Origin of the sequence: Massilia sp. LC238 (genome assembly GCF_000735635.1) — a bacterium.
Taxonomy (GTDB): Bacteria; Pseudomonadota; Gammaproteobacteria; order Burkholderiales; family Burkholderiaceae_D; genus Telluria; species Telluria varians.
This window is the reverse complement of the sequence record NZ_JNNN01000081.1, coordinates 1-57,069: the sequence shown is the minus strand read 5'-3', so window position 1 is coordinate 57,069 and position 57,069 is coordinate 1. Positions and strand designations below refer to the sequence as shown.

General features: G+C 66.5%; 55 protein-coding genes (1 of these 55 only partly in view). 32 read left to right on the top strand and 23 right to left on the bottom strand.

Features of this window, described 5'->3' with window-relative positions:
* A protein-coding gene (locus tag FG94_RS24420) for a hypothetical protein (protein ID WP_036217138.1) crosses the window boundary here: on the top strand, nt 1–702 show its 3' portion. The gene continues 156 nt to the left of window position 1, outside the view; only the last 702 of its 858 coding nucleotides appear in the window; the start codon falls outside the window, past its left edge; the stop codon is at nt 700–702.
* Between the two features lie 59 nt (nt 703–761).
* Here FG94_RS24420 and FG94_RS24415 read toward each other — a convergent pair whose 3' ends face one another.
* The 7 genes from FG94_RS24415 to FG94_RS24385 are packed head-to-tail and all read right to left on the bottom strand — an operon-like array spanning nt 762 to nt 7,130.
* Nucleotides 762–2,855: a flagellar biosynthesis protein FlhA gene (locus FG94_RS24415; RefSeq protein WP_036217136.1), complete on the bottom strand. Its 2,094-nt coding sequence runs from the start codon at nt 2,853–2,855 to the stop codon at nt 762–764.
* Nucleotides 2,852–3,991, bottom strand: a complete 1,140-nt coding sequence (flhB, locus tag FG94_RS24410) for a flagellar type III secretion system protein FlhB (protein WP_036217133.1) — start codon at nt 3,989–3,991, stop codon at nt 2,852–2,854. The genes FG94_RS24415 and flhB overlap by 4 nt, the downstream gene beginning before the upstream one ends.
* The gene (gene fliR, locus FG94_RS24405; protein WP_036217131.1) at nt 3,981–4,766 is read right to left on the bottom strand and encodes a flagellar biosynthetic protein FliR; all 786 of its coding nucleotides are present in this window, start codon (nt 4,764–4,766) and stop codon (nt 3,981–3,983) included. The genes flhB and fliR overlap by 11 nt, the downstream gene beginning before the upstream one ends.
* 18 nt (nt 4,767–4,784) lie before the next feature.
* Nucleotides 4,785–5,054, bottom strand: a complete 270-nt coding sequence (fliQ, locus tag FG94_RS24400; RefSeq protein ID WP_027866955.1) for a flagellar biosynthesis protein FliQ — start codon at nt 5,052–5,054, stop codon at nt 4,785–4,787.
* A gap of 31 nt (nt 5,055–5,085) precedes the next feature.
* Nucleotides 5,086–5,871 carry a flagellar type III secretion system pore protein FliP gene (fliP, locus tag FG94_RS24395; protein WP_036217129.1) on the bottom strand — a complete coding sequence of 262 codons (786 nt, stop codon included), beginning with the start codon at nt 5,869–5,871 and terminating at the stop codon, nt 5,086–5,088.
* Entirely contained in the window at nt 5,868–6,224 is a 357-nt protein-coding gene (locus FG94_RS24390; protein ID WP_027866953.1) for a FliM/FliN family flagellar motor switch protein, read from the bottom strand. The genes fliP and FG94_RS24390 overlap by 4 nt, the downstream gene beginning before the upstream one ends.
* Complete coding sequence (locus FG94_RS24385; RefSeq protein WP_229446058.1) at nt 6,225–7,130, bottom strand: FliM/FliN family flagellar motor C-terminal domain-containing protein; 906 nt, start codon at nt 7,128–7,130, stop codon at nt 6,225–6,227.
* A gap of 333 nt (nt 7,131–7,463) precedes the next feature.
* On the opposite strand from FG94_RS24385, the gene FG94_RS24380 reads away from it, so the two are divergent.
* The 17 genes from FG94_RS24380 to FG94_RS24300 are packed head-to-tail and all read left to right on the top strand — an operon-like array spanning nt 7,464 to nt 20,948.
* Nucleotides 7,464–7,811, top strand: coding sequence for a flagellar hook-basal body complex protein FliE (locus tag FG94_RS24380; RefSeq protein ID WP_036217127.1), 348 nt, complete (start codon nt 7,464–7,466; stop codon nt 7,809–7,811).
* A 25-nt stretch (nt 7,812–7,836) separates the two neighbouring features.
* Nucleotides 7,837–9,609, top strand: a complete 1,773-nt coding sequence (fliF, locus tag FG94_RS24375; RefSeq protein ID WP_036217124.1) for a flagellar basal-body MS-ring/collar protein FliF — start codon at nt 7,837–7,839, stop codon at nt 9,607–9,609.
* Nucleotides 9,593–10,615, top strand: a complete 1,023-nt coding sequence (locus tag FG94_RS24370) for a FliG C-terminal domain-containing protein (RefSeq protein WP_036217121.1) — start codon at nt 9,593–9,595, stop codon at nt 10,613–10,615. The genes fliF and FG94_RS24370 overlap by 17 nt, the downstream gene beginning before the upstream one ends.
* The gene (gene fliH / locus FG94_RS24365) at nt 10,612–11,295 is read left to right on the top strand and encodes a flagellar assembly protein FliH (protein ID WP_036217118.1); all 684 of its coding nucleotides are present in this window, start codon (nt 10,612–10,614) and stop codon (nt 11,293–11,295) included. The genes FG94_RS24370 and fliH overlap by 4 nt, the downstream gene beginning before the upstream one ends.
* On the top strand, nt 11,292–12,608 hold the full coding sequence (gene fliI / locus FG94_RS24360) for a flagellar protein export ATPase FliI (RefSeq protein WP_036217115.1): 1,317 nt from the start codon (nt 11,292–11,294) through the stop codon (nt 12,606–12,608). Before fliH ends, fliI begins: the two co-directional genes overlap by 4 nt.
* Nucleotides 12,605–13,051: a flagellar export protein FliJ gene (locus FG94_RS24355; RefSeq protein ID WP_036217112.1), complete on the top strand. Its 447-nt coding sequence runs from the start codon at nt 12,605–12,607 to the stop codon at nt 13,049–13,051. The genes fliI and FG94_RS24355 overlap by 4 nt, the downstream gene beginning before the upstream one ends.
* 16 nt (nt 13,052–13,067) lie before the next feature.
* On the top strand, nt 13,068–14,429 hold the full coding sequence (fliD, locus tag FG94_RS24350; protein ID WP_036217109.1) for a flagellar filament capping protein FliD: 1,362 nt from the start codon (nt 13,068–13,070) through the stop codon (nt 14,427–14,429).
* Between the two features lie 13 nt (nt 14,430–14,442).
* A complete protein-coding gene (fliS, locus tag FG94_RS24345) occupies nt 14,443–14,832 on the top strand; it encodes a flagellar export chaperone FliS (protein WP_036217106.1) in 390 nt (129 codons plus the stop codon).
* The gene (locus tag FG94_RS24340; protein WP_036217103.1) at nt 14,825–15,142 is read left to right on the top strand and encodes a hypothetical protein; all 318 of its coding nucleotides are present in this window, start codon (nt 14,825–14,827) and stop codon (nt 15,140–15,142) included. The genes fliS and FG94_RS24340 overlap by 8 nt, the downstream gene beginning before the upstream one ends.
* Nucleotides 15,143–15,150: 8 nt before the next feature.
* Nucleotides 15,151–16,293 (top strand): flagellar hook-length control protein FliK, encoded by a 1,143-nt coding sequence (locus FG94_RS26295; protein WP_152571104.1) that lies wholly within the window; start codon nt 15,151–15,153, stop codon nt 16,291–16,293.
* A gap of 22 nt (nt 16,294–16,315) precedes the next feature.
* Nucleotides 16,316–16,786: a flagellar basal body-associated FliL family protein gene (locus FG94_RS24330; RefSeq protein WP_036217100.1), complete on the top strand. Its 471-nt coding sequence runs from the start codon at nt 16,316–16,318 to the stop codon at nt 16,784–16,786.
* Between the two features lie 21 nt (nt 16,787–16,807).
* Nucleotides 16,808–17,548 (top strand): FliA/WhiG family RNA polymerase sigma factor, encoded by a 741-nt coding sequence (locus FG94_RS24325; protein WP_036217097.1) that lies wholly within the window; start codon nt 16,808–16,810, stop codon nt 17,546–17,548.
* A gap of 37 nt (nt 17,549–17,585) precedes the next feature.
* Nucleotides 17,586–18,497: a flagellar motor stator protein MotA gene (gene motA, locus FG94_RS24320; protein ID WP_027866941.1), complete on the top strand. Its 912-nt coding sequence runs from the start codon at nt 17,586–17,588 to the stop codon at nt 18,495–18,497.
* Between the two features lie 2 nt (nt 18,498–18,499).
* Nucleotides 18,500–19,447 (top strand): flagellar motor protein MotB, encoded by a 948-nt coding sequence (locus FG94_RS24315; RefSeq protein ID WP_036217298.1) that lies wholly within the window; start codon nt 18,500–18,502, stop codon nt 19,445–19,447.
* A gap of 43 nt (nt 19,448–19,490) precedes the next feature.
* Entirely contained in the window at nt 19,491–19,778 is a 288-nt protein-coding gene (gene flgM, locus FG94_RS24310) for a flagellar biosynthesis anti-sigma factor FlgM (RefSeq protein WP_036217094.1), read from the top strand.
* Nucleotides 19,775–20,203, top strand: coding sequence for a flagellar export chaperone FlgN (gene flgN, locus FG94_RS24305; protein WP_036217091.1), 429 nt, complete (start codon nt 19,775–19,777; stop codon nt 20,201–20,203). Before flgM ends, flgN begins: the two co-directional genes overlap by 4 nt.
* Complete coding sequence (locus FG94_RS24300) at nt 20,190–20,948, top strand: glycoside hydrolase family 73 protein (protein WP_036217088.1); 759 nt, start codon at nt 20,190–20,192, stop codon at nt 20,946–20,948. Before flgN ends, FG94_RS24300 begins: the two co-directional genes overlap by 14 nt.
* Here the strand turns inward: FG94_RS24300 and flgA are convergent.
* Nucleotides 20,945–21,526: a flagellar basal body P-ring formation chaperone FlgA gene (gene flgA, locus FG94_RS24295; protein ID WP_229446057.1), complete on the bottom strand. Its 582-nt coding sequence runs from the start codon at nt 21,524–21,526 to the stop codon at nt 20,945–20,947. The genes FG94_RS24300 and flgA overlap by 4 nt on opposite strands.
* 207 nt (nt 21,527–21,733) lie before the next feature.
* On the opposite strand from flgA, the gene flgB reads away from it, so the two are divergent.
* The 12 genes from flgB to FG94_RS24235 all read left to right on the top strand — a co-directional run bounded on the left by flgB (nt 21,734) and on the right by FG94_RS24235 (nt 31,562).
* A complete protein-coding gene (gene flgB, locus FG94_RS24290; protein ID WP_036217085.1) occupies nt 21,734–22,093 on the top strand; it encodes a flagellar basal body rod protein FlgB in 360 nt (119 codons plus the stop codon).
* 26 nt (nt 22,094–22,119) lie between these two features.
* Nucleotides 22,120–22,524 (top strand): flagellar basal body rod protein FlgC, encoded by a 405-nt coding sequence (gene flgC, locus FG94_RS24285; RefSeq protein WP_036217083.1) that lies wholly within the window; start codon nt 22,120–22,122, stop codon nt 22,522–22,524.
* Between the two features lie 5 nt (nt 22,525–22,529).
* Nucleotides 22,530–23,228: a flagellar hook capping FlgD N-terminal domain-containing protein gene (locus FG94_RS24280; protein WP_036217080.1), complete on the top strand. Its 699-nt coding sequence runs from the start codon at nt 22,530–22,532 to the stop codon at nt 23,226–23,228.
* An 11-nt stretch (nt 23,229–23,239) separates the two neighbouring features.
* On the top strand, nt 23,240–24,430 hold the full coding sequence (locus tag FG94_RS24275; protein WP_036217077.1) for a flagellar hook protein FlgE: 1,191 nt from the start codon (nt 23,240–23,242) through the stop codon (nt 24,428–24,430).
* Between the two features lie 3 nt (nt 24,431–24,433).
* On the top strand, nt 24,434–25,162 hold the full coding sequence (locus FG94_RS24270; protein ID WP_036217074.1) for a flagellar basal body rod protein FlgF: 729 nt from the start codon (nt 24,434–24,436) through the stop codon (nt 25,160–25,162).
* Between the two features lie 30 nt (nt 25,163–25,192).
* Nucleotides 25,193–25,978, top strand: a complete 786-nt coding sequence (flgG, locus tag FG94_RS24265) for a flagellar basal-body rod protein FlgG (RefSeq protein WP_200880030.1) — start codon at nt 25,193–25,195, stop codon at nt 25,976–25,978.
* A gap of 3 nt (nt 25,979–25,981) precedes the next feature.
* Nucleotides 25,982–26,647 carry a flagellar basal body L-ring protein FlgH gene (gene flgH / locus FG94_RS24260; protein ID WP_036217069.1) on the top strand — a complete coding sequence of 222 codons (666 nt, stop codon included), beginning with the start codon at nt 25,982–25,984 and terminating at the stop codon, nt 26,645–26,647.
* 46 nt (nt 26,648–26,693) lie between these two features.
* Nucleotides 26,694–27,785: a flagellar basal body P-ring protein FlgI gene (locus FG94_RS24255; RefSeq protein WP_036217067.1), complete on the top strand. Its 1,092-nt coding sequence runs from the start codon at nt 26,694–26,696 to the stop codon at nt 27,783–27,785.
* Nucleotides 27,785–28,126: a rod-binding protein gene (locus tag FG94_RS24250; protein ID WP_036217065.1), complete on the top strand. Its 342-nt coding sequence runs from the start codon at nt 27,785–27,787 to the stop codon at nt 28,124–28,126. The genes FG94_RS24255 and FG94_RS24250 overlap by 1 nt, the downstream gene beginning before the upstream one ends.
* 88 nt (nt 28,127–28,214) lie before the next feature.
* On the top strand, nt 28,215–29,612 hold the full coding sequence (flgK, locus tag FG94_RS24245) for a flagellar hook-associated protein FlgK (protein WP_036217063.1): 1,398 nt from the start codon (nt 28,215–28,217) through the stop codon (nt 29,610–29,612).
* Nucleotides 29,613–29,622: 10 nt separating this feature from the next.
* Entirely contained in the window at nt 29,623–30,534 is a 912-nt protein-coding gene (gene flgL, locus FG94_RS24240) for a flagellar hook-associated protein FlgL (protein WP_036217060.1), read from the top strand.
* A 14-nt stretch (nt 30,535–30,548) separates the two neighbouring features.
* Nucleotides 30,549–31,562 (top strand): hypothetical protein, encoded by a 1,014-nt coding sequence (locus tag FG94_RS24235; RefSeq protein WP_036217058.1) that lies wholly within the window; start codon nt 30,549–30,551, stop codon nt 31,560–31,562.
* Between the two features lie 78 nt (nt 31,563–31,640).
* On the opposite strand, the gene FG94_RS24230 is transcribed toward FG94_RS24235, so the two are convergent.
* The 15 genes from FG94_RS24230 to aroG form a co-directional block, all read right to left on the bottom strand.
* Nucleotides 31,641–32,168, bottom strand: coding sequence for a porin family protein (locus FG94_RS24230; protein ID WP_036217055.1), 528 nt, complete (start codon nt 32,166–32,168; stop codon nt 31,641–31,643).
* A gap of 367 nt (nt 32,169–32,535) precedes the next feature.
* Complete coding sequence (gene typA / locus FG94_RS24225; RefSeq protein WP_036217052.1) at nt 32,536–34,374, bottom strand: translational GTPase TypA; 1,839 nt, start codon at nt 34,372–34,374, stop codon at nt 32,536–32,538.
* 221 nt (nt 34,375–34,595) lie between these two features.
* Nucleotides 34,596–35,513 (bottom strand): tRNA pseudouridine(55) synthase TruB, encoded by a 918-nt coding sequence (gene truB / locus FG94_RS24220; RefSeq protein ID WP_036217050.1) that lies wholly within the window; start codon nt 35,511–35,513, stop codon nt 34,596–34,598.
* Entirely contained in the window at nt 35,510–35,917 is a 408-nt protein-coding gene (gene rbfA, locus FG94_RS24215; protein ID WP_036217047.1) for a 30S ribosome-binding factor RbfA, read from the bottom strand. The genes truB and rbfA overlap by 4 nt, the downstream gene beginning before the upstream one ends.
* 111 nt (nt 35,918–36,028) lie before the next feature.
* Entirely contained in the window at nt 36,029–38,884 is a 2,856-nt protein-coding gene (gene infB / locus FG94_RS24210; protein WP_036217044.1) for a translation initiation factor IF-2, read from the bottom strand.
* 46 nt (nt 38,885–38,930) lie between these two features.
* Complete coding sequence (nusA, locus tag FG94_RS24205; protein WP_036217042.1) at nt 38,931–40,496, bottom strand: transcription termination factor NusA; 1,566 nt, start codon at nt 40,494–40,496, stop codon at nt 38,931–38,933.
* Nucleotides 40,493–40,981, bottom strand: coding sequence for a ribosome maturation factor RimP (gene rimP, locus FG94_RS24200; protein ID WP_036217039.1), 489 nt, complete (start codon nt 40,979–40,981; stop codon nt 40,493–40,495). Before rimP ends, nusA begins: the two co-directional genes overlap by 4 nt.
* Nucleotides 40,982–41,334: 353 nt before the next feature.
* Nucleotides 41,335–43,296, bottom strand: a complete 1,962-nt coding sequence (rluB, locus tag FG94_RS24195) for a 23S rRNA pseudouridine(2605) synthase RluB (protein WP_036217036.1) — start codon at nt 43,294–43,296, stop codon at nt 41,335–41,337.
* The gene (gene scpB, locus FG94_RS24190) at nt 43,283–44,029 is read right to left on the bottom strand and encodes an SMC-Scp complex subunit ScpB (RefSeq protein WP_036217034.1); all 747 of its coding nucleotides are present in this window, start codon (nt 44,027–44,029) and stop codon (nt 43,283–43,285) included. Before scpB ends, rluB begins: the two co-directional genes overlap by 14 nt.
* A gap of 349 nt (nt 44,030–44,378) precedes the next feature.
* On the bottom strand, nt 44,379–45,392 hold the full coding sequence (locus tag FG94_RS24185; RefSeq protein WP_036217032.1) for a glucokinase: 1,014 nt from the start codon (nt 45,390–45,392) through the stop codon (nt 44,379–44,381).
* A gap of 142 nt (nt 45,393–45,534) precedes the next feature.
* Nucleotides 45,535–46,479, bottom strand: a complete 945-nt coding sequence (locus FG94_RS24180; protein WP_036217031.1) for a VTT domain-containing protein — start codon at nt 46,477–46,479, stop codon at nt 45,535–45,537.
* A gap of 54 nt (nt 46,480–46,533) precedes the next feature.
* Nucleotides 46,534–48,225 carry an ABC transporter ATP-binding protein gene (locus FG94_RS24175; RefSeq protein WP_036217028.1) on the bottom strand — a complete coding sequence of 564 codons (1,692 nt, stop codon included), beginning with the start codon at nt 48,223–48,225 and terminating at the stop codon, nt 46,534–46,536.
* On the bottom strand, nt 48,222–49,220 hold the full coding sequence (locus FG94_RS24170) for an ABC transporter permease (protein ID WP_229446056.1): 999 nt from the start codon (nt 49,218–49,220) through the stop codon (nt 48,222–48,224). Before FG94_RS24170 ends, FG94_RS24175 begins: the two co-directional genes overlap by 4 nt.
* Before the next feature lie 8 nt (nt 49,221–49,228).
* Nucleotides 49,229–50,167 carry an ABC transporter permease gene (locus FG94_RS24165; protein WP_036217023.1) on the bottom strand — a complete coding sequence of 313 codons (939 nt, stop codon included), beginning with the start codon at nt 50,165–50,167 and terminating at the stop codon, nt 49,229–49,231.
* A 104-nt stretch (nt 50,168–50,271) separates the two neighbouring features.
* Entirely contained in the window at nt 50,272–51,330 is a 1,059-nt protein-coding gene (gene aroG, locus FG94_RS24160) for a 3-deoxy-7-phosphoheptulonate synthase AroG (protein WP_027866910.1), read from the bottom strand.
* 551 nt (nt 51,331–51,881) lie between these two features.
* Here aroG and FG94_RS24155 point away from each other — a divergent pair.
* Both FG94_RS24155 and FG94_RS24150 read left to right on the top strand, forming a co-directional pair.
* Entirely contained in the window at nt 51,882–54,758 is a 2,877-nt protein-coding gene (locus tag FG94_RS24155; RefSeq protein ID WP_036217020.1) for a TonB-dependent receptor, read from the top strand.
* Between the two features lie 91 nt (nt 54,759–54,849).
* Entirely contained in the window at nt 54,850–56,958 is a 2,109-nt protein-coding gene (locus tag FG94_RS24150) for a TonB-dependent siderophore receptor (RefSeq protein ID WP_051997063.1), read from the top strand.
* Nucleotides 56,959–57,069: the final 111 nt, after the last annotated feature.

Here is a 57,069-nt window from a genome sequence, read left to right as displayed (position 1 = left end):
GCGCAGGGCGAGCCGGGGCCGGAAGGCCTGGCCATGCGCCCCGACCAGGTCTTCCTGGCGCGCCAGATGCATTTCCAGGCGGTCGACGGCCGCACACTGGCCACGTCCTGGCAGGCCATGGTGCGCCAGTACGGCAAGCAGATGACCGATCGCGAGCTGCGCAACCAGGCGGGCCAGCTGCCGCCGGCGGTGCTGGCGGCCAGCCAGGAGGGACGCGTGCTGCGCCAGGCGGACCATCCGCTGCTGCTGCAGGACGCCTGGCGCTTCACCGTGCACGCGGGCGGCGCCAAGGACCAGCACCTGGGGGTGCTGCAGGAGCAACCCGACGGCGCGTCCGGCCGGCGCAAGCGCAGCCGGGCCGCGCTGCGGCTCGAACTGGAACTGGCCGATGGCACCGCGGTCGTGCTGCAGGTGGAGGCGATCCCCGGCGGACTGGCGGTGGAACTGTGCGCCCCCGATGCGGCGGCCTTGACGCGGCTGCGCAAGCTGCAGCCGGAACTGGAAGACGCGATCGCGCGCGCCGGCCTGCAGGTGCAGCGCTGGCGCTACCGCGACAGCCTGCCGCTGGCACCGGTGCATGCACGGATGGCGTCGAGCGACGTGGTGCAGGTGCTCACGTTGCCCGTGTTCCGCGCGGTGGCCGAACTGGCCCTGGTGCTGCCGCGCCTCGACGCGGCGGAGACGCAGGCGCGCGAAGGCTGAAATATTATTTCAGCAGCACGCTATTGATGAAATAATATTTCACCAACTTCCTTGGCGGATCAGCCGACGGTACCGACGATGGACACGTCCCGGTTCTCGGGAATCTCGTTATACGACAGCACGTGCAGCCCCGGCGCGAACAGCTTGGCGTAGCGCGCCAGCAGCGGGCGCACCTGCGGCAGCACCAGCAGCAGCGGCGGCGTACGCTGCTGCTTCATCTGCTCGCGCGCCACCGGCATGTTGATCTGCAGCTGGGACAGCAGCTGCGGGTCGATCGGGTAGTTGTCCAGCGCTACCTTGCCGCCATTGTTCTGGCGCGCCTGGTTCAGGGAACCGAGCAGCATGTTTTCCAATTCGGCCGACAGGTTAAACGCCGGCATATCCTTCTTCTTGCCGAACAGGCCGGACACGATCTGGCGCCGCAGCGCGCAGCGCACCTCGGCCGCCAGCAGGATAGGATCCTTGGTGCTCTCCGAGCTGTCCAGTAGCGTGGTGGCGATCACCACGATGTCCTTCAAGGACACGCCTTCGGCAAGCAGCACGCGGAACACGCGCAGCAGCTGGGTGTGGGTGAGCGCCTTTTCCAGTGCCCCGGCCAGCTTCGGCGACAGCGCCTGCAGGCGCTCCAGGATCGCCGGCACGTCCTCGTGGCGGAACAGTTCGTGCAGGTACTCGCGCACCACTTTCGAGGTATGGGTGGCGATCGCGCTCGCCACCTCGACCACCTGGTAGCCCAGGCCCAGCGCATCGGCCTTCTGCTCGGGCGTGATCCAGGTGATCGCCATGCCGTAGGCCGGCTCGATGCCGGGGATGCCGTCGATCTCGCCGTACACGTTGGGCGACGAGATCGCCATCAGGTGCTCGGGCATCACCTCCGCTTCGGCCACCACGACGCCCGACAGGCTGATCGCATACTGCGAGGGGCGCAGCGCCAGGTCGTCGCGCACGCCGATGCTTGGTAACACCATGCCCATCTGCTCCGACAGGCTCTGGCGCAGGCCCTTGATGCGCTTGGTGAGCGGCTCGCCCTGGGCCTTGTCGATCATGCCGACCAGCTTGTAGCCCACCGCCACCGTCACCGGCTGCACCACCGGCAGCGCCTGCCAGTCGAGCTCCGGCGCGCGCTCGTCGCGCAGCGCGGCCTCGATCGCGGCCACCCCTGGATTGTCCGGCGCCTGCACGCGCCTGGTCAGCTTCCAGCCGACGAAGCCCACCACCGCCGCAAAGGTGAAGAAGGTAAACATCGGCATGCCCGGCACCAGGCCGAGCACGATCATCACGCCCGCCACCGAGAACAGCACCGCCGGCTGGGCCAGCATCTGGCCGCTCACCTGCTTTTCGAGGTCGCCGGATTCGCCGATGCGGGTCACCAGGATCGCCGCCGCCGCCGACAGCAGCAGCGCCGGAATCTGCGCCACCAGGCCGTCACCGATGGTGAGCAGCGCATACACCTTGGCGGCTTCGCCCAGCGGCAGGTCGTGCATCAGGGCGCCGATGGCGATACCGCCCACCAGGTTGATGATCAGGATCAGGATCGAGGCGATCGCGTCGCCGCGCACGAACTTCGAGGCGCCGTCCATGGCGCCGTAGAAGTCGGCTTCGGCCGCCACGTCCTTGCGCCGCTGGGTCGCTTTTTCCTGGTTGATCAGGCCCGCGTTCAGGTCGGCGTCGATCGCCATCTGCTTGCCGGGCAGCGCGTCCAGGGTGAAGCGCGCCGACACTTCCGAGATCCTTTCGGCGCCCTTGGTGACGACGATGAAGTTGATGATCATCAGGATCACGAACACCACCAGGCCGACCACGAAGTTACCGCCGATGACGACGTTGGCGAAGGCCTCGATCACGTTACCGGCCGCATGCGGGCCGGTGTGGCCGTTGAGCAGCACCACGCGGGTCGAGGCCACGTTCAGCGCCAGGCGCATCAGGGTGGTGCCCAGGATCACGGTCGGGAACACCGAGAAGTCGAGCGGCCGCTTGGCCGTCACCGACACCAGGATCACGATCAGCGCCAGCACGATGTTGAACGTGAACAGCACGTCCAGCAGCACCGGCGGCAGCGGCAGCATGATCATCGCCAGCAGCGCGATCAGGAAGATCGGGCCGGCGAACTTCTGGCGCTTCAGCTCCGAGACGAAGCCGTTAATGGAATTCATGCAGAAACCTCACTCAAATGAGATGGGACCACCACCTCGTTGGGGAACCGTGGGGGCGCCTGGCGCCGGCCTGCACGGAACGCATTCAGTTGCAGGACGTAGTTCAATACCTGCGACACCGCCCCGTACAGCTGCGCAGGGATCTGCTGCTGCACCTGGCTGGTGTTGTAGATCGCGCGCGCCAGCGGCGGCAGCGACAGGGTTTCGATGTCGTGCTCGCGCGCGATGCGCTTGATGTACAGCGCCATCTCGTCCACGCCCTTGGCCACCACGAACGGCGCCTCGGCGCGGTCGGTGTCGTACTTCAGGGCCACCGCGTAGTGCTCCGGGTTGACGATCACCACGTCGGCGGTCGGCACGCTCTTTCGCACGCTACGCTGGGCCAGCTGGTGCTGCAGCTGGCGGATGCGCTGCTTCACCTCGGGCTTGCCCTCGTTGCTCTTGTGTTCTTCCTTCAGTTCCTGCTTGCTCATGCGCTGGTTTTTGGTGAACAGGAAGGCCTGCACCGGCACGTCGATCAGCGCGAACACCACGAACACCGCCACCAGCGCCATCAGGCCGCCCAGCATCAGGTCGGCGCCGCCGAGCAGCGCGTCGGACAGCGGCATGCGCTGCAGCTCGACGTAGGCCTTGGTGCCGGACGTGCTCACGTGCCACAGCACGAAACCCAGCACGATCGCCTTGGCGGTCGAGGTCGCAAAGCCGATCCAGTGCTTTTGCGAGAACAGGTTGCCGATGTTCGTGATGGGGCTCAGGCGGCTGAACTTCGGCGCCATGTTCTTGCTCGATGCGACCAGGCCGCCCGGGATCACGCCGGCGACAATGATCGCGGCGGGAATAGCCAGCAGCGGCAACACCATCTTCAGCAGCAGCATCAGGGCGCTGGTGAACACCACCGACATCGCGTTCTCGATCGCCCCGGCTTCGCCCAGCGGCACGAAGACCAGCCGGAACAGCGCGCGGAAGGATTCCATGTAGCCCGGCAGCAGCATGGCGAACAGCTTCAGGCTCACCAGGATGCCGACCGCGGTCGCCAGGTCCTTCGAGCGGACCACCTGGCCCTCCTGGCGCGCCTTCTTCAGTTTCTGCGCTGAGGGCTTTTCGGTCTTGTCGCCACCGGTACCGTTATCGGCCATGCGCCACCTTCATCTGCTCCTGCAGCATCTCCAGGATCTGGTTGGTCATCGCGACGTAGTGCTCAGGGATGAAACGCACCACCTGCACCAGCATCAACAGGCCAAAGATCGTCACCAGCGAAAAGCCCAGCGAGAACAGGTTCAGGCTCGGCGACACCCGGTTCAGGAAACCGAAACCGATCTGCACCACCATGGTCGAAAACACGATCGGCAGCGCCAGCAGCATCGCCGCCGAAAACACCCAGGCCAGGTTCAGCGCCACCGCCTCCAGCAGCAGCGGCCCGTAGCCGGCGCCGACCGGCCAGGCCTTGAAGCTCTGGCCCACCACACCCATCAGCACCAGGTGGCCGTCGATCCCGAAGAACACCAGGATCGCCAGCAGCGACAAGAGGCTAGAGACCACGTCCGAGGCCTGGCCGTTCATCGGGTCATTCATCTGGGCCATCGAGAAGCCGATCTGGCTCGAGGCCAGGAAGCCCAGCATCCCGATGACGGCCATCGCGAACTGCATCGCCAGCCCGATCACGCCGCCGATCACGGCCTGCTCGAACATCGTCACCACTCCGGCCAGCGAGAACGGATCCGGCAGCGCGCCGGCGCTCTGGGTCGTCACCGGCAGCATCATGAAGGACAGGGCCACCGCCAGCAGCGCGCGCACCGGCACCGACACCGCGCCCTCGCCCAGCACCGGGGCGGTCGCCATCATGGCCATGATGCGGGCGAACGGCCACCACAGGGCGTTCATCAGCGGCAGCAGGAAGCCGACCAGCTCCATCTGTTTTTCTTGTTCCCGTCAGGACGCGAGCGTGGCCGCGCGCTGGAACACCGAGACGCAGTAATCCATCAGCGTCGAGGTCATCCAGTGGCCGGCCAGGATCACCGCCGCCAGCGTCACCAGGAGGCGCGGCAGGAAGCTCAGGGTCTGCTCGTTGATCTGGGTCGCGGCCTGGAACAGCGCCACGATCAGGCCCATCACCAGGCCCGGCACCACCAGCACCAGCACCAGCAGCATCACGACCTGCAGGGCCTCGGCCACCAGGTCGACAGCGATATCAGGACTCATTTAATAATGTCTCTCGTTCGGTCGCTTATAGCTAATAACCATGGATACTGCCGACCAGCGTGTTCACGGTCAGGGTCCAGCCATCCACCAGCACGAACAGCAGCAGCTTGAAAGGCAGCGAAATCACCAGGGGAGACAGCATCATCATGCCCATCGCCATCAGCACCGAGGACACCACCAGGTCGATGATCAGGAAGGGGATGAACAGCATCGCCCCGATCTGGAACGCGGTCTTCAGTTCGGACAGCACGAAGGCCGCCAGCTTGACGGTGAAGCTGCGCTGCTCGGGCGCCAGGCTGGCCGGCTCGCCCGCCAGGTGCGCGACCTGGGCCAGCGCGGTCTTGCTGGTCTGGGCCAGCATGAAGCGCGTCACCGGCACCTCGGCGATCTTGAGGGCCTGCTCCAGGCCGATCTGGTCGCGGTCATAGGGCAGGAAGGCGTCCTTCCACACGGCTTCGCCGACTGGACGCATCACCAAGAGGGTCAGGATCAGCGCGATGCCGGTGATGATCCGGTTCGGCAGGCCCTGCTGCAGGCCGAGGGCCTGGCGCAGCAGCGACAGCACGATCACGAAACGGGTGAAGCTGGTCATCATCATGACCATCACGGGCAGCAGCCCGAGCAGGGTCATCAGGACCAGGATCTGCGACTTGACCGTCATCCCCTGGGTCGAGCCGGGGATCACCCCGGGCAGGATGCTCGGCCCCTGCTGCTGGGCGTCGGCAGGCAGCGCGACCAGCAGCAGCGGCAAGGCCAGCGCGCCGGCAAGCGCCAGCGCGGCGCGGCGCCTGGATGCGCCGCGGACTGCCAACATCATGACGTCAGGGCGTCCAGGTTCAGGCCGTCGAGGTCGATGACCTTCAGGCCGTACTGCTCGCCGGCGACGACGACTTCGGCGCGGCCGATCGGCGCGCCGTTGACCTTGATGACCAGCGGCTCGCCGGCCAGGGCATCGAGCGGCACCACCGAGGACGGGCCGATCGCCATCAGTTCCTGCAGCGAGATGCGGGCCGAGCCCACTTCCAGCGTCAGGGTCACCGGGATCCGGCGCATCATCTGCGGCAGCTGGCGCGCCGCGTTCTTGCCCGCGACGGCGGTAGCGGCCTCGACACCCTCGAGGTCGTCGATGATCACGTCGCCAGTGAGTTGATCGTTCAGGTTCATGTCCATTTACTCGGCATCTTCAAAAGAGGTTAAACAGAGTTTTCCTTTGTGCTCGGCCACGGCGGCCGTGAACAGGCGCGATTCGTCCAGCAGCACGTCGGCGCGTCCGACCGACACCGGAATGACGTCGCCCACCTTCAGTTCGAACAGCGCGCCCAATGTGGTTTCCTTGCTGACAAGGCGTCCTTCGAGCTTCACGAACAGGCCGGAGGACAGGCCGTCGTTGCCGGCGCGCGCGGTGCGCACGCTGCTGCGCTCTTCCTTCAGGCCCTGCAGCACATGGGCCATCAGTTCCTGGTCCAGGCCGATCCAGCAGTGGCTCTGCTGCTCGCCCTGCGCCAGGGTGATGCGGATGACCCAGCCGGCCTTGCCCGGCGCGCTCGCGGGGCTCGGCACTTCCACCACCGCGGCGTCGGCGCCCGGCACGTCCACGCCGACCGCCGCCAGTCCTTCGGCCACGCGCGCATGCAGCTGTTCGGCCAACTGCGCGGTGAGGGTCGCGGCCAGGCGCTCCTCGGTCGCGGTCACGCGCTCCAGGCTGGCGTCGCGCGGCGCGCTCGGCGCCGCGTTCTTGCGGCCGTAGCGGCCTTCCAGCAAATCCAGCAGCAGGCTGCGCTCGAAGGCGACCGCGGCGGTGCCCAGGGGACCGGCCACCGCCAGCCAGCGCAGGCCGTCCTGGTCGGGAGCACGCTCGAAGGCCAGGTTCGCCAGCCGCCAGCTGCCCCAGTAGCGGCGCCCGCCGGGCCCCGCCATCGTCGTGGCCAGGGCATCGGCGAAACGGCGCGCGAACTTCGGCAGCAGGTGCACCGGGCGTCCCAGCAGGCTGGGATCGAGTACCTGGTAACTACCCTGGTACTTCCCGGAACGGTCGGCCCCGTCCTTGCGCGATCGGTCGAGTGGATTCATCGGCATTGTTTATTGGTCACTAGGAAACGGCGAATATCTTTTTTTCATTCCGCAGGGAAACTATTATACATGGAGATGTACGCCAAAGACTTTGACATTCGCCTTTGATTTCCCACTTGCCCTACGGTAATATCTCTCCCATCGCATCGCAACAAACGGCCCTTTTCCCTGCACATACAGAGGAGAGCCCCAACAAAAGGGTCAAGAACAAAACGGCCGTTCGTAGACACTGATTTAACAAAGCATGCTCTTCGACGGGTTTTCTGACGACAAAACAAGACACACTTTGTCGCCTCCGCACAACACGCGCAACACCTCTTTTTTCGTACTGGATTGAGAATGGGAACTGAACTTGTCGGTCTGATCAAAGCTGACCTTGCTGCCCTGACAAATGAAGCCAAGCGTCTGGCCGTCGTTCCGGCCGCCGACCTGTCAACCGGCACCACATTTAACAATTCGCAAGGCGCATTTTCCTTTACGCAATCAATGAAGGATGCGATCGCAAGCGTGGACGCGGAAGACCGCGCCGCCGGCGAACGCATGGCCGCCGTCGACGCCGGCAAGAGCGACGACCTGGTCGGCGCCATGCTGGCCAGCCAGCAGGCCAGCCTGTCCTTCTCGATGCTCATGCAAGTTCGCAACAAGGTCATGGGCGCCGTGGACGAACTGATCAAGCTGCCGGTCTGACCTCTCCCCTATTCCAGAGACTCTCGTGATTTCGACCCTCAAGGCCGCCTTTGGCGGCAAGAAGCCGACGCTGCCCGACATGCCGCCGGCGCTGCGCAACAACCTCAGCCTGCTGCTCGGCCTGGCCGTGGCCATCACGGCCGCGGTCATGCTGTTCCTGTGGCAGGACCAGTCCAACTACAAGCCGGTGTTCGGCGCCCGCGAAAAGGTCGCCGCCAGCGACATGATGAGCGTGCTCGAAGCCGAAGCCATCCCCTACCGCATCCACCCGGAGAGCGGCCAGGTGATGGTGCCGTCCGGCGAGCTGGGCAAGGTGCGCATGCTGCTGGCCGCCAAGGGCGTAACCGCCCAGCTGCCGGCCGGCCTCGAGCTGATGGACCGCAACGACCCGCTCGGCGTGTCGCAGTTCGTGCAGGACGTGCGCTTCCGCCGCGGCCTCGAGGGCGAACTGGCGCAGAGCATCCTGACCATCGACGCGATCGCCTCGGCGCGCGTGCACCTGGCGATCGCCAAGTCGAGCTCCTTCGTGGCCGGCGCGAGCGACCAGTCTTCGGCCTCGGTGGTGGTCGCGGTCAAGCCGGGCCGCTCGCTGTCGAACGAGCAGATCGCCGCCATCGTCAACATGGTGTCGAGCAGCGTCGCCAACCTGAACCCGGCGCGCGTGTCGCTGGTCGACCAGGCCGGCAACTACCTGTCCTCGCGCGTCGACCTGAGCGACGGCTACGACGGCCAGGCCCAGGGCCAGGGCGACAACAGCGCGGCCAAGCGCTACACCGACGAGGTGCGCAGCAACGTCAACGAACTGCTGGCGCCGGTGCTGGGCGCGAACAACTTCAAGATGAGCGTCACCGCCGACGTCGACAACGACAAGATCGAAGAGACCCAGGAAAAGTACGGCGAAGCCCCGAAGGTCACCAGCGAAGCGATGCGCGAAGAGATGGAGCGCAACCGCATGGCGCTGGGCGTGCCGGGCACCCTGTCGAACCGTCCGCCGGTGGCCGACCCGAACGCCGCCCCGGCCGACGGCCCGGCCGACGGCCAGGCCCCGGATGCCGCCGCCAAGCCCGACGACGGCAGCGCGCGCAAGAACGCCACCACCCGCCAGTACGCCTATGACCGCGCGATCACCCAGATCAAGCGCTCGCGCGGCCGCCTGAAGAAGCTGTCGGTGGCGGTGGTGCTGAACAATGCCAGTGCCGCCAACCCGAAAGTCGGCTACACCACGGCCGAGCTGGCGAACATCGAGAAGATCCTGAAGGGCGGCCTGGGCATCGACGCCGCGCGCGGCGACGTGCTGACCGTCTCCAGCCTGAGCTTCCCGGCCGCTGCCCCGGCCCAGGAATGGTGGCAGGAACGCGACAACGTGGTCGACATGACCAATTACGGCCTGTATGCGTTGGGAGCACTGCTCGCCTACCTCCTGCTGGCCCGCCCGCTGCTGCGCGCCGCGACCGCGCGCCTGGCGCCGCAAGCGCCGCTGATGCCTGCCGCACCAAGCCTGCCGGGTGCGCCGGGTGGCGCTGCCGCGAGCGCCGACGGCGCCATCGCCGCCCTGCCGGCAGGCACGCCTGCCGCCCTGGGCGCCCCGGCCCTGGCCGGTGCGGCCGCCGTCGCAGACGCCGCCGCCCCGGGCAAGATGCCGGTGGTCCCGCTGCTCGAAAACTACGACCTCCCGCCGGCCGGTTCGGCCGTCGACGTGATGGTCGACCATCTGAAGGTCCTCGCCGGCAAGGAGCCTGAGCGCGTTGCCGAAGTCGTCAAACAATGGGTACAGAAAAAACATGGCCGAACTGAATAACCTCGATGGCGGCGAAGCCGTCCTGACCCCGGTCGAGCAGGCCGCCATCGTGCTGCTCTCGATCGGCGAAGAAGGCGCCGCCGCGGTGCTGCGCTGCCTCGAGCGCGAAGAACTGCTGGAGCTGACCCAGGTGATGTCGCGCATGAGCGGCATCAAGGTCGACTCGGTCAAGACCGCGGTCCAGAATTTCTTCGACGACTACCGCGAGCAAAGCGGTTTGCACGCCGCCTCGCGCAGCTACCTGAAGCGCTCGCTCGACCTGGCTTTGGGGAGCGACATCGCCAACAGCGTCCTGAACACCATTTACGGCGACGAGATCCGCCCGATGATGGCGCGCCTGCAGTACGCCTCGCCCAAGTGGCTGGCCGAATTCATCTCGAGCGAGCACGTGCAGATGCAGGCCGTGTTCCTGGCCTTCCTGCCGCCCGCCATGGCCTCGCAGATCCTCGAAGCGCTGCCGGCCGACGGTCGCGAGATGGTGCTGCTGAACATGGCCCGCCTCGACGAGATCGAGCGCGACGTGCTGCACGAACTGGAAGAACTGGTGAACCGCTGCCTGGCAGCGCTGGATACGCAAAGCGCCAGCGTGGAAGGCGTGCGCCAGGTCGCCGAGATCCTCAACCGCCTGCAGGACAACCGCGCCGGCATGGTGGAGCTGCTGCGCGCCCACGATCCGGAGGTCGTGTCGCAGATCGAGATGTCGATGTACGACTTCTTCATCCTGTCGCGCCAGACCGAACAGGTCATCACCCGCCTGCTCGACGAAGTGCCGCTGGAGCAGTGGGCGATCGCGCTCAAGGGCGCCGAGCCGCAACTGCGCGATGCGATCCTGGGCGCGATGCCGAAGCGCCAGGCCCAGAGCTTCGAAGACCTGATGCGCCGTTCCGGCCCGGTGCCGATGTCGCGCATCGAGCAGACCCGCCGCGAGATCATGGCCACCGTCAAGGACCTGGCCGACGCCGGCGAGATCGACATCGCCCTGTTTGCCGAGGCGACCGCCGAATGAAGCAATTCCGGCCCTATCACTTCCCGCCCCTGTACCAGCTCACCAGCGCCCTGCCCAAGGGCACGGCTGCGGGCGACGGCATCGGCTCGGCCGAAGAATGGCAGGCCGCGCTGTCCGATGGCTACCGCCAGGGCCAGCGCGAAGGCTACGAGGCCGGCCTGGACCAGGGCCGCGCCGACGGCTTCCCGGTGGGACAAAGCGAAGGCCTGCAGCGCGGCGTCGAGGAAGGCCGCGCCATGGCGCTGGCCCAGTTCGATGAGCTGTCCAAGCCGATCGACGCCATGCTGAAAGGCCTGAAGAAGCTGAAGACCGACATGCGCGCCGCCCAGCGCAAGGAAGTGGTGGACCTGGTCGGCAAGATCGCGCGCCAGGTGATCCGCGCCGAACTGGCGCTGCAGCCGGTGCAGCTGCTCGCCCTGGTGGAAGAAGCCCTGAGCGTGATGCCGCCTTCGCGCGACGCGGTCGAGGTGTTCCTGAATCCGGAAGAACTGCGCCGCGTGCTCGAGCTCGACCCGAAGCGCGCCAAGAAGTGGACCCTGCTGCCCGACCCGGCCCTCGAGCCGGGCGAATGCCGGGTGCGCTCCGGCGACAATGAAGTCGACGCCGGCTGCCAGGGCCGCCTGACGGCCGTGATGGACCAGGTGCGCGAGCAGCTGCTGGACGAGGAGGACGCCGAATGACGGCGCTCGCGGCACGCCTGCGCGCGGTCGAACTCGGTGGGGTGCCGGTCGCCACGCCGCTAGGGCGCCTGGTGGGCGCCCAGGGCCTGCTGCTGGAATCGGTGGGCTGCCCCCTGCACACCGGCCAGCGCTGCCGCATCGAGACCGTCGACGGCGGCTGGATGGACGCGCAGGTGGTCGGCTTCAAGGAAAAGATCAGCTACCTGATGCCCTTCAAGAAGGCATCCGGCCTGGCGACCGGCGCACGCGTGCTGCCGGTGCAGGAGAAAAGCGAGCTGATGATCGGCCCATCCTGGATGGGCCGCATGGTCAATGGCATGGGCGAGCCGATCGACGGCCTGGGCAAACTCGGCGGCGACCAGCCCCTGTCCACGACCCCGCCCAAGGTCAATCCCTTGCGCAAGGCCCCGGTGGACGAACCGCTGGACGTCGGCGTACGTGCGATCAATGCGATGCTCACGATCGGCAAGGGCCAGCGCGTCGGCCTGATGGCCGGTTCCGGCGTGGGCAAATCGGTGCTGCTCGGCCTGATCACGCGCCAGACCGTGGCCGACGTGATCGTGGTCGGCCTGATCGGCGAGCGCAACCGCGAGGTGCGCGAATTCGTCGAAAAGTCGCTCGGCCCCGACGGCCTGAAGCGCGCGGTCCTGGTCGTCGCTCCGGCCGACGAGTCGCCGCTGATGCGCGTGATGGCCACCGAACTGTGCCACTCGATCGCGGCCCATTTCCGCGACCGCGGCCAGAACGTGCTGCTGCTGTGCGATTCGCTGACCCGCTACGCGATGGCGCTGCGCGAAGTCGCGCTGTCGCTGGGCGAGCCGCCGGCCACGCGCGGCTATCCGCCCTCGGTGTTCTCGAACCTGCCGCAGCTGGTCGAATCGGCCGGCAACGGCGAGAACCCGAAAGGCAGCATGAGCGCGATCTACACCGTGCTGGCCGAAGGCGACGACCAGCAGGACCCGGTGGTCGATTCGGCGCGCGCGATCCTGGACGGCCACATCGTGCTGACGCGCGAACTGGCCGAACGCGGCCACTACCCGGCGATCGACGTCGCCCAGTCGATCTCGCGCTGCATGGCGCAGGTGGTCGGCCAGGAGCACCAGCTGGCCGCCCGCAAGCTCAAGGCGGCGCTGGCCAAGCACGCCCGGGTGCGCGACCTGATCCCGCTCGGCGCCTATGTACCGGGCGCCGATCCGGAGACCGACAAGGCGGTGCGCCTGCATCCGCACATCGAAGCCTTCCTGTGCCAGGGCACGCGTGAAGAGGCGCCGATGGGCGGGTGCGTCGAACAATTGAAAGCGATGATGGCATGAAGCGCACCCACACGATCGCCAGCCTCGGCACCCTGGTGGAACTGCGCTCGCTCGACGTGGACCGCCTGCAGGCCGACCTGGCCAGCCAGGAAGCCACCCGCACGCGCTACCAGAACAACCTGGCGCGCCTCGATGCGCTCACCGAAGGCAGCGGCGCGACCGGAGCACTGCCCCTGGCGCTGGCGCTGAACTGCGGCGCCTACAAGCAGAACGTGATGGCGATGGCCGACCTGCATCGCACCGACCTGGCCCTGCACGAAGCGAACATGGCGGTGTCCCAGCGCAAGCTGGCCGATGCCTGGACCAAGCGCGAACTGCTGGGCAAGGTGCTGGAACAGGAACAAGTGCTGCATGCGCGCGAGCAGGAACGTGCCGTGCGCAAGCGTGAAGACGATATCGCCACCCAGTCGTGGATGGCGGGCCGGACGGCCTCGGCCGCCTGAACTAAAGGAGAACAACATGGCAATCAGCAGCCCAACCTACGATCCGGCCAGCACGGCCGCCGCGCTGGCGGAGAAGTACGTCTTCAGCCAGCAGCAGACCCTGACGGCTAAGTCCGAACGCGCCAGCGCCACCGAAAAGGGCTTGAGCACCCTCAGGTCGGCGCTCAGCAGCTTCCAGACGGCGCTGGCAAGCCTGACCGGCACGAACAAGACCATGTTCGCCCAGTCCGCGGCCTTCAGCGACACGGGCGTGGGCAGCGCGACGGCCAAGTCGACGGCAGCGGCCGGCACCTATTCGTTCTACGTCGAGAAGCTGGCGACCGCACACCAGGTCTCGTATTCGCTGGACGAAGCCAGCGGGGTGTCCGGCTCCCTGGTCGTGAAGGTGGGCGCCGCCTCGATCAACATCGATACGACAGCCGCGAACACCGATGGCGGCGCCCTGAGCCCGCGCGAGATCGCCGCGGCCATCAACGCCTCGGCCGACAACAAGTCGCTGGTCACGGCCTCCGTCATCAGCACCGCCGCCGGCAAGTACGAACTGGTCCTGACCGCGAAGAACACGGGCAGCGCGAATGCCATCACGGTCACGCACGGCGCCGGCACCGACGCGACCTCGCCCCTGCACAGCAGCAAGGCCAAGTCGCTGGTGCCCGCGCAGGATGCAATGATCCGTATCGGCTCGGCGACCGGCACGCTGGTCACGCAGCCGACCAATACCTTCAACGGCATCGACGGCGTCACCGTGACCTTCGCGAAAACGACGACCTCCCCTGTCACCCTGACGGTTGGCGCCGATAGCAGCGCCACTAATGCCAACGTGCAGGCTTTCGTCGATGCCTACAACAAGCTCAAGAGCACCATCGACGCGCTGGTGGCGCCTGGCGACCCGTCCAAGGGCGTGGCCGGGGGCGCCTTTTCTGGTGACAGCGGCGTCGCCGCCCTCCGCGATCGGCTCGTGAGCCTGGTACGTCCGACCGGCGGCGCCAGTCTTGCCTCTTACGGCATCACCGCAAATCGCCAGGGGACCCTGTCGGTCGACACCACCCGGCTGGGCAAAGCCCTGGCAGCGAACCCGACCGGTCTGGATACCCTGATCGGCAGCACGGCCGGAACCACCCCGACCGGCCTGGCCGGGAAACTCGATACCTACCTCACGAGTTGGACCAGCTCCGTCAAGGGCCAGATCAAGACCCGCCAGGAAGCCGTCTCGAAAGTACAGGCGGATACGGTTTTGCGTCAAGCGATGCTGGACAAGCAATACGACGATGCATACAAGCGCTACCTGATCCAATTCACCCAACTCCAGGCTCTGCAGGGCCAGATGTCGAGCAACAGCTCGATGTTCGAGGCCATGTTCAGCAGCGACAAAGACTAGACGAGATCACCCTATGTCCTACCAAGAAGCCTACGGCGACTACCACGCCGTCAACCTCGACGCGCAGACTTCGCGCGCCTCGCCGATCGAACTGGTCCTTCTGCTCACTGATGGCCTTCTGGAAGAGCTGGCGCGCACCCGCGCCCACATCGTCGCCAAGCGCTTCGAAGCCAAGGCGGCCAGCATCGACAAGTGCGTCGAGATCATCAACGGCCTGTCGAGCTCCCTCGACTTCGAACAGGGCGGCGAGACCGTCGGCAACCTGGCGCGCATCTACGAATTCTGCGTCACCCACCTGCATGGCGCCGGCATCAAGATGGACCCGGGCATGGTCGACGAAGTGGTGCGCATCCTGAGCACCATTCGCCAGGGCTGGAAAGGCGTCCAGGAGCGCAATGGATAGGACGCGCGCCATCGATGAGCTTGGCAAGGTCCTGCTCGACGCCGGCGCGCGCGCCGACTGGGCGCTGCTGGGCCGCGCCGTCGGCGAGCTCGCCCCGCGGCTGCGGGCGCTGGCTGGCGGCCGTCCCTGGACCGATGCCGAGCGCGCAGCCCTCGAGCAGCTGCGCGGCGCCCACGCGACGGCAGCCCAGGCGGTCGCCGCCGCCAGCGCCCAGCTGCAGGCACGCATGGACGAGATGCTCGCCAACAAGGAAGGCTGGATGGCCTATGCCCTCGCAGACGACAACGACACCGGTAGCACCCAACGATGAACATCACCATGAATAGCGCTTCCCTGCCGGTCTCCGCCGACACCGCCAACAGCGCCGCCGTCAACGGCGCGGCCCCGGCCGACGCCCTGCCGCTCGACCCGGCGCTGGCTGCCGCGCAGTCCGGCGCACAGGCGCCGCTTGACTTCCTGCAGTTCATGCAGGTGGAGGCGCCGGCGGAGGCTATGGCGCAGCCGGAACTGGCCGCCGCCGTGCCGGGCGAGACCGTTCCCGCCCCTGAAGCGCAGGAAGAAGCCACCGAGGCCGACGCCCAGCCGCTGCTGGCTGCCATGAGCACGCCGCTGATGCCGTCGATGATGGCGATGCCGGCCGCCCTGCCCGCCGCAATGCGCCTGATGGCCGGCGTGCCGGGGCGCCAGGAGCGCCCGCTGGACGCCGCACCGGCCCCTGCTGCCGCAGCCGCCAACGCCGGTGTGGCCGCGCTGCCGCCCGCAAATGCGGCGCCCGCCAGCCCGCAGCCGGCCCTGGTGCACGAAGCCGTCATGGCGCGCGCCGGCGCCGCGCCGCAGCCGGCCCAGCCGGCTGTGGCGGCGCCTGCGGCCCCAGCGGCGGCCGCACCGGCAATCGACGCCGCCGGCGCCGACGGCCAGGCGGCAAGCGGAGGCAGCGCCGCCGGCAGCACCGGTTTCGGCGTCGCCGCCCCTAGCGCCCCGGCCGCCGCGCCGCGCGACGGCGCTACCCTGAGCCTGTCCGGCCCGCCGACCGCATGGCGCCAGAGCCTGCAGGAAGCGCTGGGTGACCGCCTGAACCTCCAGCTCGGCAAGAACGCCGAGCAGGCCGTGATCCGCCTCGATCCGCCCATGCTGGGCCGGGTCGAGATCTCGATCCGCCATGCCGGTGGCAGCCTGGAAGTGAACATCACCGCCACCCATGGCGAGGTGCTGCGCCAACTGAATACCGTGAGCGACAACCTGCGCAACGACCTGGCCGGGCGCCAGTACACCGACGTCTCGGTCAACGTGAGCCAGGCGCCGCGCGCGCAGGCCGCGGCGCAACCGGGCGCGGGCTTCGGCGCGGATGCGCAGGGCCGCGGCCGCCAGCAGGGCCAGGACCAGGACGAGCGCGCCCCCGGCGCGGCCCTGGCCGAAGCCAACCAATCCACCACCGCGTTCTCCCTCGGCGGACGCGCTTGAGTCTCCTATTACCCACTGAGCCATGAACAGCAAAGCCAAACTGATCGCCGCCTTCTTCGGTGTCGCCATCCTCGCCGCCGGCGCCGCCGGCGGTGCGATGTGGTACCTGGCCCCTGCCCAGTCCGGCAAGGCGGGCGCCGCGGCCGAGGCCCCGAAGAAAGCACCGGAAAAGAAGCCGACCAAGTACGTCACCCTCGACAAGGTGATCGTGATGCTGCGCCGCGCCCCGGGCGAGGCGGCGGCCCACTACCTGTCGGTCGACCTGGTGCTGGCCACCACCGCCGAGCAGGAGAAGGAGGCCAAGGAACACCTGCCGCTGCTGCGCAGCATCGTGGTGTCCTCGCTGTCCACCCACACGCTGGCCGAAGCCAACGCCATGACCGTGGACCAGTACGCCGCCCTGCTGAACCAGACCTTCAACGCCAATTATGAAAAGGAAAACCACGAGAAGCCGTTTTCCGAAGTCATGATCGGCAAGCTGATCATTGAATAAAACACGACCAGCGGGGACATCGTGGCCTATCTAGCCGACTATGCCGATACCAATGGCGCTTCGCTGTATGGCGAGGCGCCCGCCAACGCCGGGATGACGCCGGGCGAGGAGCAGCGCCACCTGCTGGCCTATGCGCCGCTGGTCAAGCGCATCGTACGCCAGCTCAATTCGCAGGTGTCGGGCACGGTCTCGCGCGAGGACATGGAGCAGATCGGCCTGATGGGCCTGCTGGAAGCGCTGCGCCGCTACGGCACCCCGGACGTGGGCTTCGGCAGCTACGCCAGCCTGCGTGTGCGCGGCGCCATCCTCGACGAGCTGCGCCGCCAGGACTGGCGTCCGCGCGCGGTGCGCCAGGACAGCCACCGCGTGCGCGACGAACTGCGCGCCCTCACCCGCAAGCTCGGCCGCGAGCCGCTTGAAAAGGAAGCCGCCGCCGCCCTGGGCGTGACACTGGAAGAATTCCGCCAGCACGTGCTGGACGACTGCGCCGAAGAGATGCTCAGCTTCGACGAGGTGCTGCAGGAAGCGCTTGACCCTGCGCATAGCGCGCCCAGCCCGGAAGAAGCCTACTTGGTACGCCGCAGCCTGGAACAGGTGCTGGGCAGCCTGAACGAAAAAGAACAGCGCGTGATCCAGATGATCTACGAGTTCGAACTGAGCTACAAGGAAATCGCCGCCGTGCTCGACCTGTCGGACGCGCGCGTCTGCCAGCTCAACAAGAGCGCCCTGGCCAAGATGAAGGCCGCGCTGCAGCGCGCCTGACCAACCAAACACTAAGTAACAAGAAAGGCAGCAAGCCATGCAGCAACTACTCGGTTTAGCGATCGTGCTCGGCGCGGTGTTCGGGGGATTCACCCTGATGGGCGGTACCTTCGCTTCGATCTTCCATCCGATCGAACTCCTGATCATCGGCGGCGCCGCGTTCGGCGCGCTGGTGCTCGGCAATCCGAAGCACGTGCTGGGCGAGATGGCGCACCAGCTCAAGAAGGTTGCGGCGCGCAAGAAGCACGATTCGGAATTCCAGCGCCAGCTGCTGCTGCTGATGTACGAACTGCTGCAGACCGCCGCCGGCGGCCTGAAGGCGCTCGATGCCCACGTCGAGGCGCCGTCGGAAAGCCCGCTGTTCCAGCGCTATCCGCGCATCCTGGAAGAGCCGAAGCTGCTGGCTTTCATCGTCGACAACTTCCGCCTGATGGCCATGGGCAAGATCAACGCCCACGAACTGGAAGGCGTGCTGGAACAGGAACTCGAAGCCATCCATGAAGAACTGACCCAACCGGCCAAGTCGCTGCAGAAGATTGCGGAAGCGATGCCGGGCTTCGGCATCCTGGCGGCGGTGCTGGGCATCGTGATGGCGATGTTCTCGGTGTCGGGCGGCGCCGATTCAGGTGAGATCGCCGAGAAGATCGGCGCGGCGATGGTCGGCACCTTCATCGGCATCTTCGCCTGCTACGGCCTGCTCGAGCCGATGGCCAACCTGATGAAGCAGTCGGTCAATTCGGAAGCCTCGACCATGGAGACCGTGAAGGTAGTGCTGTGCACCCACGTGGCCGGCAAGCCGGCCCTGCTGGCGATCGACGCCGGCCGCCGCCTGATTCAATTAAATACCAAGCCCAGCTTTGCCCAGCTCGAACAGTGGATCAATGCCATGGGCGGCGAGGATGAGTCGCAGAACAAGCGGCGCCGCGGCACCGATCGCATGGCGGGTTGATCGTGGCCGGTCCTTCTTCCAAAAACGACAAGCACGAAGCCACCATCGTCAAGCGCGGTGGCGGCAAGCATGCCCACGACGAGCACGGCGGCGCCTGGAAGGTCGCCTTTGCCGACTTCTGCCTGGCCTTGATGGCACTCTTCCTCGTCTTGTGGCTGATTGCCTCGCGGGAGCAACAGAACCTCAAGAAAATCGTGCGCGACGCCACCGACAGCGGTATGCTCGAGGGCATGGGCCACAAGCCGGCCATCGCGGCCGAGCCGAGCGGCAGCATGATCGAGCGCTTCCAGCTGCCGACCGCCGGCGGCAAGGGCAGCAATGACCCGGGCGCGCCGAGCCAGCCGCGCGTGGCCTACGAGTCGCCGTCCGAACTGGCGGCCCTGTCGAAGGCGCTGGGCGAGATGAGCCGGGAAGCCGGCCTCGCCGCCAACCTCGACGCCGTGGTGACGCCCTACGGCCTGCGCGTGATGCTGCACGATACCGACAACCAGGGCATGTTCATGCGCGGCAGCGCCCTGCCCACCGGCCGCTTCGTCAAGCTCTTGCGCAAGATGGGCCCGCTGTTCGCGCAGATGGAAAACCAGATGCTGATCGTCGGCCACACCGACTCTTCGCGTTTCGCCGGCCCGGACAAGGGCGGCTACTCGAACTGGGCGCTGTCGACCGACCGCGCGCTGTCGGCCCGCGCCGAACTGTTGGAAGGCGGCATGCGCAGCGCGAGCGTGCTGCAGGTGGTCGGCATGGCCGACCGCGGCCCGATCGACGCCGAGAAGCCGCTGGCGGGCGTGAACCGCCGCATCGAACTGCTGATCCTGACCAGCACGCAATCGCGCCTGGTGTCCAGCATGTTCGGCAAGCCCGGCGCCACCATGCCGTTGGGGAAGGAAGCGTCGATCGAGATGCCCGACGCGGCAGCCCTGGAAAAGCTGCGCGGCCAGTTGCCGAAATGAGGGCCAGCACATGAGCATACAATCGAAAACCCGAGGACCCCGCATGAAAATCTCCGGCACGATCACCTCCACCGTGAACATCGGCGCCCAGCCCATCACGGTCGCGGCGCCTGCCGAGGCGCCGGCCGCGGCGGCGAGCGCACGCGCCGCCGCCCCTGCCCTCCAATCCGAGGTGCTGCAGCCGGCCGCCGAGGCCCTGCGCGCGATGCCCGATTTCGACGCCGCCCGCGTGGCCGAGCTGCGCGACGCCCTGGCCAAGGGCGAGCTGCCCTTCGATCCGGGCCGCCTGGCCGGCCTGATCCAGCGCTTCCATGGCGGAGGCCGCGGATGAGCAGGATGACTCGCCAGCAGGCCAACCTGCTGCTTGCCGACGGCGTGCAGGCCGACGTGCGCGACAGCGCCGAAGTGCTGTCCCTGCTGGAACGCCAGTTCGAGGCCGCGCTGCGGCACCGCAGCAGCGAGCTCAATCTCCTCGCCGAACAGCTCACGCCCCTGCTCGACGCCATGGAAGCGCGGCGCCAGCAGCGCGTGTCGCTGGTGCGCGCCCTGCTGGGCGAAGGCGCGAGCATGGCGGACTTCATCGCCGGCCTGGCGCAACCCGCGCAAGGCGCGCTGGCCGCGGCCTGGGCCAACCTGGAAAGCACCGTGCAGGCCTGCAAGGCAGCCACCACCCGCAACGGCGGCCTGCTGGCGGAACAATACAGCGTGATGCAGCGCGTGCTGCACGGCGAGGACGACACCTATGCGCCACGCTGATTTCTCGATGCCGTCGATGCAGCCGACCGCGGCGACCGCCGCCACCCGTCCGACCGCGGGCATGGATGGCGGCAGCGACGCCGGCTTCGGTCGCATGTTCAGTGAAGTACAGGGAGAAGTCGCCGCCTATATCCAGCACGGCGACGCCAGCGAAGCGGGCGGCGCGGCCAGCCTGAATGCCGAAGGCGCCATCTGGCGCGCCCGTGCGGCCGGCTTGATGGGAGGCGAAACCGCCGTCGACGGCCCCGACGGCGTGGACTCCACGAATGCCGCCGGCACGCCGGAGCAGCGGGCCTTCCTGGAAAGTATCGCGCCCTGGGCCCAGCAGGCCGCGCAGCAGTTGGGCGTGGCGCCGGAACTGGTGTCGGCCCATGCCGCGCTGGAATCGGGCTGGGGCCAGCGTCCGCTAAGGAAAAGCAACGGCGAGTCGAGCCACAACCTGTTCGGCATCAAGGCCGGCGGCGGCTGGCAGGGCGCCGTGAACGAATCGGCCACCACCGAATACGTAGCCGGCGCGGCGATCAGGACGCGCGAGCGCTTCCGCTCCTACCCGGATGCGGGCGCCGCCTTCCGCGACTATGCCCAGATGCTGATCGATAACCCGCGCTACAAGGGAGCGCTGGGCGTCGGCGGCGACGCGCGCGCCTTTGCCCAGGGCCTGGCGCGCGGCGGCTATGCGACCGATCCCGCCTATGCGGCCAAGCTGGAACGCCTGGCTACCAAACTACAGAACAGTGGGGGTTAAGGCTTTCGGCTGATACCGGGGGCCATATCGACCGGTTCGACGGTGCCGGCGCCGGCCACGCGCATGCGCAGCACCTGGCCGCTGGCCGTGTTGCGCACCCGGACCACGGCGCCCTGCGCGCCGGCGTCCAGCGCCTCGCCCGCCATGCTCACTTCGATGCCTTCGTGACGCGCCACCATCAAGACCTGGTCGCCGCGCTTGACCACCTGGGGCGCCACCAGCTGATTGGCGCGCAGCACTTCGCCGGCGCGCAGGCTGCGGCGGCTGGTCTGGCCCATGGCGGCGTCAAGGGCGCCGATGGCGTCGCCGATCAGGGTGACGTCGCGGCGCTCGAGCGTGACGTGGTCAATGCCCAGCACTTCGCCGGCCCTGAGCGGCATCGCGGTGACGGCGACCTGGGCGCTGACGCGGGCGCGCACGATGAAATCGTGGCGCCAGCCTTTCGGATCCGGGCAGCGCGCCACGAAGCGCATGCGGCTGTACTGGCGGGTGTCGACGGCCTCGATCTCGACCGGGGCACTGCAGGGCGGAGCTGGTCGGGCACTGACGACATTGAGCTCGACTTGCGGTTCTGACAAGCCGCTGCTGAGCAGTTGTTTGTCAATTTGTACACGCGCCTCTTGCTCTACTGCTAAAGAAATAGCTTGCGCGGCGTCGACTGTGGCGCACAAAAGACAGGTTACAATGCCGAAGGTTGCCGTACGGAAAGCAATCATTGTTAAATAGAGGCCGTAAAAAATTCATTTTACCGAAACAAGCGGAAATAAAACCGACAGAGGATCGCCATGACGATTAATTTCAAGGAAGCCCTCGGCGTGCATGCCGACGCGCTGCAGGTGCGCGCCGAACGCACCCGCGTGCTCGCGGCCAATATCGCCAACGAGAGCACGCCGGGTTACACCGCGCGCGACATCGACTTCGCATCAAGCCTGCAGGAGCAGATCGATGCCGAGGCGGGCGAGCCGACCCTGTCCTCCGACGGTCCGCTGTACCGCGTGCCCTACCACCCGAGCGCCGACGGCAATACCGTCGAGATCGGCGTCGAGCAGGCCGCGTTCTCGCAGAACGCTTCCGACTTCCAGACCAGCCTCACCTTCATCAACATGAAGTTGAAGGGCCTGGCCAAAGCCATCAACGGTCAGTGAATCGGGCCAGCAAGAGGACAGCTAACATGGGTTTCAAGGACATCTCCAATATCGCCGGTTCGGCCATGGCGGCCCAGACCGTGCGCATGAACACGATCGCCAGCAACCTGGCCAACGCCAATGCCGTGTCGGGCTCGGAAACCGAAGGCTACCGCGCGCGCAAGCCGGTGTTCGCCTCCCTCATGGGCGAGGACGGCGGCGCCCGCGTGCAGGTGCTGGACGTGGTCCAGTCGAGCGAGCCGCTGCGCAAGATGTACGAGCCGGACAATCCGGTGGCCGACGCCGACGGCATGGTCTACTACGCCAACGTCAACGAAGTCGCCGAGATGGCCGACATGATGGCCGCTTCGCGTGCCTTCGAGACCAACGTCGAGGTCATGGGCCGCATCAAGAGCATGCAGGCTTCGCTGCTGAAGATGGGCGAAGGCTGAGCGCGATGACCACCACCACCACCGGCACTAATAACTCCTTCGGCTTCCCGGCATCGACCACGCCGGCCAGCGGCAAGATCGCAACCGGCGTGACCACCAGCGAGAACAAGGACATGTTCACCAAGCTGCTGGTCGCCCAGATCCGCAACCAGGACCCGCTCGCGCCTTCGGACCCGAGCCAGTTCGTCAACCAGCTCTCGCAGCTGTCGCAGACCGAAGCGCTGCAGCAGCTGGCCCAGACCACCAGCGCCAGCGCCAGCGTGCTGCAAAGCCTGCAGGTGCTGGCCATGGGCGCCCAGGTCGGCAGCGAAGTCTCGGTCGAGACCAGCCGCGTGCGCCTGGACGGCGACAAGGTCTCGGGCAGCATCCAGCTGGGTGGGGCCAGCAGCGTCACGAACCTGGTCCTGACCGCCGTCGACGGCAAGCAGACCCGCGTCAGCCTGCCCGCGCATGGCGCCGGCAGCCTGCCCTTCTCGATCGACCCGGCCAAGCTCGGCCTGGCGCCGGGCAACTACAGCATCAGTGCCGAGGCATCGGACGGCACCAAACCCGCGGTCGAAGTCACGGGCCGCCTCGACAGCGTGCGCATGTCGGCCGCCGGCGGCATCCTGCTGCAGGTCGCCGGGATCGGCGAAGTCGAACCCTTCGCCGTCACCGGCTTCAACGGCAAGGCCACCGCTGCCCTCGCCTCTACCGAACACTGAAAGGAAACTCCATGAGCTTCAACATCGCACTGTCCGGCATCCAGGCCATCAACGAGCAGCTGGAAGCCGTTTCGAACAACATCGCCAACGCCGGCACCTACGGCTTCAAGAGCAGCCGCGCCAACTTCGCCTCGGTGTATGCCGGCGAGCAGGCGAACGGCGTCGAGATCGGTTCGCTGACCCAGAACATCAGCCAGAACGGCAGCCTGCAGACCACCGGCCGCGGCCTCGACGCCGCGATCCAGGGCCGCGGCTTCTTCACCAGCCGCGACGCCCAGGGCGTGATGCAGTACACCCGCGTCGGCATCTTCAACGCCAACAAGGACGGCTACCTGGTCGACGCCGCCGGCCGCAACGTGCAGGGCTATGGCCCGAGCGTGGGCGGCGTGCTCGGCATGATGGGCGACATCAAGATCCCGACCGGCCAGATCGCGGCCAAGGCCAGCACCGGCGTCGCCTACGTGGGCAACCTGTCGTCGGACTGGAAAGTGCCGACCACCGCCACCTTCGACCCGGCCGACGCGACCAGCTACAACATGGTCAAGCAATCGGTGCTGTTCGATTCGCTCGGCAACCAGCACACCGTGTCGCAGTACTTCATCAAGGCCGCGACCCCGGACAACACCGTCACCGTCCGCTACGCCTTCGACGGCGCCGCGCCGATCACGACCACGACCCGCCTGACCTTCGATACCAACGGCAACCTGCCGCCGGCCACCAGGAGCGTGCCCCTGACCGTGCCGGCGCCGGGCGCCAGCCCCCTGAGCTTCACCGTCGACTACACCGGCACCACCCAGTTCGCCGGCGAAGCCACCACCACCACCAACCGCAGCGACGGTTATGCCTCCGGCAGCTTCGTGGGCGTGGAACTGGCAGAAGACGGTTCGATCGTGGCCAAGTACAGCAACGAACAGCAGCAGGTCGTCGGCACCCTGGCGATCGCCACCTTCCCGGACGAAGGCAGCCTGGTCCAGACCAGCGACACCAGCTGGGCCGCCAACAACGGCTCCGGCGCGCCGCTGTACAGCACCCCGGGCATCGGCCTGGCCGGCAAGCTGTCCAAGGGCACCCTGGAAGGCTCGAACGTGGACATCACCTCGGAACTGGTCGGCCTGATGACCTCGCAGCGCAACTACCAGGCCAACTCGAAGGTGATCACCGCCGAGAACCAGATGATGCAGGCCCTGATGCAGGCACTCTAATCCATGGACAAGCTGATCTTCACTGCCGTCAGCGGCGCCGAGCGCACCCTGCGTGCGCAGCAGGTGCGCGCCAACAACCTGGCCAACATCGAGACCGCGGGCTTCCGCGCCAATCTCGAAGTGGCCGCGACCCAGGCGATGCAGAAGGGCTACGGCTACGACAGCATGCACCTGTCGAAGGTCGATGCCGACACCATCTCGACCCGCGCCGGCGCGGTGCGCGAAACCGGCCGCCCGCTCGACGTCGCCATCAACGGTAACGGCTACCTGGCGGTCCAGTACGGCGAGGGCGAAGCCTATACCCGCGCCGGCGCGATCGACATCGACGCCGAGGGCAATCTGTCGGTCAACGGCCACCCCCTGATGGGCGAAGGCGGCCCGATCGTGCTGCCGCCGCACCAGGCGGTCGAGATCGGCACCGACGGCACGATCTCGGTGCTGACCGAGGGCGCCACCCTGATGCAGGCGATCGACAAGCTGCGCCTAGTGAATGCCGAAGGCGCGGAACTGACCAAGAACGAAGCGGGTCTCATCGTGTCGCGCGCCGGCGATCCGCTCGAAGCGGACCCGAACGTCACCGTGCGCGGCCGCGCCCTCGAGGGCAGCAACGTGTCGGCGGTGGAAGAGATGGTCGCCGTGATGAGCCTGAACCGCAGCTTCGAGATGCAGATGAAACTGTTCAAGGCCAGCGACAGCATGAACGAAGTGGGCAACCGCCTGATCGGCGCATAAGCACCGCCACACCCAATCTAAGGAGTAGTCATGAATCCAGCAATGTGGATCAGCAAGACCGGCGTGCAGGCACAGGATGCCAAGCTGCAGGCGATCGCCAACAACCTGGCCAACGTGAACACCGTCGGCTTCAAGCGCGACCGCGTCGTGTTCGAAGACCTGTTCTACCAGGTCGACGCCCAGCCGGGCGCCCAGAGCGCGGACAACACCGTCTCCAACGGCGTCCAGCTCGGCAACGGCACCCGCATCGTCGGCACCCAGAAGGTCTTCACCAACGGCAGCATGCAGACCACCAGCCAGCCGCTGGACGTGGCCATCAACGGCGCCGGCTTCCTGCAGGTGCGCCGCCCGAACGGCGAACCGGCCTTCACCCGCGCCGGCCAGCTGCAGGTCGATGCCAACGGCACCCTGACCAATGCCCAGGGCTTGCCGCTGGTGCCGCAGATCACCGTGCCGCAGAACGCCACCGCCATCACCATCGGCGAAAACGGCATGGTCTCGGCCACCGTTGCCGGCTCCACCGCGCCGCAGGAACTGGGCCAGCTGACCCTGACCAGCTTCGTCAACCCGGCCGGCCTGCTGGCACTGGGCGAGAACCTGTTCCAGGAAACCGGCGCCTCGGGCACCGCCAACGAAGGCCGTCCGGGCGACGGCGCCTTCGGCAAGCTGAAACAGGGCGCGCTGGAAGGCTCGAACGTGCAGGTGGTCGAAGAGATGGTCGACATGATCGCCGCCCAGCGTACCTACGAGATGAACACCAAGGTGCTGTCGGCCGCCGACAACATGCTCCAGTACCTCGCACAGGCTGCACGCTAAATAATGAAACTCCTTACCGCGGCGCTGTGCGCCACGCTGTTGACAAGTCTGCTGACCGGCTGCGCCTCCGCGCCGCCGCGCCAGGCCATGAACGACGACGACGATTTCGTGCCGATGGCAAGAACAAGCACGCGCGGCGTCTCGGGCGGCGTGTTCACGGGTGAAGCCGTGTCGCTGACCTCGGACAGCCGCGCCTACCGCGTGGGCGACGCGGTCACGGTGATCCTGCAAGAAACCACCCAGGCCAGCAAGCGCGCCGGCACCAGCTTCTCGAAGGAATCCTCGGTCGGCGTGCCGCCGATCGCGGCGCTGGGCAAGACCTTCGGCAAGACCGCGATCGACCTGTCGGCCGAGCGTGAATTCCAGGGCAACGCCACCAGCACCCAGCAGAACGCCCTGTCCGGCGCGCTGACCGTGATCGTGCAGGAAGTGCTGCCGAACGGACTGTTGCGCGTGGCCGGCGAGAAGAATTTGACGCTGAACCAGGGCGAGGAGTTCGTGCGCCTGAAAGGCTTCATCCGCGCCCAGGACATCGACAACGACAACCAGGTCTCCTCGCTGCGCGTGGCCAACGCCCGCATCGCCTATTCCGGCAAGGGCGCACTGGCCGATGCCAACCAGCCGGGCTGGCTGACCCGTTTCTTCAACAGCCCCTTGATGCCGTTCTGAGGACGACATGATTCAAAATTTTAGCCTTGCCCGTGGTTTTCGAATCATGTTATGCGCCACCGTACTCGGCGCAGCCGCCCTGCCCGGCGCCGCCAACGCGGCGCAGGCGCTGCGCAACCTGGTCAGCGTCGAAGGCGTGCGTGAGAACCCGCTGGTCGGCTACGGCCTGGTGGTCGGCCTGAACGGCAGCGGCGACTCGACCCAGGTCAAGTACGCCAGCCAGTCGGTGGTCAACATGCTCAAGCAGTTCGGCGTGCGCCTGCCGGAAGGCGAGGACGCGCGCAACAAGAACGTCGCCGCCGTCATGGTGTCGGCGGTGTTCCCGCCCGGCTACCGCCGCGGCCAGGCGATCGACGTCACGGTGTCCTCGCTGGGCGACGCCAAGAGCCTGCGCGGCGGCACCCTGCTGCTCACCCAGCTACGCGCGGCCGACAACGAAGTCTATGCGCTGGCCCAGGGCAACCTGGTGGTCGGCGGCCTGAATGCCACGGGCAAAAGCGGTTCCTCGGTAACGGTGAATACTCCGACCACCGGCCGCATCCCGAACGGCGCCATGATCGAGCGCGAGATCGCCACCGATTTCGCCACCCGGCCGCAAGTGATGCTGCGCCTGCGCCAGCCGCACTTCGAGACCGCCACCAACGTGGTCAACGCGATCAACGCCAAATACGGCCCGATCGCCACCACCGCCGACGGCACCAGCGTCGAAGTGGTCGCGCCCACCAATCCGACCGAGCGCGTGGCCTTCATGGCCAGGCTCAACAACCTGCCGGTCGAAGCCGGCGTCGAGATCCCGAAAGTGGTGTTCAACTCGCGCACCGGCACCGTGGTCATCGCCGACGGCCTGCGGGTAAAAGCGGCCGCCGTCACCCACGGTTCGCTCAAGGTGATCATTTCGGAAAGCTCGCGCGTCTCGCAGCCGGGTCCGTTCTCGCGCGGCCAGACCGCGGTGACGCCGGAATCGAAGCTGTCGGTGGACCAGGGCTCGGGCCAGATGTTCCGCTGGCCGGCCGGCGCCAGGCTGCAGAGCATCATCGACGTGGTCAACAGCCTGGGCGCGTCGCCCGACGACATCATGGCGATCCTGCAGGCCCTCGACCAGGCCGGCGCGATCGAAGGCGAACTGGTGGTGATCTGATGAAGATCGAACAACACCAGCCGCTGCCCCTGCAGGCGGGCGCCGAGGCCCCGGTCGTCGCCGCCGCCGACCAGCCCGACCCCGTCTATGTGGCGAAAGCCACCAAGGCTGCCGTCGAGTTCGAACGCTTCTTCATCTCGCACATGCTGAAGGAAATGCGTTCCTCGACCCGCGCCATGGCCGCCGAGGACAGCGTGTTCAACAACCGCGTCAATCAGGACATGCAGGACATGGCCGACGACCTGCTGGCCGGGAACATGGCCGGCAACCGCGCCTTCGGCATCGCCGACGCCATCCTGCGCCAGCTCGTCCCCGGCGCCAAACCCGGCAACAAGGCCTGATGCGCAAAGCTTTACGCGCAGGGCTTAATAAGATGCAATAAACGGTCGCCTTGATCAGGTGTACCCCGCTCGAGGAAGAATCCGCACCATGGCCATCATCAACAATGCCCTGTCCGGCGCGCTTGCCGCCCAGGTCGCGCTGACCACCAGCAGCCACAATATTGCCAACCTGCAGACCAAGGGCTATACCCGCCAGGCCGCCCTGCTCGGCGCGGTCGGTCCGGACGCCAACCCGCGCTCGCCGGGCAACGGCGTGCAGGTGTCTTCCCTGCTGCGCTTCTCGGACAACTACAAGAGCCAGGCCATGTGGCGCGCCGCCGCCGACCTCGGCGCCTATTCGCAGACCCAGCCCTACCTGAGCCAGCTCGAAAACGTGATGGGCGACGAGACCGCCAGCCTGTCGGCCGGCATCGACCAGTTCTTCGGCGCGCTCAACGCGGTGGCCGGCGACCCCGGTTCGACCCCGCTGCGCCAGCAGGTGCTGACCTCGGCCGCCCTGATGGCGGAACGTTTCAACGGCCTGAACAACGTCTTCAACGCCCAGCTGCAGTCGGTGCGCAACCAGCGCAGCGCAATCGTCGATTCGGCCAACGCCCAGATCGCCACCATCGCGCGCCTGAACCAGCAGATCAGCGAAGCGCAGGCCGGCGGCCTGAGCTCGTCCAGCCTGATCGACGCGCGCGACCAGGCCATCGACGAGCTGGCCAGCAAGATGGCGCTGGAAGTTTCGGACAACGGCGACGGCACCCGCGACATCTCGCTGAAAACCGGCCAGGCCCTGGTGCTGGGCAGCATGCACGGCAGCCTGAAGGCGGCGCCGACCGCCACCTCGCCACAGGAATTCTCGCTGAGCTTCGCCGGCACCACCTACGTCCTCGACGCCGGCAAGCTCGGCGGCCAGCTGGGCGGCCTGGCGAAATACGAAACCGAAAAGCTGGTGCCGCTGCAAACCGGCATCGGCGACATGGCGAGCCAGATCGCCAGCAAAGTCAATGCCCAGCTCGTGCTCGGCTACAAGGCCGACGGCGTCGCCGGCCCGCCACTGACGGCCACGCCGGGCGAAGCCCTGTTCGTGTTCACCCCGGGCGGCGGCGCCGACATGCTGAAGGTCGTCGGCACCCTCGAGGCGGCCGACCTCGCCTTCTCCGCCGACGGCAATCCGGGCGACACCGGCAACCTGCAGAAACTGGTCGCCATCAAGAGCCAGTCGATCTCGGTGACCAGCATCGGCAGCGTGCTGCTGAGCGATGCCGACGCCCAGCTGGTCGGCAAGCTCGGCGTCGACAGCCAGCTCAACAAGGCTGCGCTGAAGACCACCCAGACCGTGCGCACCCAGTCGGTGGACGACTGGCAGTCAACCAGCGGCGTGAACCAGGATGAGGAAGCGGTCAACCTCGTCGAATACCAGAACATGTACCAGGCGAACATGAAAGTCATTGCCATCGCCAACCAGCTCTTCGACGCCACGCTGGCGATGATGGGCTAAAGGAACCACCATGCGTATCGCTACCTCCCAGTACCAATCGACGATGAACCAGTCGCTCCAGAACAACCAGGAGCGCATCACCCACCTGACGCAGCAGCTGGCATCCAACAAGCGCATCATGGTGCCGTCGGACGACCCGGTCGACAGCGTACGCCTGGCACGCCTGGCGCGCGAAGAAGCGACGGTGCAGCAGTACCGCGACAACATTGCTTCGATCAAGATTCGCATGACCAAGACCGAGGGCATCCTGCAGAACATGGCGGACGAGCTCATTCCGGGACGCGATCTGCTGGTCTGGGCTTCCGATGGCAGCAATGCGCCGCAAGACCTGAACGCCATGGTGTCCCCGCTCGAATCGCTGCGCGAAAGCCTGTTCTATGGCGCCAACTCGATCGACCAGGAAGGCAACTACAATTTTTCGGGCACCCTGACCAGGACCGCGCCGATCGCCTACGATCCGGCTGCCCCGCTCGGTTCGCGCTACACCTACGTCGGCAACACGAATTCGCAACAGGTCGTGGTCGGCAACGGCATCACCCAGCCGGCCAACCAGAACCTGCAAGGCATCGAACAGCTGCTGAACCGCCTTGACCAGGCGATCGTCGGCCTGAAAGCGCCGACCGCCTCGGCCAACGACCCGGCGCTGCGTGCGACCCTGAGCAGCACCCTGGACGGCTTCGACGGCGCCCTCAACCTGCTGAGCAGCAAGGTGGCCACCCTGGGCGGTGCGCAGAACATCATGAAGACGCTGGACGCCAACCACGCCAACATCAGCCTGTCGAACAAGATGGCGATCACCGACATCGGCACGCTCGACGTCGGCGAAGCGGCCACCTCGCTCAACGCCTATTCGACTGCCCTGCAGGCCACCTACAAGGCCTACAGCCGCATCGGCACCCTGTCCCTGTTCTCGATGTTGTAATACGATAATCCAGCATGGAAGCTGCCCTCCGTCCGGCCAACCCGGCCAACTCGCCGATCAACAATTCCGTTGCCGCCGCCTCGACCGCCGCGGCGGCGCGCGCCAATGCGATCAAGCCTGCCGACCCGGACAGCCGTGTCGTTACCCCGCCCCCTGCCGCTGCCCCGCTCCAGCGCGGCCTCAGGTGGGATACGCGCACGCAGGGCGACGTTGCCCGGGCCCAGCAGGCACTCGACTACCTGGCGCGCGTCGCCTCCCAGCTCGAGGCCCTGAAGGCCGACCTTAGCGCCAAGATCTCCGGCCGCGGCGATCCGGCGCGCCAGATCGAAGCGCGGTCCCAGCAGCTCGCCACGGCGCTGGAGTCGCGCCGCAAGCAGTCCGGCGGCGGCGTCGACGCCCAGCTGGATTTCAGCGACGGCCAGCCCGCCATGACGCGCTTCCGGATCCGCGGCTTCGACCTCGCCTCGCTGCAGTCGGCCGGCCAGCAAACCTATGCCTTCTCGGTGGGCAGCGCCGGTGGCCCGCAGCTGACTGCCACCATCGAGCCCGGCATGACGCCGGAAGAGATCGCCGCCCGCCTCGACCGCACCCTGTCGCCGGTGAAAGTCCGCGTCTCGCTGGACAGGCAACAGCAGCTGGTGTTCAGCGCACCGGAATCCGAGTGGGTCGGCATGAAGGATGCGATCGCGATCTCGGGCCGCGGCCGTGTCGACGTGGCCGAAGACCCGGCCGGCCTCGCGCCGGAACAGTGGAATGTCGGCAACCCGGACGCGCTGCGCCAGAGCCTGCGCGAAGTGGTACAGGCCCTGGCGCGGGTGCGCCGTTCGCAGGAAGCAGCCAGCGCCGCACTGAGTGCGGCCATGGCGCGTGTCGAACAAGCAGCCATCCCGGAAGCGGAGCTGGCGGCCATCAGCGGTGACTTCGCGGCCACCGCGGCCAGCCACGATTACCAGTCGCTGCTGGCGATCACCTCGGCCCTGGTCGGCGTGAGCCGCGAACGGGTACAAGCGCTGCTCGGACTGCGCTGATCGGTCCCGATCATGAAAAAGCCCTCCGGCGCCAGGCGCCGGAGGGCTTTTTTACTGCTTGCGTGCTGTTAAAAGCGTTTAGAAGCCGTACTTCAGGCCGGCGCTCCAGACGTTGGCGCGGGCGCCGAAGTCCTTGGACTTGCCGTAACGCTCATATTCCGCCACCAGTGCCGTGTTCTGGTTCAGCTTGTACTCCACGCCGACGCCGGCGTAGCCGCTGGTGTCATCCTGCTTGAAGTTGCCCACGTTGGTGTTCAGCTTGCGCTCGCTGTGCGAGATGCCCAGCTTGCCGTAGGCCGACACCTGCTCGTTCACCGGCATGGTGTACTTGGCGGCGACATAGGTGCCGTAGCCTTCGGTGTTGCCGCGCACGCCGCCATTGGCGAAGTCGGTCTTGTGGTGGTTGGTCCAACCCGCCTCGACACCCATGCGCTCGTCGAACTGGTAGCCGGCGAACAACTTGCCGTCGGCCTTGTGCGCGTCAACGGTGCTGTTCTTGGCAGTCACGGCGCTGGCGCCGACATAGCCGCGCCCGGCATTGGTCTGGGCCTGGGCGGTACCGGCAACGGCGGCGGTGGCGATCAGTGCAATCATCAGCTTTTTCATGCGAACTCCCTTCAATAATCTTCATCTGGCTCGCAATTCACAATGAATCGCGTTGTAGACACAATAGCAAACCCGGCCGGCTGAGCCCAGTGCAAACCTGGTAAGAACTGTAACAAGATGCAAAATTGAGACCAGATCCGCACTTATGTGCGCCAGATGACGGACGATGCCGTGAAGTCAGCCGGGCGCGGAAGCATGCGAAAATATTAATTCCACCTCAGGGTCAGGTCTGACATCTGGACACGAACTCAAGCATGCCGTGTTTGTACTGCTCAGTCCGTGTCCGAATGTCAGACCTGACCCCAGGCTGAAGAATAAAAAAACCCGCTGCAAGCAGCGGGTTCTCTTGGAGCAGCCTAGAGGCCGATTACGCGCCTTCGCGGCTCGCCTTCTTGCGCTCGTGTTCCTTCAGGAAACGCTTGCGCAGACGGATCGACTTCGGGGTGATCTCGACCAGTTCGTCGTCTTCGATGAACTCGACGGCGTATTCCAGCGACATCTGGATCGGCGGCACCAGGCGCACGGCTTCGTCGGTACCCGACGAACGCACGTTGGTCAGCTGCTTGCCCTTGATCGGGTTGACGACCAGGTCGTTGTCGCGCGAGTGGATGCCGATGATCATGCCTTCGTACACCGGGGTGTTGTGCTCGACGAACATGCGGCCGCGGTCCTGCAGCTTCCAGATCGCGTAGGCGACGGCGGCGCCGTCATCCTGCGAGATCAGCACGCCGTTGCGGCGGCCGGCGAGGTCGCCCTTGCTGGTGTCGACCGGCGCGTATTCGTGGAACACGTGGCTCATCAGGCCGGTACCGCGGGTCAGGGTCATGAACTCGCCCTGGAAACCGATCAGGCCACGGGCCGGGATCAGGTACTCGAGGCGGACACGGCCCTTGCCGTCCGATTCCATGTTCTGCAGGTCGCCACGGCGGCGGCCCAGCTCTTCCATCACGCCGCCCTGGTTCACTTCTTCCACGTCGACGGTCAGGTTTTCGTACGGCTCGCACTTGACGCCGTCGATTTCCTTGAAGACCACGCGCGGACGCGACACCGCGAGCTCAAAGCCTTCGCGGCGCATGTTTTCCAGCAGAATGGTCAGGTGCAGTTCGCCACGGCCCGAGACTTCGAAGATCGTGTCGTCGTCGGTCGGCAGCACGCGCAGCGCCACGTTCGACTTCAGTTCGCGCTCGAGGCGGTCGCGCAGCTGGCGGCTGGTGACGAACTTGCCTTCGCGGCCGGCCAGCGGCGAGGTGTTGACCATGAAGTTCATGGTCAGGGTCGGCTCGTCGACGGTCAGCATCGGCAGCGCTTCCGGGGTATCGACGGCGGTCACGGTCACGCCGATGCCGATGTCTTCGATACCGTTGATCAGGACGATGTCGCCGGCCATGGCTTCTTCGACCTGCACGCGCTCCAGGCCCTTGAAGTTCAGCACCTGGTTAATGCGGCCCTTGACCGGGTTCTTGTCGTCCTGGCCGTTCAGCACCAGCACGTCCATGCCCGGCTTGATGCGGCCGCGGTTGATGCGGCCGATGCCGATCTTGCCGACGTACGAGGAGTAGTCCAGCGAGGTGATCTGCATCTGCAGCGGGCCGTCCGGATTGTCGTCACGCACCGGCACGTATTTCAGGATGGCATCGAACAGCGGCTTCATGTCGCCGCTGCGCACGCTCTCGTCCAGGCCGGCGTAGCCGTTCAGGCCCGAGGCGTAGACGATCGGGAAGTCCAGCTGCTCGTCGGTGGCGCCGAGCTTGTCGAACAGTTCGAAGGTCTGGTTGATCGCCCAGTCAGGACGTGCGCCCGGACGGTCGACCTTGTTGACCACGACGATCGGCTTGAGGCCCAGGGCCAGCGCCTTGCGGGTCACGAAGCGGGTCTGCGGCATCGGGCCTTCCTGGGCATCGACCAGCAGCAGCACCGAGTCCACCATCGACAGCACGCGCTCGACCTCGCCGCCGAAGTCGGCGTGGCCCGGGGTGTCGACGATGTTGATGTGGGTGCCTTCGTACTCGACCGCGCAGTTCTTCGAGAGAATCGTGATACCGCGTTCTTTTTCGATGTCGCCGGAGTCCATCACGCGGGTGTCCACCGCCTGGTTTTCACGGAAGGTGCCGGATTGGCGCAGCAGCTGGTCCACCAGGGTGGTCTTGCCGTGGTCAACGTGGGCGATGATTGCGATATTACGAATCGCGCGTTTGGTGTCTGACATGTGTGTTTTCAACAGTGAATGTTGCGTGATGGTCGGAGGCGGCGATGATCATTACCGTTTACCGTAGCCCGCTACTATAGCACGCTATGTGGCTTGCTGCGCTGCAGCGAGCGGGAATTTCGACGAAAACTAGCGTTGATACTAGCGCCAATTCATTGCGGGAGGATGACGCTTGGGAGCCGCCGGCGCGCCGTAGCGCGCCAGCAACGGTAAGCGGGCGCTTACTGCTGCGCCGCGATCAGGCGCTCGGGCGCCAGGATCGCATATTCCTGCAGGTGCGCGGTACCGAGCAACTTCCCCTCATGGTAGACCCGCACCCGGCCCAGCTCGCTCGGGACGTTTACCGGTTCCTTGCCCAGCGCCAGGCGCTGGCCGTTCAGGAAGCGCTTCGCCAGCTCCGCCGTGAGTTCGACCGACGGGAAGCTCGACAGCAGCGCATCGACCGGGGCCAGCAGCGAAAGCGGATCGGCGTGCGCCTGCAGGTCTTCCAGCGTGATCATGCGCTCGGTGGAGAGCGCCCCCACCTGCACCCGGCGCAGCGCGTTCAGGTGCGCGCCGCAGCCGAGCGCGGCGCCGATATCCTCGCCCAGCACGCGCACATAGGTGCCCTTGCTGCAGGTAACCAGGATCTTCAGGAGCGGCGCCGTATACTCGACCAGGGACAAGGCGTGGATGGTCACGGGCCGCGCTTCGCGCTCGAGCGTGATGCCTTCGCGCGCGTACTCGTACAGCGCCTTGCCGTCGCGCTTGAGCGCGGAATACATGGGCGGGACCTGGAAGATGGGACCGCGAAAGCGCGCCAGCGCGGCTTCGACCTGCTCGCGCGTCACGTCGACCTCGCGCTGCTCGATGAGCTCCCCTTCGGTGTCGCCGGTGGTGGTCATGATGCCCAGGTGAACCACCGCCTCATAGGTCTTGTCGGCTTCCAGCAGGTCTTGCGAGAACTTGGTCGCTTCGCCGAAGCACAGCGGCAGCAGGCCGGTGGCGAACGGGTCCAGGGTGCCGGTATGGCCGGCCTTCTTGGCATTGAAGACGCGCTTGGCCTTCATCAGGGCGTCGTTCGAGGACAGGCCGACCGGCTTGTCGAGCAGGAGGACGCCGTCGACGAGGTCGCGCGGCTTTTTCGGGGGGCGGCTCACTCGCTGTCCGAATCTTCGTCCTGGCCGAAATCGGCGGCGCGGGTCGCGTTGGCCTGGTCGATCAGGGCCGACATGGCGAGGCCGCGGGTGGTCGAGGTGTCGTGCACGAAGTGCAGCTGCGGCAGCGTGTGGATGTGCAGGCGCTTGCCGAGCAGGTTACGCAGGTAGCCGGCGGCTTTCGACAGGCCTTCCAGGGTCTGCTTTACTTCTTCCGGGCTGTCCTTCAGCAGGGTGAAGTAGACCTTGGCGTGGGCGTAGTCCGGGGTCAGCTTGACTTCGCTGATGGTGACCATGCCGACACGCGGGTCCTTGAGTTCGAAGGCGATCAGTTCCGACAGGTCTTTCTGGATCTGGTCGGCGACGCGCAGGCCGCGCTGGGGGATGCTTTTGCTGTATTTTGCCATGATCTTACTGCAATGTTGTTCTTGTGAATGTCGGGCCAAAAAACAAGGGCCAGGCCCCTCGCGGCATCGCCGCGAAGCGTCCTGGCCCTCATGGTACGCCCAATGTCGAAATTACAGCGTACGCGCCACTTCAGTGACTTCGAACACTTCCAGGACGTCGCCGACCTGGATGTCGTTCATGTTCTTCAGCGACAGGCCGCACTCGAGACCGGCGCGGACTTCCTTCGCGTCGTCCTTGAAGCGCTTGAGCGAGTCGATCTCGCCGGTCCACACGACGATGTTGTTGCGCAGCAGGCGGACCGAGGAGGTACGCTTGACCACGCCATCGGTGACCAGGCAGCCCGCGATCGCGCCGACCTTCGACACCAGGATGACCTGGCGGATTTCCACCTGGCCGGTGATGGTCTCGCGCTTCTCCGGCGCCAGCATGCCCGACAGTGCCGTCTTGATCTCGTCGATCGCATCGTAAATGATGCTGTAGTAACGGATGTCGACGCCGTTGGCTTCGGCCAGCTTGCGCGCCTGGGCATCTGCGCGGGCGTTGAAGCCGATGATGACTGCCTTCGACGCGGTCGCCAGGTTGACGTCCGACTCGGTGATGCCGCCGACCGCCGCATGGACGATCTGCACGCGCACTTCCGAGGTCGACAGCTTCTGCAGCGAACCGACCAGCGCTTCCTGCGAACCCTGCACGTCGGTCTTGACGATGAGCGGCAGGTTCTTGACTTCGCCTTCGGCCATCTGGTCGAACATGTTCTCCAGCTTGGCGGCCTGCTGCTTCGCCAGTTTGACGTCGCGGAACTTGCCTTGACGGAACAGCGCGATTTCGCGCGCCTTGCGCTCGTCGGCCATCACCATCGCTTCTTCACCGGCGCTCGGCACTTCGGTCAGGCCCTGGATCTCGACCGGGATCGAGGGACCGGCTTCGGTCACCGACTTGCCGTTCTCGTCGAGCATCGCACGGACGCGGCCGAACGAGGAACCCGCCAGCACGACGTCGCCGCGCTTCAGGGTGCCCGACTGCACCAGGATCGTTGCAACCGGACCGCGGCCCTTGTCGAGGCGCGCCTCGACCACCAGGCCACGCGCCGGAGCTTCGGTCGGGGCGGTCAGTTCCAGCACCTCGGCCTGCAGCAGCACCTGTTCCAGCAGGTCGTCGATACCGGTACCGATCTTCGCGGAAACCGGCACGAACGGCGATTCGCCGCCGTACTCTTCCGGCACCACGCCTTCGGCCACCAGCTCCTGGGTGACGCGGTCGGCGTTGGCGCCCGGCTTGTCGATCTTGTTGATCGCCACCACCAGCGGCACGCCGGCAGCTTTGGCGTGGGCAATCGCTTCCTTGGTCTGCGGCATCACGCCGTCATCCGCCGCCACCACCAGGATGACGATGTCGGTCGCTTTCGCACCGCGGGCACGCATGGCGGTGAACGCCTCGTGACCCGGGGTATCCAGGAAGGTGACCATGCCGCGCGGGGTGTCCACGTGGTATGCACCGATGTGCTGGGTAATGCCGCCGGCTTCGCCCGCAGCGACCTTGGCGCGGCGGATGTAGTCCAGCAGCGAGGTCTTGCCGTGGTCGACGTGGCCCATGACGGTCACGACCGGCGCACGCGGCTTGGCCTCGAACTCGGCGTGCTCGCCCTGGTCGGCCAGCAGCGCTTCCGGATCGTCCACGGCGGCCGGGAAGGCCTTGTGGCCCATCTCTTCCACCAGGATCATCGCGGTTTCCTGGTCCAGCACCTGGTTGATGGTGCACATCTGGCCCAGCTTCATCAGCTGCTTGATGACTTCCGAGGCCTTCACCGACATCTTGTGGGCCAGTTCGGCCACGGTGATGGTTTCCGGCACGTGGACGTCCTTGACGATCGCCTCGGTCGGCGCCTGGAAGTTGCTTTCACGGTCGTCGCTGTGCGAACGACGGCCACCGCTGCGGCCGCCTGCGCGCCAGCCGTCACGGCCGGTACCCGCGCCAGGACCGCCGCGGCCCTTGCCGCCGCTCGGTGCGCCGCGCTTCTTGGCGTCGTCCGACCAGGTCGAGGAGACATTGGCCGACTTGATCGACTTCTTGTCGCCCGGCTTCTTGTCGCCCGGCTTGGCGTCACCCGGCTTCTTGTCGGCCGATGCGGCAGGCTTGTGCAGGGTGCCGGCCGGTGCTGCGGGAGCAGCCGGCTTCGGTGCAGGTTCCGGCGCCTTGATGACGCGGCGCGGCTGGCTCATCATGAGCTTGATCTGGGCCACTTCGTCGGCCACGGCCTTGCGTGCGCGCTCGGTGGCGGCAGCACGCTCGGCGGCTTCCTTGGCGGCTTCCTCGGCACGCTTCTTGGCCTCGGCGGCAGCGGCCTGGGCAGCTTCTTCGGCGGCGGCCGAGACCGGGGTCGCAGGCGCAGGAGCGCTCGCGGCGGCCTTCGCGGCAGCGGCAGCCTCGGCGGCTTCGCGCTTGGCCTTCTCGGCCGCGTCACGCTTGGCCTGCTCTTCAGCGGCCTTGGCCTGGGCGGCCTCTTCCGCTTCGAGCTTGGCCAGGCGTTCCTGCTTTTCACGCAGGTCCGCTTCCTGGCGGGCGATCAGCTCGGCCTGGCGGCGCGCGTCTTCGTCGCGGCGCGCCTGCTCGGCTGCATCGACCACCGGGGCGGCGGCTTCGGCGGCTTTCGGGGTGACCAGGTCGTCGCGCTGCACGAAGGTACGCTTCTTGCGGACTTCGACCTGGATGGTACGCGACTTGCCACTGGCGTCAGCCTGCTTGATCTCGGTGGTCTCCTTGCGGGTCACCGTGATCTTCTTCTTCTCGCCGGTTTCGGTCGCACCGTGGGTACGGCGAAGATGGTTCAGCAGCTTGTCCTTATCATCTTTCGACAAGGGATCTGACGTCGAACTTTTTTCGACGCCGGCCGAGCGCAGCTGTGTCAGCAGCAGGTCTGCGGGCATCTTCAGTTCGGTGGCAAATTGGGCTACGTTGTTACTCGCCATTCAGTCCTCTTTTCTATGTGTCGCTGAGATGATAAAGATTTGCAAATTACGCCTTGGCCGTTTCTGCCAGGCTCCAGGCCTTCGCCTGCAGCGCCTTGGCGCGGTCATCGTATTTGCTGTCGACCAGCTTCATCTCTTCGTCGGTCACATCACTAAATTCATTCTTGATCAGGTCGCGGGCACGGTCCGACGGCAGCGCCAGGATGGCGCCGAATTCGTCGTAGGCAAGTGCCGCGAATGCTTCGACCGTCTTGATCCCAGCCAGGCCGAGCTTGCCGGCGGTGGTGCGGTCCATGCCTTCCAGGTTCACGAGGGCTTCTTCCATCCCTTCGAGGCCTTCTTCGGAAGCGATCGCTTCAGTCACCAGCGCGTCACGGGCGCGGGTGCGCAGTTCGTTGACGGTATCTTCGTCGAACGACTCGATTTCCAGCATTTCGGAAATAGGGACGTACGCAATTTCTTCAAGGCTCGAGAAGCCTTCATCCACCAGGATGTCGGCCACTTCCTGGTCGACGTCCAGCTTTTCCATGAACAGCGCACGGATCGCAGCGGTTTCCTGGGCCACCTTGTTGGCCGATTCCTCGGCCGTCATGATGTTGATCTTCCAGCCGGTCAGCTCGGACGCCAGGCGCACGTTCTGGCCCGAACGGCCGATCGCGATCGCCAGGTTCTCTTCGTCGACCACCACGTCCATGGCGTGCTTGTCTTCGTCGACCATGATCGAGGAGACGTTGGCCGGGGCCAGGGCGCCAATCACGAACTGGGCCGGATCGTCCGACCACAGCACGATGTCCACGCGCTCGCCGCCCAGCTCGCCGGTCACGGCCTGCACGCGCGAACCGCGCATGCCGACGCAGGTGCCGATCGGGTCGATGCGCTTGTCGGCGGTGAACACCGCGATCTTGGCGCGCACGCCGGCGTCACGGGCAGCCGATTTGATCTGCAGCAGGCCCTGTTCGATTTCCGGCACTTCCAGCTCGAACAGCTTCATGATGAATTCCGGCGCGGTGCGCGACAGGATCACCTGCGGGCCGCGCATGTTGCGGTCCACGCGCAGGATGTAGGCGCGGACGCGGTCGCCGATGCGCAGGTTTTCCTTCGGGATCATCTGGTCGCGCGGCAGGCGCGCTTCGATCTTGCCCGATTCCACGATGGCATCGCCGCGCTCCATGCGCTTGATGGTGCCGGTGACGAGCGAATCGCCGCGCTCGAGGAAGTCCTGCAGGATCTGCTCGCGCTCGGCATCGCGCACGCGCTGCAGCACGACCTGCTTGGTGTCCTGGGCGAAGCGGCGGCCGAACTCGACCGATTCGATCGGGTCTTCGATGTATTCGTCCACTTCGATGTCGGGAATCTGTTCCTTGGCTTCGAAGTGCAGGATTTCCTGGTCGGGCAGCTGCAGGCCGGCCTCGTCGGGAACGACGTGCCAGCGGCGGAAGGTCTCGAATTCGCCGGAGTCGCGATCGATGCTCACGCGAATGTCGACCTCGCCTTCATAGCGTTTTTTCGTGGCTTGCGCGAGCGCGAACTCGAGCGCCCCGAAAACCACTTCCTTATCGACGTTCTTTTCGCGCGCAAGCGCATCCACCAGCAATAAAATTTCGCGACTCATGCTTTGCGACTCCTAAAATCCACCTGTGGCACCAAGCGTGCCTTGTCCAATTCGGCTAGCGTAAATTCCAACAACGCTGCGCCATCTTTATTTTCAAATTCCAGACCGACCTTGTCGCCTTCGACGCCGCGCAGGATACCGGTGAAGGTCTTCCGGTTCGCGGTGCCCGGCATGGCGACGCGCAGTTTCACCGTGCATTCGTGTCCGGCAAAGCGCGCAAAGTCGGCCAGGGTCCGCACCGGGCGATCGAGGCCCGGCGACGATATCTCAAGCCGTTCGTAATCCACATTCTCGACGGTGAGCACGTGCGACAACTGGTGGCTGACCGTGGCGCAGTCCTCGACCGTGATCGGCCCCTTCTCTTCCACGACATCAGCGGGGAAATCGATATACACGCGCAGGATCCCGCGCTCGCCCCGTTCGACGTCCACGAGTTCGTAGCCGAGGCCACTGACTGTTTTCGAGATGAGTTCAAACTGCTGCACGGCGCTTCTCCGAGGCTTTACTAAACGATTTACCAAAAAAAAAATGGGCATCTGCCCATCTTTTTGTATTCACTACCCAACCAGATGAAAGCACTTGCACCAAGAAAATACTGGGAAGAACTTTGATTAGGCTGCAAATTATACAGCTTTCCCGCCTCTCTCGCAATCGCCGGGGCAAAAATGGCCGCGGGCTAGCGAGAAAAGCAACAGTTGGCAGGATGGCCATATCGGGGCATGGGCTGCATTCTACGGCATTGCAGCATTGCGTGCCCGGCGGAGCGAGAATTTATCCGATATTGGGCCCAAAACCGGGATTTTCAAGCGGATGTTCGCGCTGCCGGGCCAACCAGCTTTTAGCCGCGGCGGCCGCGGCGGGGCAAGCCGTGCTCCGAACCGCGCGGGCCCTGGCTGCCACGGCGTCCGCCGCCGGTGCCGGCAAAGCCGAAGGTGGTCTGCAGCGGATCCGGCTGCTTCGGACGGTTGCTGGTCTTGCCGCCGCCGAAGGAGCCGGCATTGTTGCCGCCACGGCCCTTGCCGCCCTGGCCGCCGCCCTTCGCGCCCTGCCCTTGCGGGCGTCCGCCGGCGAAACCGCCCGGACCCTGCTGGCGCGGGACACCGGCACGCACCACCGGCGGGCCGAACGGATCCACATTGCGGTTGGCGTCGGCACGGTCGATGCGGTTGCCGTCGGAACGGCGCGCGTCGTCGCGCCCCTGGCCCTTGGCGCCGCCCTTGCCCTTCGGCGCTTCGCCACCCTTCTTCTCGACGCCGAAGGCGGCCATCAGGGCGCGCACGTCGTTTTCCTGCAGCTCTTCCCAGCGGCCGCGCTTCAGGCCGGTCGGCAGGGTCATGGCGCCGTAGCGGGTACGGATCAGGCGCGAGACGGTCAGGCCGACCGCCTCGAACATGCGGCGCACCTCGCGGTTGCGGCCTTCGCCGATGACCACGCGGTACCACTTGTTGATGCCTTCGCCGCCGCCGTCCTGGACCTTCGAGAACGAGGCCACGCCGTCGTCCAGCTCGACGCCGGCGAGCAGCTTCTGGCGCATGCCTTCTTCCAGCTCGCCCAGGGTGCGCACCGCGTATTCGCGGTCGATGTTGTAACGCGGGTGCATCAGGCGGTTGGCCAGGTCGCCCGAGGTCGTGAACAGCAGCAGGCCCTCGGTATTGAAGTCGAGGCGGCCCACGGCCAGCCACTTGCCGGTCTTCATGTTAGGCAGGCGGTCGAACACCGACGGACGGCCTTCCGGATCGTCGTGGCTGACGATCTCGCCGGCCGGCTTGTGGTACACCAGCACGCGCGGCGGCTTGTTGTTGTTGACCTTACGCTGGATCAGCTTGCCGTTGATGCGCACCGCGTCGGTCGGCAGGATGCGCTGGCCGATGTGGGCCGGCTCGCCATTCACCGACACGCGACCGGCGACGATCAGCTCTTCCATGTCGCGGCGCGAACCCAGGCCGGCCTCGGCCAGCACCTTGTGCAGCTTGGGCGCGTCGTCGTCGGCGGTCAGGTCGCGGCGCACCGGCTTGGCCTGCGCCTTGCCGCGGCCGCCTTCGTTGGCGTCGAAGTCGCTTGACGTGACGAAGGAGAACACGGCATCGGCATCGTTGGCCTTGCCGCCCTTGCCTTGCTGCTGTTTCTGTTGCGGCTTGCCCTGCTGCTTGCCTTGCTTGCCCTGCTGCCTGGCGGCCGGCTGGGCGCCTTGCTGGCCTGCCTGGCCTGCCTGGCCACGCTGGTTTTGCTGGCCGCGCCCCTTCTGGTTGCGGCCGCGCCCTTCGCGCTGGCCGTCGGCCGGCGTCTGCGGCGCAGCTTCGGCAGGCGCGGCGTCGACCGCCGCTGCCTCGGGAGCCGAGGCAGCGGCGGCGGCGGCCTGTTCGTGCTGGCGCGCCTCGCGCTCCTGGCGCTTTTCGCGCATCTGGCGCGGCCCGCGCGGCTTGCGCTGCTCGCCATCGGAGACTGCCGGCGCTGCTTCCGGCGCCGGGGCGGCGGCCGGCGTTTCCGCAGCGGCAGCGGGCGCCGCTTCAGCGGCCACCTTGGCGGCGCGCGGCTTGCGCGGCTTGGCGGCCGGCTTCTCGGCCGCTTCGGCTACGGCTGCGGCCGAGCCTGCGCCCGGCGCTTCCGCCGGCGCATCGGCAGGCGCCGCGGCGGGCTTGCGGGTACGCTTCGGCTTCGCGGCGGCGGCCGGCTGTTCGGTCTCGGTCACGGGCGCAGCGTCGGTCGCGGCAGCAGCCGCGGCCTTGCGGGTGCGCTTGGGTTTGGCGGCGGGCGTGCCTTCGGCCTCGACGGGCTTTTCGTTCGGTTCAGTTGGGTTCATCGTTCGTATCTTTATTGTGCTGACCCGGCCCAGCGGCTGCCGCCGTCTCCTGGTCAAGAATGGGGACTTCGACGGACGTGGCGTCCGCTTCGGTGTCTGTCTCGGTGGCGTCCGCCGCAGCGTCCGCCCTGTCAAAATTGTCGTTCAGTGCCGCTTCCAGCGCTTCGAGGCTGCGGCTGTCCGGTCCTTCGCTGACCGCCTGCAGCGGCGGCAGTTGCGACAGCGAGGCGAGGCCAAGGTCGTCGAGGAAAGCCTTGGTGGTGCCCAGCAGCGCCGGGCGCCCCACCACTTCGCGGTGGCCGACCACGTCGATCCAGCCGCGGTCTTCCAGCAGCTTGATGGTCTGCGAGTTCACGGCGACGCCGCGGATTTCCTCGATGTCGCCGCGCGTGACCGGCTGGCGGTAGGCGATGATCGCCAGCGTCTCCAGCGTCGCGCGCGAATATTTCGGCGGCTTCTCGGGCGTCAGGCGGTCGAGGTAAGGCTTCATCTCGGGCCGGCTCTGGAAGCGCCAGCCGGAGGCCAGGCTGACGATCTCGATGCCGCGCCCCTGCCAGTCCTGGCGCAATTCTTCCAGCAGAATCTTGATCGTGTCGCTACCGACACCGGCGCCGAGCTGGCGGCCGCCCGCGTCGACCTCGGCGAAGAGCTTCTTCATGCCGTGGATCGTCATCGGCTCGCGCGCGCACAGCAAGGCGGTCTCGAGAACGCGCTTGGCCTCGTCAGTATTCATATCGCGGTGTCGTCACGCTTCGAATGCACACATCAAACAAAACTGGTTTAACGGATGCCAGCCGCGGGGCCGAGACCGGCCGCGGTGCGAAGGTGATGCGCGCAATACTCTGGAATCCGTGGGGCCCGGGCCGAAAATGCGCCGGGCTGACTAAGCGACCGGCTTGGCGCCGGTCACTGCTGCCCGCGTGCCAGGCGGGCGATCAACGTTGGTCTTTCAGGGGAAACGCGGGGGCTGCGCAGGGCGCGAACTGACGACATCGTTTCCGACAACTGACGGCCATTGTAACCGATAAAACCCGGGAATGGACAAGACGGCGGGGCCGCAGGCGAAGGAAGGCCGTATTTGATCAAGCGACAGACAGTTTTTCCGACAAAATCGCCGACACGCCCAGGAAGGCCGGGTAGTCCGCCGTGATCACGTAGGTCGGGACCTGGGCCAGGTAGCCGCTGAAACGCCCCTTCTGCTCGAAGCGGCGGCGGAACGAGGACCGGTCGAAGCGCTCACCCAGGCGCGGCACGATGCCGCCGCCGATGTAGACGCCGCCCTGGGCGCCCAGGGTGATGGCGAGGTTGCCGGCGGCGGTGCCGAGCATGCCGCAGAAGGCTTCCAGCACCTCGTCGCACAGCGCGCATTCGCCGGAGAGGGCGCGGCGCGAGATCTCGGGCGCGGCCAGGCTGCCGGGGCGGCCGGCGCGCTCGCTCAGGGCGCGATAGATCAGCTCCACCCCGGCGCCGGACAGCAGGCGCTCGCTGGAGACGTGCTCGAATTCGCGCCAGGCGTACTGGAGGATGGCGACTTCGAGCTCGTTGACCGGCGCGAAGCCGACGTGGCCGCCTTCGCTGCGCAGCGCGGTCCAGCTGTTCCCGCAGGGGATCAGCCCGGACACGCCGAGGCCGGTGCCGGCGCCCAGCAGGCCGAGCGGCGCGTCAGGCACGGGTGCACCGCCGCCCACCTGGCGCTTCTGGTCGCCGAGGTGCGGCAGCGAACGCGCCAGCGCCGAAAAATCGTTGACGACCATCAGGGTATCGAAGCCGCACTCCTGGCGCAGCGCTTCGATCGAAAAGGCCCAGTGGTGGTTGGTCATGCGCACCTGGTCGCCGGTGACCGGGTTGGCGATCGCAATGGCCGCATGGCGGATGCCGGCGCCGCGGCCGGCGAGCTGCGGCAGCGCCAGGTAGGCGCGGATGGCCTCGCCCAGGCTCGCATGCTGCTGGCAGGACAGCACCTCGATTGCGTCGAAACGGCCCGGCCCGGTCTCCAGCGCAAAACGGGCATTGGTGCCGCCGATGTCGGCGAGCAGGCGGGCGCCGCCGGCATGGGTCAGGGAGGCGGAGTCGAGGCTGGAGGGAAAGGCGGTCATTGCAGCTAATAGAAGAGCGATGACCAAGCTTACACAACTTTGTAGTGTTCTTACAAGTAGATTTTGTAGTTTAGGTACATCACCGCAGCTCTCCTGCTACATACACACGAGCAGGATGGAAAGACGAAGTAGTCGAACTACCTCAGCACGCCATCGGATGCAGTTCCGGATCGGCGCCACGGCGGGCGTTCCAGGCATCCAGGCCGCCGCGCAGCGGGCGGGCGCGGTGGAAGCCGTTGGCCAGGAATTGCTTGGCGACCTCGGCGGCCGTGACGTCGTTCGGGCAGCTGCAGTAGATGACGACGTGGCGGTCCTTGTCGATGGTGGCCATCAGCTGGTCCGGAGCGCAGGACTGGAATGCCAGGGCGCCGGGAATCGCCGTCTCCAGCGCCTGGGCCGTGAGGCTGCGGGCATCGATGATGAGCGGGTCGTGGCCGCCGTCGATCAGCGCCATGAGTTCGGCGATCTCGATGCGCGGCACGGCGCTGCGGGCGCGGTGGCGGCGCCGCTCGACGTACTTGACGGCGATGAACAGGACCAGCAGGGTAGCCAGCACCATGAGGGCGGTGCCGCCCATGGTCTCGAGCCAGCCGAGCAGCTCCTCGACGCCGTCGTGGAACAGGATGCCCAGCAGGATGCCGGCGCCGCTCCACAAGGCGGCTCCGGTCACGGAATAGCCGAGGAACTGGCGGGTACGGGTGCCGATGGCGCCCGACAGCGGCGCGGCGATGGTATTGAAGCCGGGGACGAACTTCGACACCAGCAGCGACTTGGCGCCGAAGCGGCGGAACCGGTCCTCGGTCTGGTTGACGCAGGAATCGGGCGACAGCGAGATCTTGCAGAGCAGGCGCAGGACCCGCTTGCCATAGAAGCGCCCGGCACGGAACCAGAACATGTCGCAGATGAGGCAGGCGACGACTGCGGACAGCAGGCACAGCTGCCAGCTGAGCTCGCCGTCGACCGAGAGCGCGCCGGCCACGACCAGGATCGGGAAGGCGGGAATGGGCAGGCCGAACTGCTCGACAAGGACGATGCCGAACACGATCAGCACACCGTAGACCTGGAGCAGTTCGACGAGTTGGGGCATCGCGCTAGTGTAGCCGAGTTTTATGCGGGTCGCTGGGCGCCGCTGTTGTTTTTCCTACGCACCCCGTGGAATCGCCGCCAGCAGGCTGCGCGTGTAGTCGTGCTGCGGATTGCGGTACAACGCGTCCGAATCCGCCATCTCGACCACGCTTCCGTGGTGCATCACCATCACCTGGTCGGCGATGTACTTCACCACCGACAGATCGTGCGAGATGAAGATGTAGCTCATGCCGTATTCGTCCTGCAGGTCCTGCAGCAGGTTCAGCACCTGGGCCTGCACCGAGACGTCGAGCGCCGACACCGATTCGTCGCACACCAGGATCTCCGGCTTCATGGTCAGGCAGCGCGCGATGGCGATGCGCTGGCGCTGGCCGCCGGAGAACTCATGCGGGTAGCGGTGGAAGGCCTGTTCCGGCAAGCCGACCCGCCTCAGGAGCTCGTGCGCCATCCCGATCCGCTCGGCGTCGTCCAGGCCGATCCGGTGGATGCGCATCGGCTCCAGCAGGATCTGTCCCACCGTGAAGCGCGGGTTCAGCGAGGCATAGGGGTTCTGGAAGATGATCTGGATGCGCCGCTTGTAGGCCTGGTAGTCGCGCTCCGGCATGGCGAACAGATCCTTGCCGCCGAACATGGCGCTGCCGCCGGTGGCGCGGTGCAGGCGCAGCAGGGTCAGGCCGACCGTGGTCTTGCCCGAGCCGGATTCGCCCACCACGCCCAGGGTCTTGCCGCGCGCCAGGGTGAAGGAGACATCCTTGACCGCCTTGAACTCGCGCCTCCTGAACAGGCCGTCGCGCAGCCAGAAGCTCTTGGCCAGATTCTTCACCACCAGCACCGGCTCGTCGCCGGGCGCCGTGCCGCGCGTACGCTGGGGCAGTTCCTGTTCCGGCGCGAACCTGCCGCTCAGGTAGTCGTCGATCACCGGCAGGCGCAGCGGCCGCTCGTCCAGCTTCGGGCGGCAGTGCAGCAGGGCCCGGGTATAGGCGTCGACCGGGGCGCCGAACACCTGGGCCGCCTCCCCTTCCTCGCGCACCTCGCCGTGGCGCATCACGATCACGCGGTCGGCGATCTCGCCCACCAGCCCGAGATCGTGGGTAATGAACACCACCGACATCTGGTGCTTCTTCTGCAGGCGCTTGATCAGCTCGATGATCTGCTTCTGGATGGTCACGTCGAGCGCCGTGGTCGGCTCGTCCGCGATCAGGAGCTTGGGCTCGCAGGCGATCGCCATCGCGATCATCACGCGCTGCTGCTGGCCGCCCGACATCTGGCTCGGGTAGGCATCGATTTTTACCGAATGGTCAGGAATGCCGACCTCTTCCAGCAGTTCGAGCGTGCGGGCGCGCGCCTGCCTGGCATTCATGCCCAGGTGCCGGCGCAGCACTTCAGCGATCTGGTAGCCCACCGTGAACACCGGGTTGAGCGAGGACATCGGCTCCTGGAAGATCATCGCGATGTCCTTGCCGCATAGTTGCCGGCGTTCGGCAGGCGCGAGCGCGAGCAGCTCGCGGCCGTCGAAGTGCGCGCGCGAACCGGGAGCGATGATGGTCGTCTCCGGCGGCAGCAAACCCATCACCGCCAGCGAACTGACCGACTTGCCGCTGCCGGATTCGCCCACCAGGGCGACCGTGCTGTTGCGCGGCACGTCGAAGGAGATGCCCTTGACCGCTTCGACCGTGTTCTTCTTGTCGATGCGGAAGGCGATGCGCAGGTCGCGCACCTGCAGCAGGGGATGTTGGTGGTCCGTCATTTGAGCTTGGGGTCGAGGGCGTCGCGCAGGGCGTCCGCGAACAGGGAGAATGCCGTCACCAGCAGCGCCATCGCGCTCGCGGCGGCCGCCAGCTGCCACCACTTGCCGAGGATGAGCTCGTTCTGCGCTTCGTTCAGCATGCTGCCCCAGGACACCACGCCGACCGGCACGCCGAAGCCCAGGAAGGACAGGATCACCTCGGCCTTGATGAAGCCGACCACCAGGATCGACATCTGCACCAGGGCCACGTGCGAGACGTTGGGCAGGATGTGGCCGAACATCCGGCGCGCGCTGGACGCGCCGATGGCGTCGGCCGCCATCACGTATTCGCGCGCCTTGTGCTTGATGTATTCGGCGCGCATCAGGCGGTAGGGCCCGGTCCAGCCGGTCAGGCCGAGGATCAGGACGATGGTCATCACGCCCTTCTGCTGCAGCACCGCGGCCACGGTCAGGATCATCAGGATCGAGGGGATCGAGGTGAAGATGCTGTAGAACCAGTTGAACAGGTCGTCGACAAAACCGCCGTAGAAGCCCGACAGCGCCCCGAACAGGGTGCCCAGCGCCACCGCCACGAAAGCGGCCACCAGGCCGACCACGATCGAGGTCTCGCCGCCCTTGATGGTCTTCTTGAGGATGTCGTGGCCCCACTTGTCGGCGCCGAAGGGCAGCGTGGTCGCCTTTTCCACCGGCGGATGGCTGGCGCGGACCCGGGCCTTGAGCTCTGCCAGCTCCTGCGCCAGCGGGTCGAAGGCGTTCGGCGGCGTCTCGCGCGGCAGCTGGGCCGCGGCCAGCGCGCGCGCGCCCGCGTCGGCGCCGACAAAAGTGGGCGGCGCATAGTTGACCGCCACCTCTTCTTCCCAGTCGGCGGCGATCAGGCCGGCACTGGACAGCACCAGCATCAACAGGAAACCCAGCACCACCGCCAGCGCGCCCATGGCGACGCGGTCGGCGCGCAGGCGGCGCCAGGCCAGGGCCCACAGGCCAGGCGATTGCATGCTTGCGTTCATTTCAGCTGGACCCGCGGATCGACGGTCTGGTACAGCAGGTCGGCCAGCAGGTTGAACACCATGGTCGCGGCGGCCACGTAGACCGTGATCGCCTTGATCACCGGGAAGTCGCTGCGCTCGACCGCCAGGATGACTTCGCGCCCGATGCCCGGGATGCCGAAGAAGCGCTCGAGCAAGAAAGCGCCGATCAGCAAGGCCGGCAGGTTGGCCATGACATGGGTGATGATCGGGATCGCCGCATTGCGCAGCACGTGCACCCAGACCACGCGCCGCTCGGGCAAGCCCTTGGCGCGCGCGGTGCGCACGTAGTCCTGCCCCACTTCGTCGAGCACGAAGCTGCGATACAGGCGCAGGGTCGGCGCGATCGAAACAGCGAGACCGATGATGATGGGCAGCAGCGCATAGCGCAGCAGGTTTTCCCCTAAGCTGTTGCCCCAGCCCTGAACCGGGAACAGCCCCAGCTTGTAGGCGAACAGATACTGGAACACGATGATGTAGACCAGGATCGAGATCGACATGCCGACCGTGCAGGCCACCATCACCGCGCGGTCGGTCAGCGAGCCGCGCACGAAAGCGATGGCCAGCGCCAGGGCGATGCCCAGCACGGTCTCCAGGATGGTGAGCGGCACCAGCACGGTGAGCGAAGGCCCCAGGCGGCTGGAAATGATGTGCGACACCGGCTCGCCCGTGCTCCAGGCGTTACCGAAATCGAAAGTCAGGATCTGCTTGATGAAGATCCACAGCTGCACCGGCCAGGGCTGGTCGGTGCCGAGCTGGCGCCGGATGTTCTCGATGGCGGCGGTATCGGCCATCTTCCCGGCCAGCAGGTAGGCCGGGTCGCCGCCGACCCAGTTGAACAGCAAGAACACCAGCAGCACCACCCCGAGCATGGTCGGCAGCATCTGCCACAGCCGGCGGACGATAAAACTCAGCATGTGACTCCTGGATGGTTGAACCCGTCTATTTTGCCGTCATGTCAGCTTGCCATGACAGGGACGGGCCATTCCTTTTCATCGCCTCGCCATAACCTGGGAAATACTCAGTCCTGCCGCAGGCGGCGCTGCTTCACGGCCTCGGCCAGTCCTTCCAGCACCCCGATGCTGGTTTCCCAGTCGATGCAGCCGTCGGTGACCGACTGGCCATAGGTCAGCTCCTTGCCCGGCACCAGGTCCTGGCGGCCGCCTACCAGGTGCGACTCGATCATCACGCCGACGATGCGGTCGTCGCCCGCCGCGATCTGCGAGGCGATGTCGGCACACACCGGCACCTGGTTCTGCGGGTTCTTGCTGCTGTTGGCATGCGAGGCATCGATCATCAGGCGGCTGGCCAGGCCGTTGGCCGCCAGCTGCCTGCAGGCCTCTTCCACGCTGGCTGCGTCGTAGTTCGGCGTCTTGCCGCCGCGCAGGATGATGTGGCAGTCCTCGTTGCCGGAGGTCGACACGATCGCCGAATGCCCGCCCTTGGTCACGGACAGGAAGTGGTGCGGCTGCGAGGCCGCCTTGATCGCGTCGGCCGCGATCTTGATGTTGCCGTCGGTGCCGTTCTTGAAGCCGACCGGACAGGACAGGCCCGAGGCCAGCTCGCGGTGCACCTGGGATTCGGTGGTCCGGGCGCCGATGGCGCCCCAGCTGATCAAATCGGCGATGTACTGCGGGCTGATCACGTCCAGGAACTCGGTGCCGGCAGGCAACCCCATCTCGTTGACGTCGCGCAGCAGCTCGCGCGCCATGCGCAGGCCGTCGTTGATGCGGAAGCTGTTGTCCATGTAGGGGTCGTTGATCATGCCCTTCCAGCCGACCGTGGTGCGCGGCTTCTCGAAATACACGCGCATGATGATCTCGAGCTCGCCCTTGAACCGGCGGCGCTGCTCGGCCAGGCCGCGCGCATACTCGAGCGCCGCCTTCGGGTCGTGGATCGAGCACGGGCCGACCACCACCATCACGCGGTCGTCCTGGCCGTGCAGGATGCGGTGCAGGGCCACGCGCGCGCTGGCCGCGGTCTGTTCGGCGGCCGGGGTGACCGGGAACTCGCGGATCAGGTGCGCGGGCGGCGTCAGTTCCTTCATTTCGCGGATGCGTAAATCGTCGGTGCGAGGCATGCTGTACTCCGTATCTGGTCTGGGCTGGGCTGAAATAAAAAAACCGCCATCGCTGGCGGTTTGTCTGGATTTGCGTCGGACTGTTCTTGAATCGCGTGAACCTGCCGCTACTCCACCGCCAAGGGGCTGGAATGGCTAAAGTAAAAGTAGCAGGTAAAGAAAACGTGCTGGCGCATGGAAAATCCGTGATGGTCCGAAGACCTGGTCGACTGACTATAACGCCATTGTGTAACGCTTGGCAAGCCTTTTCCGGGAGGCTCTGTCGCAGCCTGCCCGCGGTCTCCATCGCTTGCGCGCAGCCCGGCATGCGGACTGGCATCGGCGGATTTGTCGACCGGTTGCGGGAATCCTACAGCTGTTCCCTGCCTTTCCGCGCACATTGATTCGGATCAGTCGCCGTTCATCCAGCGGTGCAAAAGTCGATGCAAGCCCCCGACTGCTTCGCGCCGTTCTTGTGTTCTCGCAAGAAAAGTCGTTTAGGAACTTGATTGTACTCAACAAAGGGCCGGCGCGAAGTCAGCGGGAACAATCCCAACCACTGGAGTCCGGACATGACTGAAACCCTGCTTTCGCGCGCCCTGCGGCGCATCTTTGCCGGCGGCGGCGCCGTCGGCCTGTTGTCAGTCGGCTTTCCCCTGCTCGCCGCAAGCCCGCATGCGGCGGCGCAGGAAGCGGCGCCCAAACCTGTCGCCCGCGTCGAGATCACCGGTTCGAACATCCGCCGCGCCCAGGCCGAAACCGCCTCGTCGGTGCAGACCGTGAACCGGGCCGACATCGAACGCTCGGGCAAGACCACGGTCGCCGAGCTGCTGCAGACGCTGGCGGTCGACAACTCGGGCTCGGTTCCCACCAACTTCGGCGGCGGCTTCGCCGCGGGTGCGTCCGGCATTTCGCTGCGCGGCCTCGGCACCGCCTCGACCCTGGTGCTGCTCAACGGCCGGCGCATGGCGCCCTACGGGCTCGCCGACGACGGCCAGAAGGTGTTCGCCGACCTCAACGTCATTCCCACCGACGCCGTCGAACGGGTCGAGATCCTGAAGGACGGCGCCTCGGCCATCTACGGTTCCGACGCCATCGCCGGCGTGGTCAACATCATCCTGCGGCGCGATTTCACGGGCAGCACGGTGCGCGCCCTGGCCGGCACCTCCACCGCCAGCGACGGTCAGCAATACAACGTCGCCCTCACCTGGGGCAAGGGCGACCTCGACACCGACCGCTACAACGTGCTGCTCAACTTCGAGTACAAGAAGACCGACGAAATCTGGAACCGCGAGCGCGGCAACCGCGACTGGGTCGGCAAGGCCGACCTACGGCCCTGGGGCTATTCGGCCCAGGAGGGGCTGGGCGGTACCGGCGCCATCACCGGCAACAACGCCTCCGGCAGCGCCATCAACGGCAACGTGCGCAACCCCGACACGCTCGACTACTACAACCGGGGCAACCCGGCCGGGGTCGGCTTCACCCGCTTCTTCCCGGGCGCGGCCTGCAGCAACTTCACCAACCACCCGCAGGGCGACCCGGGCGGCGGCTGCCTGATCGACGCCGCCCACCTGTACAGCCAGATCCAGCCCGACCAGGAATACGGGTCCCTGTTCGGACGCGGCACCTTCAAGCTGAACAACGAGGTCGAAGCCTATACCGAACTCAACCTCTACAACAGCCTGAGCCGGACTTCCACGACGCCCTCGACCATCAGCGCCAACCAGGGCTATCCGGGCGGCCCGGTCAGCGGCGCCGGCGCTGCCTTCGGGCCGACCCACCCCGACAACCCGTATTTCGGGCGCGAAGCGCGCCTGCGCTACCTCGCAGGCGACGTCGGCCCGCGCCGCTCGGACATCGAATCGACCTTCACCCGGGCGCTGGTCGGCGTGCGCGGCAGCCACATCGGCTGGGACTGGGACACCTCCCTGCTCTACTCCAGCAGCCGGGTCAGCAACGATCGCAACGGCTTCCTCCAGCGCGACGCGACCTTTGCCCTGCTCAACCCCACGCCGACCAACATCGCCACCGCCATCGCCAACAATCCCGGCTACCGCGCGCTGCCGGTCGGCACCGTCTGGCGCATTGGCGAGAACGCCTTCCTGAATTCCCCGGCCGTGTATGCCGCGCTGTCGCCTGAAATCTCGAACGACGCCAAGACCGAGATCGCCCAGCTCGACTTCAAGGCCACGCGCGAATTCGGCAGGCTGGCCGGCGGCCCGCTCGGGGTGGCGGTCGGCGCCGAATTCCGCCACGAATCGGCCGAGCTCGAGCCCACCACCGGCACCGAACGCGGCAACATCATCGGCCTCGGCTATTCGGCCTACGACGGCCAGCGCAACGTGTTCGCCATGTACGGCGAAGTGCTGGCGCCGGTCTGGCCCGGGGTCGAAGTGACCGGCGCCATGCGCTGGGACCATTTCACCGACGTGGGCAATGCCTATACGCCGAAAGTCGGCGTGAAGTGGACGCCGGCGCGCCAGTTCGCCCTGCGCGCCACCTGGGCCCGCGGCTTCCGTGCGCCGAGCCCGGCGGAAAACGGCGTCGGCGGCCTGGCCGCCTTCACCAACGCCTCCGATCCGGTGCGCTGCGCACTCGGCGTGCAGGTGGCCTGCAACCCGGCCAACATCGCGCTGATCACCTCGCCCAACCCGGACCTCGACCCCGAACGCTCGAAGAGCTATAACGTGGGCATCATCTGGGACCCGCTGCCGCGCACCAGCATCTCGCTCGACTACTGGCAGATCAAGCGCAAGAACGAGATCAACCAGGAGCAGATTCCTGCCGCCATCCTTGCCGGGCGCGTCGCGCGCGATCCCACGACGGCCCAGGCCGGCATTCAGGGCGACCCCGGCGCCATCACGGCGGTGCTGGCCAGCTACGTCAACTCGGCCCAGACCAAGGTGCGCGGCCTCGACCTCGATGCGCGCCACAGCATGCCCCTGCCGAACGGGTACGGCAACCTGGTGTTCGACGCCAAGTGGACTCACCTGTTCAAGTGGCTACGTACCGAACGCGACGGCACATCGCAGGACTTCGCCGGTACCCACGGCAACTGCGACGTGACCAACTGCGTCGGCACGCCGGACAACCGCGCCAACCTGCGCGCCACCTGGGAACGCAGCAACTTCCGCCTGTCGGCCAACGTGAACTACCGCGGCAAGATCGACAACACCCTGTTCAAGGACGATCCGGAAGGTTGCGCCAGCCACTTCGCCAACGGCAACGACGCACCGACCGACTGCGAACTGGCCTCGTTCACCACCGTGGACCTGGTGTTCCGCTGGAAGCCGCAGCAGAAATGGGAGGTGTTCGGCTCGATCCAGAACGTGTTCGACAAGGTCGCGCCACTGGATCCGCTGACCTACGGCGCAGTCTCCTATAACCCGCTCGACTATGCCGGCGCGGTGGGCCGTTTGTTCACCCTGGGAGCGCGCTACACCTTCTGAACCCGCGGCAAGCGGTGGCCATGGGCAGGACGCGCGCAATCGCGCCCTGCCCGGGCGCTGCTGTGCGCCATTCCCCCATCCGGAGCCCAAGATGACCGAAACCATCCTGTCCCGCAACCTGCGCCGGCTGTTCACCTGCGGCTCGGCGGCCGGCCTCGTGCTATGTGCGCCGCCGCTGCTGGCCCAGACCTCTCCCCCTGCCCTGCAGCCGCCCCCGACCCCGGCGGCGGCGCCGATGCAGCGCGTCGAGATCACCGGCTCCTCGATCCGGCGCCTGGCCACCGAGACCTCGCTGCCGATCACGACGATCCGCGCATCCGACTTCGCCAAGCAGGGCCTGGCCACGGCGCAGGAAGTGCTGAACGCGATTCCCATGAACCAGTCGTCGGAAGGCTCGACGGCGGCGGTCGGTTCCGGCACCGGCGGCCGCGCCACCGCCGACCTGCGCGGCCTGGGCGGCGACAAGACCCTGGTGCTTCTCAATGGACGGCGGCTGGCGAACCACCCGTATTTCGCCGATTCGGTCGACCTCAACATCATCCCGGTGGCCGCGCTGGAGCGGGTCGAGGTGCTGCGCGACGGCGCCTCGGCGATCTACGGCACCGACGCCATCGGCGGCGTGATCAACTTCATCACCAAGCGCTCGGTGGAAGGGGCGGCGCTGGTGGTCGAGGCCTATGAGCCCTATGCCCAGGGCGGCGGCCACGAGCAGCGCCTGAACCTGTCCGGCGGCTGGGGCGACCTCGAACGCGACGGCCTGAGCATGTGGGGCGTGATCGACTGGCACCAGCAAAGCGCGCTGCGCGCAACCGACCGCAGCTTCTCCAGCACCGGCATCCGGCCCGAGCGCGGCATGTTCGAGGTCAGCGGCACCACCTTCCCCGCCAACTTCTTTTCCGACAACGGCGTGACCGGCAACCCCTATGCCCCGGCCTGCCAGCCGCCCGACTCGGTGGCGCTGCCGGGCGAGCCCCTGTGCGCCTTCGACTACACCCGCTTCGTCGACAACATCCCCAAGACGCGCCAGTTCAGCGCCATGGCCCGGCTCAACAAGAAGTTCGGCGCGCACACGGCCGGCCTGGAATTCGTGCACGGCCGCAGCACCAACGAGGCCCAGGTCGCGCCGCCGCCGCTGTCGGGCATCGGCGTGACCATGACCGGCGACAGCCCCTTCTATCCGGGCAACGGCATCGTGCCGGCCTTCCCCGGCCTGAGCGGCGAGCCGCTCGACATCGCCTGGCGGCCGCTCGAGACCGGCCGGCGCAACAACTTCGATTCCAGCATCACCGACCGCCTGCTGGCCAGCCTCGAGGGCACCCTGGCCGGCTGGGACTACAACACGGCGATCTCCTACTCGCTGGGCAAGGCGAAGAGCATTTTCAACGGCGGCTACGTCATCGACCAGCGCATCATCGACGGCGTCGCCGCCGGCATCCTGAATCCCTTCGGCCCGCAGAACGCGCAAGGGGCCGACTACCTGCGCAACTCGATCCTGTCGGGTGAATACCTGCATGCGCGCATCCACAGCGCGGCGGTGGACGCGCGCGCCAGCCGCGAGCTGATGACGCTCCCCGGCGGCCCGCTCGGCTTCGCCATCGGCGCCGAATTCCGGCGCGACCGCGCCAAGTATTTCGTCAACCGCGAACTAGCCTCGCAGGCTTCCAGCTCGGGCTCGGCCGACGCGCAGGACCAGTCCGGCGCGCGCAGCATCTGGGCCCTGTTCAGCGAGGTGAACGTCCCGATCATCAAGGACCTCGAACTCAACGTCGCCGCCCGCTACGACCACTACAGCGACGTCGGCGGCAGCTTCAACCCCAAGGTGGCGCTGCGCTGGCAGCCGACCCCGCAACTGCTGCTGCGCGGCTCCTTCAACAAGGGCTTCCGCGCGCCGACGCTGTTCGACCTGTACGGCCCCCAGACCACCACCAACAGCTCGGACACCTACGACGATCCGGTGCTCTGCCCGAACGGCGTGCCCGCGCCCGGCGCCAACCCGAACATCGCCTGCGGCCAGCAGCAGTTCGTGCGCGGCGGCGGCAATCCCGATCTGTCGCCGGAACGTTCGCGCACCTACAGCGCCGGCATCGTGGTCGAGCCGATCAAGAACCTCACGTTCTCGCTCGACTACTGGAACATCCGCCTGAAGGACCAGATCAGCGAGCTTGCCGAGCAGACCCTGTTCAGTGAGATAGCCCCTTGATTCACCAGACACAGTCGATGCTGTATCCTTACGGATAGGAATAAGACTGTGAGTATGACTAGGAACAACCAAACCATCGAAGTCGTGACGGTGTCCGAAGAGCGACGCCGC

Bases quoted from the DNA above. Each gene is read 5' to 3' on its own strand.
- FG94_RS24180 (WP_036217031.1), bottom strand. From the start codon at position 46,479: ATGCCCCAACTCGTCGAACTGCTCCAGGTCTACGGTGTGCTGATCGTG.
- aroG (WP_027866910.1), bottom strand. From the start codon at position 51,330: ATGCCTCGCACCGACGATTTACGCATCCGCGAAATGAAGGAACTGACG.
- fliQ (WP_027866955.1), bottom strand. From the start codon at position 5,054: ATGAGTCCTGATATCGCTGTCGACCTGGTGGCCGAGGCCCTGCAGGTC.
- flgN (WP_036217091.1), top strand. From the start codon at position 19,775: ATGAGCAGGATGACTCGCCAGCAGGCCAACCTGCTGCTTGCCGACGGC.
- fliI (WP_036217115.1), top strand. From the start codon at position 11,292: ATGACGGCGCTCGCGGCACGCCTGCGCGCGGTCGAACTCGGTGGGGTG.
- FG94_RS24230 (WP_036217055.1), bottom strand. From the start codon at position 32,168: ATGAAAAAGCTGATGATTGCACTGATCGCCACCGCCGCCGTTGCCGGT.
- rluB (WP_036217036.1), bottom strand. From the start codon at position 43,296: ATGAACCCAACTGAACCGAACGAAAAGCCCGTCGAGGCCGAAGGCACG.
- typA (WP_036217052.1), bottom strand. From the start codon at position 34,374: ATGTCAGACACCAAACGCGCGATTCGTAATATCGCAATCATCGCCCAC.
- FG94_RS24300 (WP_036217088.1), top strand. From the start codon at position 20,190: ATGCGCCACGCTGATTTCTCGATGCCGTCGATGCAGCCGACCGCGGCG.
- fliS (WP_036217106.1), top strand. From the start codon at position 14,443: ATGTCCTACCAAGAAGCCTACGGCGACTACCACGCCGTCAACCTCGAC.
- flhB (WP_036217133.1), bottom strand. From the start codon at position 3,991: ATGGCCGATAACGGTACCGGTGGCGACAAGACCGAAAAGCCCTCAGCG.
- FG94_RS26295 (WP_152571104.1), top strand. From the start codon at position 15,151: ATGAATAGCGCTTCCCTGCCGGTCTCCGCCGACACCGCCAACAGCGCC.
- FG94_RS24355 (WP_036217112.1), top strand. From the start codon at position 12,605: ATGAAGCGCACCCACACGATCGCCAGCCTCGGCACCCTGGTGGAACTG.
- FG94_RS24390 (WP_027866953.1), bottom strand. From the start codon at position 6,224: ATGGACATGAACCTGAACGATCAACTCACTGGCGACGTGATCATCGAC.
- FG94_RS24380 (WP_036217127.1), top strand. From the start codon at position 7,464: ATGGGAACTGAACTTGTCGGTCTGATCAAAGCTGACCTTGCTGCCCTG.
- FG94_RS24155 (WP_036217020.1), top strand. From the start codon at position 51,882: ATGACTGAAACCCTGCTTTCGCGCGCCCTGCGGCGCATCTTTGCCGGC.
- flgG (WP_200880030.1), top strand. From the start codon at position 25,193: ATGAATCCAGCAATGTGGATCAGCAAGACCGGCGTGCAGGCACAGGAT.
- nusA (WP_036217042.1), bottom strand. From the start codon at position 40,496: ATGAGTCGCGAAATTTTATTGCTGGTGGATGCGCTTGCGCGCGAAAAG.
- FG94_RS24175 (WP_036217028.1), bottom strand. From the start codon at position 48,225: ATGACGGACCACCAACATCCCCTGCTGCAGGTGCGCGACCTGCGCATC.
- flgC (WP_036217083.1), top strand. From the start codon at position 22,120: ATGGGTTTCAAGGACATCTCCAATATCGCCGGTTCGGCCATGGCGGCC.
- flgH (WP_036217069.1), top strand. From the start codon at position 25,982: ATGAAACTCCTTACCGCGGCGCTGTGCGCCACGCTGTTGACAAGTCTG.
- flgB (WP_036217085.1), top strand. From the start codon at position 21,734: ATGACGATTAATTTCAAGGAAGCCCTCGGCGTGCATGCCGACGCGCTG.
- flgM (WP_036217094.1), top strand. From the start codon at position 19,491: ATGAAAATCTCCGGCACGATCACCTCCACCGTGAACATCGGCGCCCAG.
- FG94_RS24385 (WP_229446058.1), bottom strand. From the start codon at position 7,130: ATGCCGATGAATCCACTCGACCGATCGCGCAAGGACGGGGCCGACCGT.
- fliP (WP_036217129.1), bottom strand. From the start codon at position 5,871: ATGATGTTGGCAGTCCGCGGCGCATCCAGGCGCCGCGCCGCGCTGGCG.
- FG94_RS24330 (WP_036217100.1), top strand. From the start codon at position 16,316: ATGAACAGCAAAGCCAAACTGATCGCCGCCTTCTTCGGTGTCGCCATC.
- FG94_RS24340 (WP_036217103.1), top strand. From the start codon at position 14,825: ATGGATAGGACGCGCGCCATCGATGAGCTTGGCAAGGTCCTGCTCGAC.
- FG94_RS24280 (WP_036217080.1), top strand. From the start codon at position 22,530: ATGACCACCACCACCACCGGCACTAATAACTCCTTCGGCTTCCCGGCA.
- infB (WP_036217044.1), bottom strand. From the start codon at position 38,884: ATGGCGAGTAACAACGTAGCCCAATTTGCCACCGAACTGAAGATGCCC.
- fliR (WP_036217131.1), bottom strand. From the start codon at position 4,766: ATGGAGCTGGTCGGCTTCCTGCTGCCGCTGATGAACGCCCTGTGGTGG.
- FG94_RS24165 (WP_036217023.1), bottom strand. From the start codon at position 50,167: ATGCTGAGTTTTATCGTCCGCCGGCTGTGGCAGATGCTGCCGACCATG.
- flgL (WP_036217060.1), top strand. From the start codon at position 29,623: ATGCGTATCGCTACCTCCCAGTACCAATCGACGATGAACCAGTCGCTC.
- motA (WP_027866941.1), top strand. From the start codon at position 17,586: ATGCAGCAACTACTCGGTTTAGCGATCGTGCTCGGCGCGGTGTTCGGG.
- rbfA (WP_036217047.1), bottom strand. From the start codon at position 35,917: ATGGCAAAATACAGCAAAAGCATCCCCCAGCGCGGCCTGCGCGTCGCC.
- FG94_RS24185 (WP_036217032.1), bottom strand. From the start codon at position 45,392: ATGACCGCCTTTCCCTCCAGCCTCGACTCCGCCTCCCTGACCCATGCC.
- fliD (WP_036217109.1), top strand. From the start codon at position 13,068: ATGGCAATCAGCAGCCCAACCTACGATCCGGCCAGCACGGCCGCCGCG.
- FG94_RS24170 (WP_229446056.1), bottom strand. From the start codon at position 49,220: ATGCAATCGCCTGGCCTGTGGGCCCTGGCCTGGCGCCGCCTGCGCGCC.
- FG94_RS24150 (WP_051997063.1), top strand. From the start codon at position 54,850: ATGACCGAAACCATCCTGTCCCGCAACCTGCGCCGGCTGTTCACCTGC.
- FG94_RS24370 (WP_036217121.1), top strand. From the start codon at position 9,593: ATGGCCGAACTGAATAACCTCGATGGCGGCGAAGCCGTCCTGACCCCG.
- FG94_RS24275 (WP_036217077.1), top strand. From the start codon at position 23,240: ATGAGCTTCAACATCGCACTGTCCGGCATCCAGGCCATCAACGAGCAG.
- FG94_RS24415 (WP_036217136.1), bottom strand. From the start codon at position 2,855: ATGAATTCCATTAACGGCTTCGTCTCGGAGCTGAAGCGCCAGAAGTTC.
- FG94_RS24235 (WP_036217058.1), top strand. From the start codon at position 30,549: ATGGAAGCTGCCCTCCGTCCGGCCAACCCGGCCAACTCGCCGATCAAC.
- flgK (WP_036217063.1), top strand. From the start codon at position 28,215: ATGGCCATCATCAACAATGCCCTGTCCGGCGCGCTTGCCGCCCAGGTC.
- fliH (WP_036217118.1), top strand. From the start codon at position 10,612: ATGAAGCAATTCCGGCCCTATCACTTCCCGCCCCTGTACCAGCTCACC.
- scpB (WP_036217034.1), bottom strand. From the start codon at position 44,029: ATGAATACTGACGAGGCCAAGCGCGTTCTCGAGACCGCCTTGCTGTGC.
- FG94_RS24250 (WP_036217065.1), top strand. From the start codon at position 27,785: ATGAAGATCGAACAACACCAGCCGCTGCCCCTGCAGGCGGGCGCCGAG.
- FG94_RS24255 (WP_036217067.1), top strand. From the start codon at position 26,694: ATGTTATGCGCCACCGTACTCGGCGCAGCCGCCCTGCCCGGCGCCGCC.
- FG94_RS24270 (WP_036217074.1), top strand. From the start codon at position 24,434: ATGGACAAGCTGATCTTCACTGCCGTCAGCGGCGCCGAGCGCACCCTG.